68 protein-coding genes and 3 pseudogenes (2 of these 71 cut by a window edge) are annotated in these 52,687 nt (G+C 71.1%); 47 read left to right on the top strand and 24 right to left on the bottom strand.

All coding sequences use genetic code 11. The features are described from left to right. The 3 genes and pseudogenes from ACFU3E_RS17445 to ACFU3E_RS17435 all read right to left on the bottom strand — a co-directional run. Positions 1-1,274, bottom strand: partial view of a beta-L-arabinofuranosidase domain-containing protein gene (locus tag ACFU3E_RS17445; protein WP_384158221.1) — the 5' portion only. It extends 1,543 nt beyond the left edge of the window; only the first 1,274 of its 2,817 coding nucleotides appear in the window; it begins with the start codon at positions 1,272-1,274; the stop codon falls past the left edge of the window. 126 nt (positions 1,275-1,400) lie between these two features. Beyond that, positions 1,401-1,870, bottom strand: a pseudogene (locus tag ACFU3E_RS17440) (HAD family hydrolase); the annotation flags it as partial. A 35-nt stretch (positions 1,871-1,905) separates the two neighbouring features. Beyond that, positions 1,906-3,258 carry a DUF2254 domain-containing protein gene (locus tag ACFU3E_RS17435; protein ID WP_384158218.1) on the bottom strand — a complete coding sequence of 451 codons (1,353 nt, stop codon included), beginning with the start codon at positions 3,256-3,258 and terminating at the stop codon, positions 1,906-1,908. 358 nt (positions 3,259-3,616) lie between these two features. Between ACFU3E_RS17435 and ACFU3E_RS17430 the strand changes: the two genes are divergently transcribed. Then, positions 3,617-4,132, top strand: a complete 516-nt coding sequence (locus ACFU3E_RS17430; protein WP_384158215.1) for a PepSY domain-containing protein — start codon at positions 3,617-3,619, stop codon at positions 4,130-4,132. A gap of 147 nt (positions 4,133-4,279) precedes the next feature. Here the strand turns inward: ACFU3E_RS17430 and ACFU3E_RS17425 are convergent, their stop codons facing one another. After that, entirely contained in the window at positions 4,280-4,522 is a 243-nt protein-coding gene (locus ACFU3E_RS17425) for a YrhK family protein (protein ID WP_384158212.1), read from the bottom strand. A 306-nt stretch (positions 4,523-4,828) separates the two neighbouring features. Between ACFU3E_RS17425 and ACFU3E_RS17420 the strand changes: the two genes are divergently transcribed. Then, on the top strand, positions 4,829-5,071 hold the full coding sequence (locus ACFU3E_RS17420) for a hypothetical protein (protein WP_384158209.1): 243 nt from the start codon (positions 4,829-4,831) through the stop codon (positions 5,069-5,071). A 103-nt stretch (positions 5,072-5,174) separates the two neighbouring features. Here ACFU3E_RS17420 and ACFU3E_RS17415 read toward each other — a convergent pair whose 3' ends face one another. The 3 genes from ACFU3E_RS17415 to ACFU3E_RS17405 all read right to left on the bottom strand — a co-directional run bounded on the left by ACFU3E_RS17415 (position 5,175) and on the right by ACFU3E_RS17405 (position 6,574). Then, positions 5,175-5,702 (bottom strand): copper chaperone PCu(A)C, encoded by a 528-nt coding sequence (locus ACFU3E_RS17415; protein WP_384158207.1) that lies wholly within the window; start codon positions 5,700-5,702, stop codon positions 5,175-5,177. Positions 5,703-5,844: 142 nt separating this feature from the next. Next, positions 5,845-6,078, bottom strand: a complete 234-nt coding sequence (locus tag ACFU3E_RS17410; RefSeq protein WP_384158204.1) for a hypothetical protein — start codon at positions 6,076-6,078, stop codon at positions 5,845-5,847. A gap of 19 nt (positions 6,079-6,097) precedes the next feature. Continuing rightward, positions 6,098-6,574 (bottom strand): Lrp/AsnC family transcriptional regulator, encoded by a 477-nt coding sequence (locus tag ACFU3E_RS17405; protein ID WP_384158201.1) that lies wholly within the window; start codon positions 6,572-6,574, stop codon positions 6,098-6,100. Positions 6,575-6,772: 198 nt separating this feature from the next. On the opposite strand from ACFU3E_RS17405, the gene ACFU3E_RS17400 reads away from it, so the two are divergent. Both ACFU3E_RS17400 and ACFU3E_RS17395 read left to right on the top strand, forming a co-directional pair. Further along, the gene (locus ACFU3E_RS17400; protein ID WP_384158199.1) at positions 6,773-8,263 is read left to right on the top strand and encodes an FUSC family protein; all 1,491 of its coding nucleotides are present in this window, start codon (positions 6,773-6,775) and stop codon (positions 8,261-8,263) included. Positions 8,264-8,879: 616 nt separating this feature from the next. Then, positions 8,880-9,905: a lactonase family protein gene (locus tag ACFU3E_RS17395; RefSeq protein WP_384158196.1), complete on the top strand. Its 1,026-nt coding sequence runs from the start codon at positions 8,880-8,882 to the stop codon at positions 9,903-9,905. Between the two features lie 112 nt (positions 9,906-10,017). Here the strand turns inward: ACFU3E_RS17395 and ACFU3E_RS17390 are convergent, their stop codons facing one another. The 4 genes from ACFU3E_RS17390 to ACFU3E_RS17375 form a co-directional block, all read right to left on the bottom strand. Continuing rightward, on the bottom strand, positions 10,018-10,941 hold the full coding sequence (locus tag ACFU3E_RS17390) for a sirohydrochlorin chelatase (protein ID WP_384158193.1): 924 nt from the start codon (positions 10,939-10,941) through the stop codon (positions 10,018-10,020). 110 nt (positions 10,942-11,051) lie between these two features. Next, a complete protein-coding gene (locus tag ACFU3E_RS17385) occupies positions 11,052-12,038 on the bottom strand; it encodes an N-acetylglucosamine kinase (RefSeq protein ID WP_384158190.1) in 987 nt (328 codons plus the stop codon). After that, a complete protein-coding gene (locus ACFU3E_RS17380; protein WP_384158187.1) occupies positions 12,035-12,712 on the bottom strand; it encodes a uracil-DNA glycosylase in 678 nt (225 codons plus the stop codon). Before ACFU3E_RS17380 ends, ACFU3E_RS17385 begins: the two co-directional genes overlap by 4 nt. An 85-nt stretch (positions 12,713-12,797) precedes the next feature. Continuing rightward, positions 12,798-13,955 carry a WD40/YVTN/BNR-like repeat-containing protein gene (locus ACFU3E_RS17375; RefSeq protein WP_384158184.1) on the bottom strand — a complete coding sequence of 386 codons (1,158 nt, stop codon included), beginning with the start codon at positions 13,953-13,955 and terminating at the stop codon, positions 12,798-12,800. 214 nt (positions 13,956-14,169) lie between these two features. On the opposite strand from ACFU3E_RS17375, the gene ACFU3E_RS17370 reads away from it, so the two are divergent. Further along, a complete protein-coding gene (locus tag ACFU3E_RS17370) occupies positions 14,170-14,754 on the top strand; it encodes a hypothetical protein (RefSeq protein ID WP_384158181.1) in 585 nt (194 codons plus the stop codon). A 4-nt stretch (positions 14,755-14,758) separates the two neighbouring features. On the opposite strand, the gene ACFU3E_RS17365 is transcribed toward ACFU3E_RS17370, so the two are convergent. Beyond that, positions 14,759-16,771 carry a HEAT repeat domain-containing protein gene (locus ACFU3E_RS17365; protein WP_384158179.1) on the bottom strand — a complete coding sequence of 671 codons (2,013 nt, stop codon included), beginning with the start codon at positions 16,769-16,771 and terminating at the stop codon, positions 14,759-14,761. A gap of 190 nt (positions 16,772-16,961) precedes the next feature. Beyond that, on the bottom strand, positions 16,962-18,656 hold the full coding sequence (locus tag ACFU3E_RS17360) for an acyl-CoA dehydrogenase family protein (protein ID WP_384158176.1): 1,695 nt from the start codon (positions 18,654-18,656) through the stop codon (positions 16,962-16,964). Between the two features lie 75 nt (positions 18,657-18,731). Here ACFU3E_RS17360 and ACFU3E_RS17355 point away from each other — a divergent pair, with 75 nt between their 5' ends. Beyond that, positions 18,732-19,490 carry a PaaX family transcriptional regulator C-terminal domain-containing protein gene (locus tag ACFU3E_RS17355; protein WP_384158173.1) on the top strand — a complete coding sequence of 253 codons (759 nt, stop codon included), beginning with the start codon at positions 18,732-18,734 and terminating at the stop codon, positions 19,488-19,490. A gap of 76 nt (positions 19,491-19,566) precedes the next feature. On the opposite strand, the gene ACFU3E_RS17350 is transcribed toward ACFU3E_RS17355, so the two are convergent. After that, entirely contained in the window at positions 19,567-20,355 is a 789-nt protein-coding gene (locus tag ACFU3E_RS17350; protein WP_384158170.1) for a pectate lyase, read from the bottom strand. Positions 20,356-20,761: 406 nt separating this feature from the next. On the opposite strand from ACFU3E_RS17350, the gene ACFU3E_RS17345 reads away from it, so the two are divergent. Further along, positions 20,762-22,093 carry a PHB depolymerase family esterase gene (locus ACFU3E_RS17345; RefSeq protein ID WP_384158167.1) on the top strand — a complete coding sequence of 444 codons (1,332 nt, stop codon included), beginning with the start codon at positions 20,762-20,764 and terminating at the stop codon, positions 22,091-22,093. Between the two features lie 33 nt (positions 22,094-22,126). Here ACFU3E_RS17345 and ACFU3E_RS17340 read toward each other — a convergent pair whose 3' ends face one another. Beyond that, on the bottom strand, positions 22,127-23,206 hold the full coding sequence (locus ACFU3E_RS17340; RefSeq protein ID WP_384158164.1) for an NADH:flavin oxidoreductase/NADH oxidase: 1,080 nt from the start codon (positions 23,204-23,206) through the stop codon (positions 22,127-22,129). Positions 23,207-23,323: 117 nt separating this feature from the next. Between ACFU3E_RS17340 and ACFU3E_RS17335 the strand changes: the two genes are divergently transcribed. From ACFU3E_RS17335 to ACFU3E_RS17320, 4 genes and pseudogenes are all read left to right on the top strand, one after another. Then, positions 23,324-23,674: an ArsR/SmtB family transcription factor gene (locus ACFU3E_RS17335; protein ID WP_384158161.1), complete on the top strand. Its 351-nt coding sequence runs from the start codon at positions 23,324-23,326 to the stop codon at positions 23,672-23,674. Between the two features lie 430 nt (positions 23,675-24,104). Next, positions 24,105-25,283 carry a Cmx/CmrA family chloramphenicol efflux MFS transporter gene (locus tag ACFU3E_RS17330; RefSeq protein ID WP_384158158.1) on the top strand — a complete coding sequence of 393 codons (1,179 nt, stop codon included), beginning with the start codon at positions 24,105-24,107 and terminating at the stop codon, positions 25,281-25,283. Continuing rightward, a pseudogene (locus tag ACFU3E_RS17325) lies at positions 25,280-25,974 on the top strand (helix-turn-helix domain-containing protein); the annotation flags it as partial. The gene ACFU3E_RS17330 and the pseudogene ACFU3E_RS17325, both read left to right, overlap by 4 nt. Before the next feature lie 71 nt (positions 25,975-26,045). Beyond that, entirely contained in the window at positions 26,046-26,363 is a 318-nt protein-coding gene (locus ACFU3E_RS17320; RefSeq protein WP_384158155.1) for a hypothetical protein, read from the top strand. Between the two features lie 55 nt (positions 26,364-26,418). Here ACFU3E_RS17320 and ACFU3E_RS17315 read toward each other — a convergent pair. Next, positions 26,419-26,694 (bottom strand): annotated as a pseudogene (locus ACFU3E_RS17315) (transposase); the annotation flags it as partial. A gap of 134 nt (positions 26,695-26,828) precedes the next feature. Then, complete coding sequence (locus tag ACFU3E_RS17310) at positions 26,829-28,172, bottom strand: FAD-dependent oxidoreductase (RefSeq protein ID WP_384158152.1); 1,344 nt, start codon at positions 28,170-28,172, stop codon at positions 26,829-26,831. 216 nt (positions 28,173-28,388) lie between these two features. On the opposite strand from ACFU3E_RS17310, the gene ACFU3E_RS17305 reads away from it, so the two are divergent. The 3 genes from ACFU3E_RS17305 (at position 28,389) to ACFU3E_RS17295 (ending at position 29,827) form a co-directional block, all read left to right on the top strand. After that, a complete protein-coding gene (locus ACFU3E_RS17305) occupies positions 28,389-28,835 on the top strand; it encodes a DUF6214 family protein (RefSeq protein ID WP_384158149.1) in 447 nt (148 codons plus the stop codon). 111 nt (positions 28,836-28,946) lie between these two features. Next, the gene (locus ACFU3E_RS17300) at positions 28,947-29,339 is read left to right on the top strand and encodes a metalloregulator ArsR/SmtB family transcription factor (protein WP_384158145.1); all 393 of its coding nucleotides are present in this window, start codon (positions 28,947-28,949) and stop codon (positions 29,337-29,339) included. Further along, positions 29,336-29,827, top strand: coding sequence for an SRPBCC family protein (locus ACFU3E_RS17295; protein ID WP_384158142.1), 492 nt, complete (start codon positions 29,336-29,338; stop codon positions 29,825-29,827). Before ACFU3E_RS17300 ends, ACFU3E_RS17295 begins: the two co-directional genes overlap by 4 nt. Positions 29,828-30,151: 324 nt before the next feature. Here the strand turns inward: ACFU3E_RS17295 and ACFU3E_RS17290 are convergent, their stop codons facing one another. Then, entirely contained in the window at positions 30,152-30,934 is a 783-nt protein-coding gene (locus ACFU3E_RS17290; RefSeq protein WP_384158139.1) for a phosphotransferase enzyme family protein, read from the bottom strand. Between the two features lie 84 nt (positions 30,935-31,018). Then, complete coding sequence (locus ACFU3E_RS17285) at positions 31,019-31,672, bottom strand: DUF305 domain-containing protein (protein WP_384158136.1); 654 nt, start codon at positions 31,670-31,672, stop codon at positions 31,019-31,021. A gap of 190 nt (positions 31,673-31,862) precedes the next feature. On the opposite strand from ACFU3E_RS17285, the gene ACFU3E_RS17280 reads away from it, so the two are divergent. Beyond that, entirely contained in the window at positions 31,863-33,365 is a 1,503-nt protein-coding gene (locus ACFU3E_RS17280) for an LVIVD repeat-containing protein (protein WP_384158133.1), read from the top strand. Here ACFU3E_RS17280 and ACFU3E_RS17275 read toward each other — a convergent pair. From ACFU3E_RS17275 to ACFU3E_RS17260, 4 genes are all read right to left on the bottom strand, one after another. Continuing rightward, entirely contained in the window at positions 33,353-34,039 is a 687-nt protein-coding gene (locus ACFU3E_RS17275) for a TetR/AcrR family transcriptional regulator (protein WP_384158130.1), read from the bottom strand. The two genes, ACFU3E_RS17280 and ACFU3E_RS17275, sit on opposite strands and share 13 nt — an antisense overlap. Positions 34,040-34,298: 259 nt before the next feature. Next, the gene (locus ACFU3E_RS17270) at positions 34,299-35,534 is read right to left on the bottom strand and encodes a tyrosine-type recombinase/integrase (protein ID WP_384158128.1); all 1,236 of its coding nucleotides are present in this window, start codon (positions 35,532-35,534) and stop codon (positions 34,299-34,301) included. Positions 35,535-35,564: 30 nt separating this feature from the next. Beyond that, positions 35,565-35,756 (bottom strand): hypothetical protein, encoded by a 192-nt coding sequence (locus ACFU3E_RS17265; RefSeq protein ID WP_384158125.1) that lies wholly within the window; start codon positions 35,754-35,756, stop codon positions 35,565-35,567. Between the two features lie 134 nt (positions 35,757-35,890). Next, positions 35,891-36,436, bottom strand: a complete 546-nt coding sequence (locus ACFU3E_RS17260; protein WP_384158122.1) for a multiprotein-bridging factor 1 family protein — start codon at positions 36,434-36,436, stop codon at positions 35,891-35,893. 290 nt (positions 36,437-36,726) lie between these two features. Between ACFU3E_RS17260 and ACFU3E_RS17255 the strand changes: the two genes are divergently transcribed. From ACFU3E_RS17255 to ACFU3E_RS17165, 19 genes are all read left to right on the top strand, one after another. Continuing rightward, the gene (locus ACFU3E_RS17255; protein WP_384158119.1) at positions 36,727-36,924 is read left to right on the top strand and encodes a helix-turn-helix domain-containing protein; all 198 of its coding nucleotides are present in this window, start codon (positions 36,727-36,729) and stop codon (positions 36,922-36,924) included. Next, positions 36,911-37,270, top strand: a complete 360-nt coding sequence (locus ACFU3E_RS17250; RefSeq protein WP_384158116.1) for a helix-turn-helix domain-containing protein — start codon at positions 36,911-36,913, stop codon at positions 37,268-37,270. Before ACFU3E_RS17255 ends, ACFU3E_RS17250 begins: the two co-directional genes overlap by 14 nt. Positions 37,271-37,354: 84 nt before the next feature. After that, positions 37,355-37,648: a hypothetical protein gene (locus ACFU3E_RS17245; RefSeq protein ID WP_384158113.1), complete on the top strand. Its 294-nt coding sequence runs from the start codon at positions 37,355-37,357 to the stop codon at positions 37,646-37,648. Beyond that, positions 37,645-38,406: a hypothetical protein gene (locus ACFU3E_RS17240; protein WP_384158110.1), complete on the top strand. Its 762-nt coding sequence runs from the start codon at positions 37,645-37,647 to the stop codon at positions 38,404-38,406. The genes ACFU3E_RS17245 and ACFU3E_RS17240 overlap by 4 nt, the downstream gene beginning before the upstream one ends. Then, positions 38,403-39,164, top strand: a complete 762-nt coding sequence (locus ACFU3E_RS17235) for a hypothetical protein (protein ID WP_384158107.1) — start codon at positions 38,403-38,405, stop codon at positions 39,162-39,164. The genes ACFU3E_RS17240 and ACFU3E_RS17235 overlap by 4 nt, the downstream gene beginning before the upstream one ends. Further along, the gene (locus ACFU3E_RS17230; protein WP_384158104.1) at positions 39,165-39,671 is read left to right on the top strand and encodes a hypothetical protein; all 507 of its coding nucleotides are present in this window, start codon (positions 39,165-39,167) and stop codon (positions 39,669-39,671) included. It begins immediately after the preceding gene. Beyond that, the gene (locus ACFU3E_RS17225) at positions 39,668-39,880 is read left to right on the top strand and encodes a hypothetical protein (RefSeq protein ID WP_384158101.1); all 213 of its coding nucleotides are present in this window, start codon (positions 39,668-39,670) and stop codon (positions 39,878-39,880) included. Before ACFU3E_RS17230 ends, ACFU3E_RS17225 begins: the two co-directional genes overlap by 4 nt. Further along, positions 39,877-40,317 carry a hypothetical protein gene (locus ACFU3E_RS17220; RefSeq protein ID WP_384158098.1) on the top strand — a complete coding sequence of 147 codons (441 nt, stop codon included), beginning with the start codon at positions 39,877-39,879 and terminating at the stop codon, positions 40,315-40,317. Before ACFU3E_RS17225 ends, ACFU3E_RS17220 begins: the two co-directional genes overlap by 4 nt. Beyond that, the gene (locus ACFU3E_RS17215; RefSeq protein ID WP_384158095.1) at positions 40,317-40,946 is read left to right on the top strand and encodes an HNH endonuclease signature motif containing protein; all 630 of its coding nucleotides are present in this window, start codon (positions 40,317-40,319) and stop codon (positions 40,944-40,946) included. The genes ACFU3E_RS17220 and ACFU3E_RS17215 overlap by 1 nt, the downstream gene beginning before the upstream one ends. 61 nt (positions 40,947-41,007) lie before the next feature. After that, a complete protein-coding gene (locus ACFU3E_RS17210; RefSeq protein WP_384158092.1) occupies positions 41,008-41,130 on the top strand; it encodes a hypothetical protein in 123 nt (40 codons plus the stop codon). Further along, entirely contained in the window at positions 41,130-42,236 is a 1,107-nt protein-coding gene (locus tag ACFU3E_RS17205; RefSeq protein WP_384158089.1) for a hypothetical protein, read from the top strand. The genes ACFU3E_RS17210 and ACFU3E_RS17205 overlap by 1 nt, the downstream gene beginning before the upstream one ends. A 15-nt stretch (positions 42,237-42,251) precedes the next feature. Next, the gene (locus tag ACFU3E_RS17200; protein WP_384158086.1) at positions 42,252-42,893 is read left to right on the top strand and encodes a hypothetical protein; all 642 of its coding nucleotides are present in this window, start codon (positions 42,252-42,254) and stop codon (positions 42,891-42,893) included. 129 nt (positions 42,894-43,022) lie between these two features. Next, the gene (locus tag ACFU3E_RS17195; protein ID WP_384158083.1) at positions 43,023-43,961 is read left to right on the top strand and encodes a YqaJ viral recombinase family protein; all 939 of its coding nucleotides are present in this window, start codon (positions 43,023-43,025) and stop codon (positions 43,959-43,961) included. 8 nt (positions 43,962-43,969) lie between these two features. After that, positions 43,970-44,929, top strand: a complete 960-nt coding sequence (locus ACFU3E_RS17190; RefSeq protein ID WP_384158080.1) for an ATP-binding protein — start codon at positions 43,970-43,972, stop codon at positions 44,927-44,929. Between the two features lie 67 nt (positions 44,930-44,996). Then, the gene (locus tag ACFU3E_RS17185) at positions 44,997-45,245 is read left to right on the top strand and encodes a hypothetical protein (RefSeq protein ID WP_384158077.1); all 249 of its coding nucleotides are present in this window, start codon (positions 44,997-44,999) and stop codon (positions 45,243-45,245) included. Then, positions 45,242-45,583: a hypothetical protein gene (locus ACFU3E_RS17180; RefSeq protein ID WP_384158074.1), complete on the top strand. Its 342-nt coding sequence runs from the start codon at positions 45,242-45,244 to the stop codon at positions 45,581-45,583. Before ACFU3E_RS17185 ends, ACFU3E_RS17180 begins: the two co-directional genes overlap by 4 nt. Beyond that, positions 45,580-45,774 (top strand): hypothetical protein, encoded by a 195-nt coding sequence (locus ACFU3E_RS17175; RefSeq protein WP_384158071.1) that lies wholly within the window; start codon positions 45,580-45,582, stop codon positions 45,772-45,774. The genes ACFU3E_RS17180 and ACFU3E_RS17175 overlap by 4 nt, the downstream gene beginning before the upstream one ends. Further along, positions 45,771-46,613, top strand: coding sequence for a hypothetical protein (locus ACFU3E_RS17170; RefSeq protein WP_384158067.1), 843 nt, complete (start codon positions 45,771-45,773; stop codon positions 46,611-46,613). Before ACFU3E_RS17175 ends, ACFU3E_RS17170 begins: the two co-directional genes overlap by 4 nt. Beyond that, positions 46,610-46,945: a helix-turn-helix domain-containing protein gene (locus ACFU3E_RS17165; protein ID WP_384158065.1), complete on the top strand. Its 336-nt coding sequence runs from the start codon at positions 46,610-46,612 to the stop codon at positions 46,943-46,945. Before ACFU3E_RS17170 ends, ACFU3E_RS17165 begins: the two co-directional genes overlap by 4 nt. A gap of 106 nt (positions 46,946-47,051) precedes the next feature. On the opposite strand, the gene ACFU3E_RS17160 is transcribed toward ACFU3E_RS17165, so the two are convergent. Next, entirely contained in the window at positions 47,052-47,351 is a 300-nt protein-coding gene (locus tag ACFU3E_RS17160; protein WP_384158063.1) for a type II toxin-antitoxin system prevent-host-death family antitoxin, read from the bottom strand. A 155-nt stretch (positions 47,352-47,506) separates the two neighbouring features. Between ACFU3E_RS17160 and ACFU3E_RS17155 the strand changes: the two genes are divergently transcribed. The 13 genes from ACFU3E_RS17155 to ACFU3E_RS17095 form a co-directional block, all read left to right on the top strand. After that, positions 47,507-48,340, top strand: coding sequence for a hypothetical protein (locus tag ACFU3E_RS17155; RefSeq protein WP_384158060.1), 834 nt, complete (start codon positions 47,507-47,509; stop codon positions 48,338-48,340). Between the two features lie 9 nt (positions 48,341-48,349). Then, positions 48,350-49,135 (top strand): ATP-binding protein, encoded by a 786-nt coding sequence (locus ACFU3E_RS17150; RefSeq protein WP_384158058.1) that lies wholly within the window; start codon positions 48,350-48,352, stop codon positions 49,133-49,135. Next, positions 49,132-49,467, top strand: a complete 336-nt coding sequence (locus tag ACFU3E_RS17145) for a hypothetical protein (protein WP_384158055.1) — start codon at positions 49,132-49,134, stop codon at positions 49,465-49,467. The genes ACFU3E_RS17150 and ACFU3E_RS17145 overlap by 4 nt, the downstream gene beginning before the upstream one ends. Beyond that, positions 49,464-49,643 (top strand): hypothetical protein, encoded by a 180-nt coding sequence (locus tag ACFU3E_RS17140; protein WP_384158052.1) that lies wholly within the window; start codon positions 49,464-49,466, stop codon positions 49,641-49,643. Before ACFU3E_RS17145 ends, ACFU3E_RS17140 begins: the two co-directional genes overlap by 4 nt. Then, entirely contained in the window at positions 49,640-49,918 is a 279-nt protein-coding gene (locus tag ACFU3E_RS17135; protein ID WP_384158049.1) for a helix-turn-helix domain-containing protein, read from the top strand. Before ACFU3E_RS17140 ends, ACFU3E_RS17135 begins: the two co-directional genes overlap by 4 nt. Positions 49,919-49,977: 59 nt before the next feature. After that, positions 49,978-50,466: a hypothetical protein gene (locus ACFU3E_RS17130; RefSeq protein WP_384158046.1), complete on the top strand. Its 489-nt coding sequence runs from the start codon at positions 49,978-49,980 to the stop codon at positions 50,464-50,466. A gap of 98 nt (positions 50,467-50,564) precedes the next feature. After that, on the top strand, positions 50,565-50,870 hold the full coding sequence (locus ACFU3E_RS17125; protein ID WP_384158043.1) for a hypothetical protein: 306 nt from the start codon (positions 50,565-50,567) through the stop codon (positions 50,868-50,870). Positions 50,871-50,925: 55 nt separating this feature from the next. Further along, positions 50,926-51,591, top strand: coding sequence for a hypothetical protein (locus ACFU3E_RS17120; RefSeq protein WP_384158040.1), 666 nt, complete (start codon positions 50,926-50,928; stop codon positions 51,589-51,591). Beyond that, complete coding sequence (locus ACFU3E_RS17115; protein WP_384158037.1) at positions 51,588-51,767, top strand: hypothetical protein; 180 nt, start codon at positions 51,588-51,590, stop codon at positions 51,765-51,767. The genes ACFU3E_RS17120 and ACFU3E_RS17115 overlap by 4 nt, the downstream gene beginning before the upstream one ends. Continuing rightward, positions 51,764-52,006: a helix-turn-helix transcriptional regulator gene (locus tag ACFU3E_RS17110; protein WP_384158034.1), complete on the top strand. Its 243-nt coding sequence runs from the start codon at positions 51,764-51,766 to the stop codon at positions 52,004-52,006. The genes ACFU3E_RS17115 and ACFU3E_RS17110 overlap by 4 nt, the downstream gene beginning before the upstream one ends. Then, positions 52,003-52,224: a hypothetical protein gene (locus ACFU3E_RS17105; protein WP_384158031.1), complete on the top strand. Its 222-nt coding sequence runs from the start codon at positions 52,003-52,005 to the stop codon at positions 52,222-52,224. The genes ACFU3E_RS17110 and ACFU3E_RS17105 overlap by 4 nt, the downstream gene beginning before the upstream one ends. Continuing rightward, on the top strand, positions 52,221-52,643 hold the full coding sequence (locus ACFU3E_RS17100) for a hypothetical protein (RefSeq protein WP_384158028.1): 423 nt from the start codon (positions 52,221-52,223) through the stop codon (positions 52,641-52,643). The genes ACFU3E_RS17105 and ACFU3E_RS17100 overlap by 4 nt, the downstream gene beginning before the upstream one ends. A gap of 1 nt (position 52,644) precedes the next feature. Further along, positions 52,645-52,687: the 5' portion of a hypothetical protein gene (locus tag ACFU3E_RS17095; RefSeq protein WP_384158025.1), read on the top strand. 113 nt of this gene lie beyond the right edge of the window; 43 of the gene's 156 nt are visible here — the first part of the coding sequence; it begins with the start codon at positions 52,645-52,647; its stop codon lies off the right edge, out of view.

The raw sequence follows: 52,687 nt of genomic DNA, 5'->3' as shown, positions 1-52,687 counted from the left end.
AGACCCTTGAGGATCTTGTGCGCGGTGTAGTACGGCGCCCAGACCTTGGTGTAGTCGGACGCGGTCCTCGACTCCAGGTCGATGAACTGCGTCTCCGGGTACGCCGCGAGGAACCCGGGGTGGCTGGGCCCGCCCCAGGTGCGGCGCAGCGTGGCGGTCAGGCCCCGGCCGGAGGCGTCCGCGAAGGTCCCGCCGGCCGTCTCGTCGAAGGCGTACGACGCCAGGTCGCCCCGGCCCGTCGAGGCGTCGGCGGCCCGGTGGCTCTGCAACTCCGTGATCTCGGCTGCGGTCAGCGCCCGCGCGAAGACGTTGAACTCCTCGAACGCGCCCGCGAAGACCGGGTCGGCGGAGTAGTTCGAGCGGCCCAGCCAGTTGTTCTTCAGTGTGCCGAGAGCCGCCGGGGTGAGGCTCATGGCGGTGTTGCGCGCCACGGCGGTGCCGTTGACGTAGAGCGTGCCGGTGCCGCCCGCGATCGTGACCGCCAGGTGGCTCCACTGGTTCAGCGGCAGCGCGGCCGTGCCGTTCATGCCCTGCTCGCCTCCGGCGCCCGAAGCGGTGACGGCGAAGCGCGGCACGCCGGCCTGGTTGCGGGCGGCCAGATACAGGTAGCGGCTGGTGTCGTCGCCGAAGTCGAAGACCCTCGTCCAGTTCGCGTCGTGGGTGGGCCGGACCCAGACGGAGAGGGTGATCGCGGAGGCCCCGCCGAGCACAGCGGGCGGCAGGTCCACGTACTGGTGGGAGCCCCGGACCTGATCCGCGGCGGCCCCGAACCTCCCGGCGGCGCTCAGCACCGCGGGATCCCGCCGCAGTGCCGCGCGCACCTCGGTCAGCGCCCCCACCATGGTGCCGATCCGGTCGGCGAACACCTGCTCCTTGGACCCGCGGTACGCCTGCGCCAGCATGGTCAGGAAGTGACCGGTGTAGTGGCCCCGCAGGTTGCCGTTGGCCTCACCGTCCAGGCCCTCCCAGCCGCCGGGCGCGACCGCGCCGCCCGTGGAGAGACCGGCGTTGGCGCGGAACACCTGGAGCAGCCGGTTCACGTCGTAGCCGCGGGCGTGATCCAGCATCAGCTTCCGCTTGTCGGCGAAGACGCCCTGACCGAGGCTCACGTCCTCCAGCCCGAAGGGCCGTACGGTCCGGGCGGCCGGGGTGTCCGCGGCGGCTGTTGCGGGAGCCGCCGCGGCCCGCCCCGTTGGCGCCTGTGACAGTGCCGGGACGGCCACGGCGGCGGTCGCGGCGTGAAGAAGGGATCGTCTGGAGAGAGGCCGTGCCATGTGTGCTCCTCCACGGGTCCACAGTGCTCAGGGGGTGAGTAGGTCGATATCTCGAACGCCGTACGGGTGATCGACCAGACCTTAGGGAGGGGACGGGGGAGCGTCAACGGGGTGGGAGGGGCGAGTTCAGGATGGGCCGGCCCCGCTCACGAGCCAGTCGTACCCGGACCGCGCCGTGAACTGCCCCTGGCCGCCCGGCAGAAGCAGGCCCGCTGTCGCGAACTCCGGTGCGCCCACTGGGCCGGGACGTGGGGGATCGCGATGCACCGCATGCCGGCCGCGTGCGCGGCGGCGGCACCCGGAGCGGCGTCCTCCAGTACGACGCGGTCGGACGGGGCCGTGCCGAGCCTGCGCGCCGCCTCCAGGGAGACGTCCGGAGCCGGCTTGTCGTGCGCGACCTCGTCGGCGGAGACCACGGTGCGCAGATGCGCGTCCAGCCCCGTTCCGGTCAGCACCGCGCCGATGGCCTCCGGGGGCGAGCCCGAGGCCACGGCCATGGGCACACTCTCGGCCGCCAGCAGTTCGACGAAGGTGCGCATCTCCGGTAGGCGCGGGTGGCGCTGTGGGCCGGCCGGCTCCAGACAGCGGCGGTTCTGCTGGGTGCCGATGGCGACGGTGCCCTGCTGGGTGGTCAGGGGGTGGTGTCGTGTGCCCGTTGCTTGGCCAGCGTCTGTTCGACGAGATGCGTCAGTTCGGTCAGCCGGAGACGTTCGGTGGGGTGGAAGTCCTGGGCGTCGATGGTGGCGCGCAGCCGGGTGAGTGCGGAGTGGACGGGAGGCTGGTGGGCGGGGGAGCTGGTCCAGGCGACTTCGCGCAGCAGTACGGCGATGCGGGTCAGGACGGCCGGTTCGGCGGCGCCGTAGCGCATTGGCTGGGTTACTGCCAGGTCGAGCAGTTCTTCCAGGTTCGGGCGTCGTAGCACGACTCTGACCTGCTGGTCGTTGTCGAGCAGCAGGTGCGGACCAAGGTGGCGTTGTGTCAGTTCGCACAGCAGTGCGGAGGAGTGGGAGAGGGCGTGGACGGCGGTCGTGGGGTCGTTGACACCTGGGGAGAGTGCTTTGGCGGCGATGTCGGTGAGCTGCCGCAGGCCGAAGGCGATGTCCTGGTGGTCGGTGCGCTCGGGACCCGTGGTCACGGCCTTGGCTGCTGCTTCGGTCAGGCGCGCCCGTGTCTCGGGAGCGAATCGCTCTCCGGCGCGTGGCCAGGCGGCGCCCATGGGTGTGCCGGTGATCAGAGAGCTTCCGGGGTGGCGGTCGATGAGCAGGATGGCGTCGGCTTCCACGGCAGCATCGAGTAGGGCTTCCTCGTCCACGGAAGTCAGGAAGCCGGACGTGCCGGCGGTCAGGGTCAAGGCGTCCGGGGGCGGTTTGAGAGGGGCGGCGCGGTGGGCCCCGGAAGCGGGGTCCCTGCGTGGCGCGTCCTCCTGGTGGGGCAGGAGCCGCTGAATGGTGCGGTCGGCGGCGGAGTGGACGCTGCTCATCATCGTCTCGACGCGGATCTCGCGTGCCAGGTGCGACAGGAAGAGCACGAGACCGAGGACGCTGGCCAGCGTGAGCAGGAAGGCCACCGTGACCGACACCTGAGGGACAAAGCCGCTCCGCTCGTCCTCTCCGGTGCGTACGGTGCGCAGCACGGTCAGGGCGTAGGTGAATGTGGCGAGGAAGAGTGCCAGAGTCGTCTGTACGTACCGGTCCGCGGTGAAGGTCCGCAGCAGGCGTGGGGAGAACTGGCTGCTGGCCAGTTGCAATGTCAGCACGGTGAGCGAGAAGGTCAGCGCCGTGACGGTGACCAGTGAGCCGGCGATCGTCGCCAGCACCGAGCGTGCCGCGTCCGCGTTGCCGGCGAACAGGTAGTCCCGCAGCCATGCCGGGATGTCGTGCTGGAACCGTTCGTCCAGCCGCGGCAGGCCCACGCCCGCGACGACGGCGAGTACGACGCCCAGCGTCGGCAGGGGCCATAGCTGCGCCCGGAGCGTGTCATGCATCAGTGCGGGGTGTGCGTGGCGGCGGACCGGCCGGTCGGGCCGTTGGTGCAGGAAGGGTGAACGACCGCTTAAGTGTCAACACGGTCTCACGTTACATACCGTGCCAAGTGGGGCAACGCTGGAGCGCCGCCGAGTGTCGTACGCCCCCGGCGTCGGGGAGTTCCCGTGCTGGTGGGTTTGCCCCGTTCATGAGCGTCGGCGTACCGGCTGCGCTTCGTCTGGACTGCTGCTCTTGTGGGACTTGGCGTTTCGGTCAGTTCGGGTGGGTCAGTCGGCCCGTATGAGAGTGGCAAGCGTGATGCGAGACGAGGGCAGATGGGTGTGGCGACGGCTCGCCGTGGTCCTCAGCGTGCCAGTCATGGCCTTGTCGCTGCTTGCGGGCTGCGGCCGGGACGATCCGCTGAATGAGCCCGCCGAGCGGTTCGAGATGGTGGAGGTCGACTATGCGCGTGCAGTTCGACTGTCAGTGGCCGAGGTGAGTGCCGGAAAGCTGGTGGCTCTGGAACTCCGGAAACCCGAGTCGGTATCGCCGGTGTGGGAAAGCCGGGTCGCGGATCAGGATGGGCAACTGCGGACAGTCCGGCTGGGCGCCACCCGTGGCGAGGTGCAGGGCACGAGCGCCGGTCCCGACCTGACGGATTCCCAGCGGCAGGACCTGGTGCGGTTGCTGGAGGAGACTCGGGTCCTGCCGGACCAGGCGGCCCGTGAAGCGGCCGATACGCCTGACGGCGAGGTCGTCACCGCCATCGAACTGGAACGGCACGGCGACCGGCCGGTCTGGTTGGTCAGCGTCCTCGGGGTAGGCGATGATGCGGCGATCGTCCACGTGGTGGACGCCCAATCCGGCGAGATCCTTGACCGCCGCCCGGCCTGACGCGAGTGCGGGCGCATGAGGCGGACAGCACGCTGACATGTCCCGGCGGAGGTGCGATCAGATGCCTCCGCCGTCCTTACGCGCCGCATCGTCCCTCCGTCACAGCAGGCGGGGCTTTGGTGTGGGCAGCACACCGTCGCACGTCGACTACCTCTGCGAGGTGGTGGTCTGCTGCCGTGATCTGCGCTCGTGCCGGACGAATGCCTCACCGAGGGTGCCCATGAGCATGCCGAGCGAGCCGATCACGAACAGCCACAGTGCGATTCGTTCCAGGCTGGGAAAGAGGAAGAACACACTGCCGACCAGGAACGTCGTGTTGCCGAAGCCGCCGATGACCAAGTGGATGAACGGGAAGTCCTGAAGCAGGTACCGCTCGAGTCGGGTCAGCAAGCCGTCACCTTTCCAGCGCCGGGTCGTCCAGTAGCTACGTGAGGTAGCGGGGTACCGTGCGCGACAACAGCGAAACACGGCTGCCGTCTCATCTCCGCTACGCCGTCTGCCCCCGCAATCGGCTGTGGTCGCACCATTGCCGCCCGCGCCGTACACAGGCCCCATGCCAGGAAGGCGGCGTCGTACTCCTTTCCGTCGTGACGAGGCTGCGGGTACCTGCGCTTTGAGGCGGTCGAGCCGGATCCGTAGTCGCCTTCTTCGCCCTGCTCAGGGGCGCGGGACGAGCTGGGGCAGGCTGCCGCGAATATGCCGCGTTGGACGCTGGCCTTCCTGGTCGGCATGGCCGGGACCAGTGCTGCCACTCGGTGGGAGCCTGATGAGCGGGGTGCGGAGCAGGTCTCGCCGGGAACCATGCAGGTCGGCTACGGCGACCTCGTCGCCGACCGGGCCGTGGGCGTCGCGGGTTCTCTTCTGGCCGGCGCGCTGTTCGCTGCGGCTTCCCGCACCGCCCGGGCGAAGAGGACCGCAGGGCGGGGAGAAGCCTCATGAGGGCCGGGAGTGCCGCACGGCCTGCCGCGAGCGAGCCGGCCAAGACCTCGACGGCGAGGTCCGGCGGCCGCCTGGCTGCCGGCTCCGCGCACGCGTGCGCGGTCTATCCGGTAGGGGATGCGCTTCCGTCGTAGACGGGAACCTGCGACTGGATGTTGAAGGTGGCTGTCCCGGCGTCTTCGAAGCGCATGGTGAACTGCATGAAGTCGCCTCCTCTGATCTGCCGGCGCACGTCACGCAGCACCAGATGGGCCTTACCCGACTCCAGCTCCACGAGCTTGTTCGCCGGCAGATCCACCCCGCCGGGCAGCGGTTTGCCGTCTGAGCCGACGATGTCCACCGATGCCGCATTCGGCGTGCTGGCACCCACCAGCTTGTCGCCCTTCCCGCCCTTGTTGTAGAGCCACACATACGCGGGGACGTCGTCTCCCGGCTGCCACGGCTCGCCTTGCGGCTCAGCCACGTGCGCATAACGGATCATGATGTCGCCGACACGGCCATTCTGGCCCGGCGCCTCCCAGTCCGGGAGGGAAAAGTCTTCATCCCCGCCGCATCCACTCGCGGTCAACGCGACGGCAAGCGCGGTCGCCACAAGGGCGCACCGGCCACGCGCCGTGAAGAGAACCGACATGATCGCTCCTTCTCACCGACCCAGCGACTCCACCTTGAGTACCCCTGGGAATCCGGGCAAACGGTGCGGAGCTGATCGGGGACGGAGGGCAGCGTTCATGCCTCCCCTCTTATCGGTGTCGATCAGCCGCGTCCCCTCCCTGCTACCTGATCCAAACGACAGTCCAGCTGTCGGTGGCGTACTTCGCCCGTGTCTCCGCAGTCGAGGGACTGATGCCGAACAAGTCGGCGATGACGATGGGCGGCAGCGTGGTGACGGCCTCGATCACGCGGTGTTCCTGCGAGTGTCCGGCGGCTTGCCTCGTAGTAGTTCGGTCGCTGTCCACGAGCGTTCCGTGGAGATCGAAGATGACCGATGCTCCGCGGAGCTTGCTCATGGGGTCCTGCTCTCAAAGATCATCCGCGGGCCGACCGCCCGATCGATTCCACCAGCGGCAGCATCCGGTGGGACACGCGCTCGCGCAGGGCGACCTCGGTGCGGGTGCGCACCACCCCGGGCATGCTGATCAGCTTCTGGACGATGTCCTCCAGGTGCGCGTTGTCCCGCGCCACCACCCGGGCCAGCAGATCCCCGCCACCCGTGATCGAGAACGCCTCCACGATCTCCGGCACCGCCGCCAGCGCGTCACCCACCTCGTCGAGATGTCCCTGGGTGACCTCGATGTGCACGAACGCGAGCACCGGATGCCCGAGCGCGGCGGGGGAGAGGGCGGGCGCCGTGCCGGTGATCACGCCGGCGCGCTCCAGCCGGTCGAGCCGGGCCTGAAGCGTGCCCCGCGCGACTCCGAGGGTTCTGGCGTACTCGCGCACACTCGTGCGCGGCTGCTCCAGCAGCAGCCGCAGGATGCGGGTGTCGAGCTCGTCCACGGGCATGGCGCGTCCTTCTCGTCCGTTGGCTCTGCCGCGGCCGTCCTCCGGTGGCTCCGGCTGTACCAATGGCCCAGTCTAGAGGGAGCCGGTTGAGCCAGTGGCCCCCGAGGTGCTGATATGGGTGCGTCGATGGCGCTGCGGACCCCGCGGCGCCTTTTTCATGCGTAGTCATGGCCGGTGGGCCGAAAGGGGCGGTAGGCGGTGCTGAAGAGGGTGTTCATGGCTCCGGATCCGGGGCGGACGCGGTTGCGGTTCGCCACGCGGGCGGTGCTCGGCATCGCGCTCGCGGTCGCCGTGTGCGGTCTCGCCGGGCACTCCCTCGCGGGTGCCGTCACCGGCGGTCTCGCCGCCCTGCTCGCCCTGTTCACCGTCACCGACGCCACGGTCCGCGGGCAGGCCGTCACTACCGCCCTGCTGCCCGCCGTCGGCCTCCCCGTGCTCACCGCGGCGGCCCAGCTGCACGACCACCCGGTGGCCCGGGACCTCACCTTCCTGGCCGTGGTCGGCGCGGGCGTGTACGCGCGCCGCTGGGGCCCGCGCGGGCACAGCCTCGGCGTGTTCGCGTTCATGACCTTCTTCGTGGCGCAGTTCCTGCACGCCACCACGGACCAGCTGCCCCAGCTGTACGTCGCGGTCCTGCTGTCCGTCCTCGCCGCGTCCGCGGTGCGCTTCGGCCTGTGGTGCTACGAGCGCCGCCTGCCCCCGCCCGCCGTGCCCGCCCCGCCGGGCGGCACCGGCCTGGCCCGGGTGACCACCCGCCAGGCGATCCAGGCCACCGCCGGCGCCGGCTTCGCCCTCGTCGTGGGCCAGCTGCTGTCCGGACAGCGCTGGTACTGGGCCGTCGGCGCCACCTGGTGGATCTTCGTCAACACCACCTCCCGCGGCGAGACCCTGGTCCGCGGCTTCCGGCGGCTGCTCGGCACGGTCATCGGCATCGCTCTCGGCCTGCTCGTGGCCCTGCCCGTGCACGGCGACCCGGCCGTCACGGCCGCGCTCGCCGCCGTCTGCGTCTTCGGCATCTTCTACACGGCCGCCGTGTCCTACACCTGGATGATGCTCTGGGTCACCCTCCTCGCCGGACTGCTCTACGGACTCCTCGGCGTGCTCGGCCCGGACCTGCTCGCCCTGCGGCTCGCCGAGACCGGCGTCGGAGCGCTCGGCGCCGCACTGGCCGTGATCCTCGTCCTGCCCGTCACCACCCACAGCATCACCGACGCCTGGATCCGGCGGGCCCTGCGCTGCGTGCACGCCTGCGCCGTCGAGACCGCCCGGCGGCTGGCGGGGGCGGCCGACGCCGACCCGGCCCCGCGGGTGGCGGAACTGGAGCAGCTCCTCGCCCGGGTCCGGCTCTCGGTCGCCCCGCTCGTGCACCCGCTGAACCCGATGCTCGGCCGCAAGCGGCGGGCCCGGCACGTGCTCGCCCTCCTCGACGACTGCGCCCGCGAGATCCGCGGCCTGGTCGCGGTAGCGGCCGACCCGGAGGCCTCCCACGACGCCCGTCTGGCCACCGCCTGCCGACGAGTGGAGGCCGCCGTGGAGGCCCTCACCGAGGGCAGGGACATCGCGGTCCACGCGGACGGACTGCCCCACGCGGAACCCGCCCTGGCCCATCTGCACGGCCTGGAACGAGCCCTGGCCGAACTGGCCCGCCCCCTGCGCACACCGTCGGGCTCGCCACTGGTGGGCGCCTGACGGGAGGCCGGCGCCCCTGGAACGGCTACGGCCGAGCCCGCCCGACCGGTGCGTACGGTTCGCTCCGCGGGGGTGCGCGGCTCGGCGGGAGACCGACCGGGTGCTGGGGTGCTGGGGTGCTGGGGTGCGGCGCGGAGCAGGGCTGGGGCGAGCACGTCTGGGGGCGAGGTGGCCCGCCTGCGGCAGACGCCGCTGAGTTGGCCCTGGCCGGGCGCTCCAGGGCGGCTTGGAGCGTCTGGGCCGAGCTGGTCCGCCGGCTGGACGTGCCGCCGGTTGAGGGCGCAACCGGGGGCTTCGGTGCGACGTGCAGGGGTCCGGGCCGAGCTGGTCCGCCGGGTGGGCTTGCCGCCGGTCGGGGGCCTGGCCGGGGGCTCCGAAGTGACGCGGAGGGTGCCTGGTCGAGCTGACCCGCCGGCCGCGGACGACGCCGGCCGGTCGGCGCACGACAGGGCGCTTCCGCGACGGCGGGGCAGGCCCTGGCGGCGGTGTCCGGGCCGCCGCGTACTTCTGTGGGCGCCGGGGGCCGACCGGGTGAACCACCCCTTGACCGCTTGGTCTAGACCTTGCATGATCGGCTGCGCGGTCCTTCCGGGCGGCGCGGGCGAGAGGGGACAGCGTGGCGGACGGCAGGCGGCGGGCGTTCATCGGGTCCTTCACCGCGGCCGGCGGCCCCGGCATCGTGACGGCGCAGGTCGACGCCGCCAGCGGCGCGCTGACCGTGCTGAGCAGCGTGAAGGCCGTCCCGGACCCCTCCTACCTGGCTCTTGCGCCCGACGGGGAGACCCTGTACGCGGTCAGTGAGACGGCCGAGGGCGCGGTGGCCGCGTACCGGGTGGGTGGGGACGCGCCCGAGCCGGCCGGGCGACCCGTGCCGGTCGACGGCAGCGGGCCGACCCACCTCAGCGTGTTCGCCGGGCACGTCCTGACCGCCAACTACGGCTCCGGCAGCGTCACCGCGGTCCCCGTCCGCCCCGACGGCACCCTCGCGCGGTCCGCTTCCGGTGTGCTCCGGCACAGCGGCGCCGGGCCGCACACGCCCCGCCAGCAGGGGCCGCACGCCCACCAGGTGCAGCCCGACCCGAGCGGCCGCTGGGCCGTCAGCGTGGACCTCGGCACGGACTCGGTGCGGGTGTGCACACTGACGGACGGCGCTCTCACCCTGCACCGGGAGAGCCCTCTGCGCCCCGGCTCGGGGCCGCGCCACCTGGCCTTCCATCCGGCAGCCCCGTACGCGTACGTCGTCAACGAACTGAGCCCCTCCGTCACCGTGTGCCGCTGGGACGCGGCGGAAGGCATGCTGAAGCCGCTGTCGGAAACCCCGGTCCTGCCCGGTGCACCGGCGCGCGACGCCTACCCGTCGGGCATCGTCGCCTCTCCCGACGGCCGCTTCGTCTGGACCGCCACCCGCGGCGAGGACGTCCTGTCCGTGCTCGCCGTCCGGGGCGAGGAGCTGCGGCTCGTCACCACGGTGCCCTGCGGCGGTCACTGGCCGCGCGCCCTCGCCGCCTCCGACGGCTTCCTGTACGTCGCCAACGAGCGGTCCGGCGACGTGACATGGTTCGCCGTCGACCCGGCCACGGGCATCCCGCGACGAGGCGGCTCGATCAGGGTGACGTCAGCCTCGTGCGTGGCTCTCGGCTGAGGACTGCGGAGCAGCCCCGATCCGCCCGTGCCCGGCCGGGCGCCTCACCCGACGAAGAAGGCCCGCTCCGAACCGGAGCGGGCCCTCGGGGCGTGACGCGCAGCACCTCGCGTCAGCGCACCGGCGCGCTCTGCGCCTGCTGCGGCGAGATGCCCAGTGCCGTCGTGTACTTGGCCAGGGCGAGCTTGCCGATCGCCGGGTACGGGCCGAGCGATTCGGCGGCGGAGCAGCTGGCCTCCTTCGCGGCTTCCTCGACCAGACCCTGCTCGATCTCCGGACCGATCAGATACGGCGCCAGCGCCAGCTGCTGCGAGCCCGAGGAGCGCAGCTGCTCGGCGACGGACGCGATGGAGCCCTCCTGGTCCAGGGCCGCGGCCATCACCGGCACGGCGAGGCGCGCGGCGAGCAGCATGCCCGTGATACCGGCCGCCTGCACGGCCTCGTCACCGCCCACGGAAGCGAGGATGATGCCGTCCGCGGCGGTCGCCACGGTGAACAGCCGGGCGCGGTCGGCGCGAGCCAGACCGGCCTCGGACAGCCGCACGTGCAGCGCCTCGGCGAGCAGCGGGTGCGGGCCGAGGACGTCGGTCAGCTCGGCGGCGACACGGCTCTCCATCAGGGCCTGACGGACCTGGCGCAGCAGCGCGCTGTCCGGGCCCGCGAGCAGCGGTACGACGACGGCGACGGGGCCGTCGGGCATCTTGACGTCCATACCTGCGGCGCGGGCCTGCTCGAAACGGGCCGTGCGCTCCTCGGCGGCGTGCACGAGCACGGCCTGCAGCGAGGGGAACTCCGCGTTGTCCCCGTCGAGGTAGCCGATGCGGGCGTCGAGGCCGGGCAGCTCGGAGCGGGCGATGCTCACGACCTCCTCGGCGAGGCTGCGCGTGGCGCTGCTGGGCGTCCCCGGCACGGCGAGGACGAGCGCGGGCGCGCCCTCGGGAGCAACCAGCGGCTCGGGACGGCGGTGCCGTCCGGGCTGGCGGGGGCGCGGCATTCGTACAGGCAGGCCATCCGCGGGCCCAGTGGGGGAACTCATGGCGCCGCATGTTACTGGCTTCCTGGGTTCCCCTGTTCGGGGAGGGTGCAGGTGAGCGGTATCCGTCCTGTTTTGTCTGATGAGTTACGTACGGAGGGGACGTGATCGGATCAATCACCCGAACGGGTGGTCACGTACAGCATCGTCTCGTCACCCGGCAGCGCGAGGGAACCGGTGCTCAGTTCGGCCGCGATGCGCACCGAACCGTGCAGCGGATCGCCCTCGGCCGGCACCCGGCGTGCCTGCGGGAGCCGCCGCGTCAGTTCTTCCTCCAGGGGCCCGAGCAGCGGGTCCCCCAGATGGAACAGGCCGCCGGTGACGGCGACGCGCGGCTCACCGCCGGAAGGGCACACGGCGGCGGCGGAGCCGGCCATGTGCCGGGCGGCCGCACGCAGGATGCCCGCGGCGACGGGATCCCCGTCCGCACAGGCGGCCACGTGGGGTGCGAAGGAGGCGAGCACGGCCGGCCGGTCGGGGCGGGGATACAGCGAGCCGGGCAGCCCGGCGACGGGCCCGAACACCTCCTCGGCACAGGCCAGCAGCCGGGTCGAGCCGTCCTCTCGTCCGTCGTGGGCGCGCAGTGCGGCCTCGAGACCGGCCCGCCCGATCCAGGCGCCGCCCCCGCAGTCGCCGAGCAGATGCCCCCAGCCGTCCGCACGCCGCCAGCCCGCCAAGTCGGTGCCGATCGCGATCAGTCCCGTACCGCCGGCGATCACGGCACCGGGGCGGGGCCCGAGCGCACCCACGTACGCGGTCACGGCATCGGCGGCCAGCGCGACCCTGCGCACACCCCACTCCCGGGCCAGGGCGCCGGGCAGTTCGGCGCGCAGCCCGTCACCCAAGGAGGCCAGCCCTGTTGCGCCGACGACGACGGTGGTCAACGGCACCGGTCCCGCCTCGGCGGTCAAGGCACGCACCAACGGCACGAGTTGCGCCATGAAGTGCTCGGGGTCGATGCCCCGGTCACCCGTGCGGACCGGGGCATCGGACGCCCGCCGGGCCAGCGGTCCGCGCTCGGAGGTCCCCACCACGGCCCGCAGCCCGGAGCCGCCGGAGTCCACGGCGAGAAACCCGGAGCCCTCCGGCACCCCGGTCACGGCAGGCGCCAGTCCACCGGTTGGCCGCCCTGGCGGATCAGCAGGTCGTTGGCCCGGCTGAAGGGGCGGGACCCGAAGAAGCCCCGGTCGGCCGACATGGGGGAGGGGTGGGCGGATTCGACGGAGGGCAGGTCGCCGAGGAGCGGACGCAGATTGCGGGCGTCACGGCCCCACAGGATGGACACCAGCGGCTTGCCGCGCCCCACCAGCGCCCGGATGGCCTGCTCCGTGACCTCCTCCCAGCCCTTGCCCCGGTGCGCGGCGGGCTTGCGCGGGGCGGTGGTCAGGGCCCTGTTGAGCAGCAGCACGCCCTGCTGCGTCCACGGCGTGAGATCACCGTTGGACGGCTGGGGGAGCCCCAGGTCGGTGTTCAGCTCGCGGTAGATGTTGAGGAGGCTGCCGGGCAGCGGCCGCACCTCGGGCGCGACCGAGAACGACAGCCCCACCGCGTGCCCCGGAGTGGGGTACGGGTCCTGACCGACGATCAGGACGCGTACGTCGTCGAAGGGCTGCTGGAAGGCCCGCAGAACGTTCGGCCCGGCCGGGAGGTAGGTGCGTCCCGCGGCGATCTCCGCGCGGAGGAAGTCCCCCATCGCGGCGACGCGTTCGGCCACCGGTTCCAGGGCCTGCGCCCAGCCCGCTTCGACGATTTCATGCAAGGGTCGTGGTGCCACGGGCGTCACCCTACTGCCGTACGGGCAGCGTCGATCAACCGGTGGCCAACGCCTGTGCGCAACCTGCCCCCGCCTCGTCCGCGCCTCAGCCGACGAGCGCGGCCCGCACGCACAGCACGTCCGGCAGGTGGGAGGCGAGCTGCCGCCAGCTGTCACCGTCGTCCGCCGAGGCGAACACCTCGCCGTTGCGGTTGCCGAAGTAGACGCCCGCCGGGTCGGCATCGTCGGTGCACATCGCGTCGCGCAGGACCGTGCCGTAGTGGTCCTCCTGAGGCAGGCCCGCCGAGAGCGGCTCCCAGCTCTTGCCCGCGTCCGCCGTCCGGTAGACCCGGCACCGGTGGTCGGCCGGGACCCGGTCGGCGTCGGCGTTGATCGGGAACACGTATGCCGTGTCGCCCCGGTGCGGATGCGCCGCCGCCGCGAAGCCGAAGGTGGACGGCAGGCCCTCGCCGATGTCCGTCCAGTGCGCACCCGCGTCGTCGCTGCGGTACACCCCCCAGTGGTTCTGCAGATACAGCCGGTCCGGGGTGGCCGCGTCCCGCGTGACCTTGTGCACGCACTGGCCGAACTCCGGGTTCGGGTCGGGCAGGAACACCGCGGAGACACCCGAGTTGGAAGGTGTCCAGCTCGCGCCGCCGTCCAGGGTGCGGAAGACCCCGGCGGTCGAGACGGCGACCGTCACCGCCTTCGGGTCGCGCGCGTCGGTGAGCACGGTGTGCAGGCCTTCACCGCCGCCTCCCGGCACCCACTTCGACCGTGTGGGGTGCTCCCACAGTGGCCGGACCAGCTCGAACGTCTCCCCGCGGTCCTCCGAGCGGTACAGCGCGGCCGGTTCGGTGCCCGCGTACACCACGTCCGGCTCGGCGGCGGCCGGGTGCAGCTGCCACACCCGCTCCAGGGACGCCCCGGTGTCCTTGGGGAACTTGACGGCCGGACGGGCCGGTTCGGTCCAGGTCCGGCCGAGATCGTCGGAGTGGAACACGGACGGGCCCCAGTGCGCGCTGTCGCCACCGGCCAGCAGCCGCGGGGTTCCGGCCCGTGTGTCGATGGCGACCGAGTACACGGCCTGCGCGTTGAAGTAGGGGCTCTCGTCGAACTCCCATACGCCACCACCTCGCCGGCGCCCGATGAACAGGCCTTTGCGCGTGCCCACGGCGAGCAGTACCTCGGTCATGCCGATCACCTCCGCGGCGTCGTCCTTGACGCCTTCGTCCCGAACACCGGCCAGTCTGCACCTGACCACTGACAGTCACCTCCGGAACGGGCTCCGGCGCAGGTCAGCGGGGTGTCGGCGGCGCGGGGCAGAGTCCCGCGGGCCGGCCCCGGAGGGCACTCGCAGGGAGCCCGGGGGCCGGTGGGGACCGTCACGTCGGGTAGGTGCTGTGAGCATCCGGGCGCCGCCGTCCGTATGGGAAGAGCGGCGGGATGGTCGTGGGCTCGTGAGGAGGAGGCCTTCGATGGCGTTACGTGGCCCGGGGGTGTGGTGGTGGCGCTGGCGGCGCAATCCGCTCAAGCGCCGTGCCGACAGGGTGGAGGCCTGGGTCGTCCTGGGCGTGTGGACGCTCACCGTGTGCGTCGGGGTGCTGGCCGGGACGACGGTCAGCCGTTCCGTGGAGGACGGGATGGCCCGGGAACGCGTCGAGTGGCGCCCCCTCGTGGCCCGGCTCGCCGAACGCGCTCCCGGGACGGCCTCCGGCGACGCCCGTGTGTCCCGCGCCGAGCGGGTGTGGGCGACGGCGCGTTGGACCGCCGCGGACGGTTCCGAGTACTCCGGCCAGCTGCGGGTCCCGGCGGGCAGTGCCGCCGGGGCTCCGGTCACCGTGTGGACGGACCCCGAGGGCCGCCAGGTCACCCGGCCCGTCACCGAGGCCCAGGCCCGCGTGCGGGCCTCCCTGATCGGCGGTGTGGCGGGCCTTGGCGCCGCGGCCGTACCCCTGGTCGCCGGCCGCGCCCTCCGCAGCCGTCTGGAGCGCCGCCGCATCGACCAGTGGGACGTGGAGTGGTCCCGCTTCGGCCCGATGTGGGGGCGTACGACGGGGTGAGGCCCTACCGGGGCCCCTGCCCGGCCAGCGCCTCCCGGCACACCCGCAGCAGCCCCAGGTCCTCGTGTATGCCGTAGCCGCCGGGGTCGGTGCGGTGCCGCCGGGGGGAGGCGAGCTCCGCTCGGAGGGCGTCGTGCAGGGGCGCGCCCGCCGGTCCCAGTGCCGAGACGCACTCCACGATCGTTCGGCGCGTGCGCGGGTGCTCCGCCCACGTGGAGCGGAGGGAGGGAAGGAATCGTTCCGGCTCCCCGGTTGTCCGCCACACCGCGCAGGCGGCCGTGGCCCGCCCCCACGCGTCACCGGAGCCGGCCAGCTCGCGCAGTCCGGGCAGGGCCGGTCGGGCCGCCGGGCCCAGCCGCCCCAGGACGGCCGCCGCACGGCGCCGGCGACCGCTCCCGCTGCCCGTCAGCTCCCGCAGCAGCACGGGCAGCACGGCCTCCGCGTCGCCCGTGACCGACCACAGCGCGTCCGCCGCCGCGACGGCGCAGTCGGTCTCCAGCAGACCGCGCAGATCCGGTGCCGCCTCGCGCGCGGCGTCGCCGAACGCGCCGAGGGCCGCGACCGCGGCTTCCGTGACGGTGTCGCGCCGCCGCAGCCCGTCCGGCATGCCGCGCAGCAGACGCAGGACCGCGGGTACGGACGCGACGTCGCCCAGTGCGGCGAGTGCCGACAGCAGGGGAACGGCTCGCTCGTGGATGCCGGACGCGTCGAGCGGCACACGGGCGAGCCGTCGCCGCAACGCCGGGGCCAGAGGCACGGCCGCGCGGCCCAGATGGGGTATCACCAGCCCCAGGTCGTCCGGTACGACCGGGCCGGCCAGCACTTCGGCCAGCACCGGTGCGGCCCGCGTGTCCCCGGTCCCGGCCAGTGCCCTGAGCGGACCGCCCAGGGCCGCACCCCGCTCCCCGTGCCGTACACGAAGCTCGGGACGGTACGTCACCAGCGCGTGGAGGTGGTCCGCTGCGGGCGCGGCCAGTTCGAAGAGCTCCACCAGGACGGCGACCGCCGCGTCGTGCAACCGGCCCTCCTCCGCACCCAGTTGGTTGCCGATGAGGGTGACCGGCTGGGCGCCGCCGGTACGCCACTCGCGCAGCAGCCCGGCCGTCATCCACACACCGTTGCACCGGTCGAGGGGGTCCGGGCTGGTCAACTGCCCGCAGAGCAGGGCGACCCGGTCGGGCACCCGGCTGCCGAGCGCGGAGTGCAGGGTCCGCAGCAGCCGGGAGCCCTCCTCGTCCGAGGGGCGCAGCCGCAGCAGCCGGCCGGCGAGCGTGTCCGGACCGGGGCCGTCGTACGGGTGTCCCGCCCGGGTCCGCTGCCCGGATCTGTCCCTGAGCAGCCCGACGACGGCCGGTACGAGATCGGCGGGGAGCCGATCCGGGGCGCAACCAGCGAGCTGGCCGAGTGCGGCGATCCGGAGCCCGGGGCCGTACGGGGGCCCGCTCAGCTCGGTCAGCAGGCGCACCGCCTCGGCGGCGTGGGCATCGTCGGTCAGCCGGTGCCGCCGCGCGAACAGGCCGAGGCTCTCGGCCAGGGCCAGCAGGACACGGTCGTCCCGCTCCACGGTGATCCGCTCCCGCACCAGGGCGAGCACCCGCGCCGGCCGGTCGAGGAACCGCACCAGCGCCCCGGGAACCATCCGGCGCACTCCGGCGTCGGCGTCTCCGGCGAGCCGGACGAAGACGTCGGAGTGCGCGCGCAGCGCGGCACGGACGCTCGCCGCGAGATCATCGCGGGCATCACCGATGTCGCCGATGCTGACGAGGAGCTCCAGCACCTCCGCCCGGTCCCGCACCTCCTCGCGGGCGGCGAGCGCGAGGAGAAACGGAACACAGGCGAGCGTCGAGTCGTACACATCGCCCTGGTGGTGCACGGCGCCGTACATCCCGTCGAGCGCGGTCTGCCGCTCGGACGGGTCGGCGGAGGCCAGTCCCCGCAGTAATCCGGGCACGTCCTCCGCGCTGCCGTTGGCATGGCGCAGCGAGGCCCAGTCGACCTCGTCGATCCCCCTGAACACGTCGTCCTCCCCCAGCCGAAGTGCCAACTGACGGGGAGTCTGCACCACGGCACTGACAGCGAAGCGGAATCGGGAGGTGACAGTGCGCGAACTGTGCGCACGATGGCTTGAGTAGAGACGGTCCACCAGGAGAGCCGGCCCGACCCCGCCCATGTCGCCCGGGCGGAGCCCGGCGGCCCGGTCCGCCCCGTCAGCCCGCCCCGGCGTCGCGGCCCCCTCCGGGCAGTGCCCGCTCCACGATCGCGTCCAGGCCCGCCGCCTCCGGCAGCGTCCCGAAGGCGTGCCCCCAGTCACCCCCGAGCCGCGTCGCGCAGAACGCGTCGGCGACCGCCGGTGGGGCGTGCCGGACGAGGAGGGAGGCCTGGAGTGTCAGCGCCATCTGCTCCACGAGACGGCGAGCCGTCGTCCGGGATGCCTCGGACAGCCCCGTCTTGAGCCGTGTCACGGCCGCGTCCAGCCGGGCGTCCGCCCCCCGGGCGAGGGCGAGCTCGCCGAACAGGGCCTCGGCGGTGCCCGGTTCGCGGCTCAGCGCCCGCAACACGTCGAGGGCGTTGACGTTGCCGGAGCCCTCCCAGATCGACAGCAGGGGAGCCTCGCGGTAGTGGCGGGGCATGCCCGAGTCCTCGACGTATCCGTTGCCGCCGAGGCATTCCAGGGCCTCCGCGGTGAAGGCCGGGCCCCGTTTGGTCACCCAGTACTTGCCGACGGCGGTGGCGATCCGGCGGAACGCCGTCTCGGCCCCGCCCGCATCGTCTCCGCGGATCGCCCGGTCGGCCGCCCCGGCCAGCCGAAGGGTGAGCGTCGTGGCGGCCTCCGACTCCAGCGCCAGGTCGGCGAGAACATTGCGCATCAGCGGCTGGTCCACGAGCCGTGCGCCGAACGCGCTGCGGTGGCGCGCGTGGTGCCCGGCCTCCACGAGGGACCTGCGCATCAGCGCCGCCGACATCGTCACGCAGTCCAGCCGCGTGCAGTTGACCATCTCGATGATGGTCTTCACGCCCTGCCCCTCCGGGCCGACCAGCCAGGCCACGGTGCCGTCGAACTCGGGCTCGGAGGAGGCGTTGGACCGGTTGCCCAGCTTGTCCTTCAGCCGCTGGATGCGGAACGTGTTGCGGGTCCCGTCGGGCAGCACCCGCGGCACAAGGAAGCACGACAACCCGGCCGGGGCCTGTGCCAGCACCAGGAACAGGTCGCACATCGGCGCCGAGGTGAACCACTTGTGCCCGCGCAGCGCGTACACCCCGGGCTCCGCCGTGGGCGTGGCCGTCGTGGTGTTCGTCCGGACGTCGGAGCCGCCCTGTTTCTCGGTCATCCCCATGCCCGCCAGCAGGCCGCGCTTCTCCGTGGGCTCCCGGAGGGCGGGGTCGTACTCGCGGCTCGTCAGCAGCGGCTCGTAGAGCTTCGCCAGCTCCGGCTGCCTGCGCAGCGCCGGGACGGCCGCGTAGGTCATCGACGTGGGGCAGCCGTGCCCCGCCTCGGTGTGCCCCCACACCAGTCCGCCCGCGCTCCGGACGACATGGGCGCCGGGCCGGTCGTCCGCCCAGGGCGCAGCGGCCAGTCCCTCCCCGATCGCCGTGCGCATCAGATGGTGCCAGCTGGGGTGGAACTCGACCTCGTCGACGCGGTTGCCGTACCGGTCGTGGGTGCGCAGTTCCGGCTCGTGCCGGTTGGCCAGGTCGGCCCACTCCTGCGCCTGGGCGCTTCCCGCCAGCCGGCCGAGCCGCCGCAGGTCCTCCTCGGCCCACCCGGCGCCCTCCCGCCGCAGCCCTTCCAGCAGGGCCGTGTCGTCGGAGGCGTCGTACGGGGTGAGGGGCGGGGCCTGGTTGGTGACGTCGTGCGTGGCGGGTCCGCCGTACGCATGCTGTTCGTCCAGTGTGGAGACCATGCCGCGAGTGTTGCACCATGTCTGCGGTTGCAGCAATCCTGCAACATCGGAATCCGCCGCGTACAGTACGTGACCATGCCCATGAACGTCCCGGCGCGGTCCAGCGCGCTCGATCTGCGTCCGCTGTCCGCGCGGTCGGTCGTGCTGAGCCTGCTCCTCGGGGCGCATCCCCCCGAACTGCCGGTCAGCGAACTGGTGCGGCTCGTGGAGGGCTTCGACGTCGGCGGCTCCACCCTGCGGGCGGCGCTCAGCCGGATGGTGGCCGCCGGAGACCTGCGGCGCACGGACGGCGGCTACCGCCTCAGCGACCGGCTGCTGGAACGCCAGCGCCGCCAGGAGGACGCCGTGCACCCGCACACGCGCGCGTGGGAGGGCGACTGGGAGATGGCCGTGGTCACCGCGACGGGACGCGGCCCCGCCGAACGGGCCGACCTGCGCACCCGGCTGGCCGCCCTGCGGCTCGCCGAACTCCGCGAGGGCGTCTGGCTCCGGCCCGCCAACCTGACCCGCACGCTCCCCGGTGACCTGGACCAGGTGGTCCAGCGCTACACGGCCCGCCCCGGCGGGGCCCCGGGCGAGCTGGCCGAAACCCTGTGGCCGCTGGACGCCTGGTCCGCCACGGCCCGGGCCCTGCTCGCCCACATCGCCGGCGCGCCCCGCCCGGCCGACCGCCTGACCGCCTTCGCCGCCGTCGTACGGCACCTGCTCGCCGACCCCGTCCTGCCGCCCGGACTCCTGCCCGCCGACTGGCCCGGCACCGAACTGCGCGCCGCCTACACCGGCTACCGGCGGGAGCTGATCGGAGAGGTGCGCGCGCGCGTGCGCGGCACCTGACGCGGACGGCCGTGCGCAGCGCCCGCCGGGACGCTCCGCACGGCCGCCTTCACCGTGGGGGGAGACTGCGTGGGACCTACCTGTAGGAGATGTCCGAGGTGGAGTAGAGGCAGTTCTTGCTGTCGGGTCCCGAGCCGACGGCGGTGTTGTTGTTGTACTTCTGGCAGGGGACGACCTTGCGGCCGGAGTCGTTGCGGATCGTGATGTTCCGCAGGGTCGCCACGTCGTTGCGGTTGACGTTGATGCCGACGAGCCGCGCGGTGGAGCCGGTGCCGGTCACCTCGACGGTGTTGAGGTTGACCTTGCGCGTGTACTGCGTGGAGCAGTCACCGCAGGAGCGGTAGAGCGTCTTGAACTCCTGCACCGCGAAGTTGGAGATGGTCAGCGTGCCGCCGCCGTTGTGCTGGAAGACCTTGTCGGCCGCCTTCTTCGCGCCGCCGCCGATCACCTTGTAGGTGGCGCCGTTGCCGCCGCGGAAGGTGGCGGCGTCCTCGCCCACGTCCTCCCACCAGACGTTCTGCAGCGTGCAGCTGCCCTCGCAGTGGATGCCGTCGGCCGCGGGGGCGCCGAGGATGACGTTCTTCAGCACCGCGCCGTTCGCGAGCTTGAAGATCGGGTCCTGGCCCTCCTCCTGGCCGTCACCGGCCAGGCCCCCGGTGCCGTAGTACCGCTTCATCCCGTAGTCCTTGGTGCCGGACACCGAGATGGTGGAGGAGGTCCCCTGGCTTCCGTTGGGGGTCGGCCAGGTCGCGGCGCTCGCCGTGGGCGCGTTGGTGGTCATGACCATGCCAACCGTGAGGCCCAGTGTGGCCAGTGTGCCGGTCAGCGTGCGCCTGCGGGCGCGCGGTCGTGTCGCAGAAGTCATGTCCCGATTCCTTCTGTCGTGGGGGTGGAGGGGGTCAGGGCCTTCCGGTGGTCGTCCGTCCCGTGGGGGCCTCTAAGGGGTGGGGCTGGCGGCAATCACTTACGTGAATGACGTTCGTCATGTTGCTCATCCTGCGCACTGAACGCGGCCCGTTCGCGCCAACGGGTCACGCTGCTGAACGGAACGTAGGGGGCAAGCGCTTTCTAGTCAACGCCTCGCGCAGAACGTATTCGGCCGGTCCTGGTCACGGCGACGCTGTGTGGGAGCGCTTCCATGAGAGCCATGCCCATGCCACCATGCCGCACGGACGCTTCCCTTCACGAGAGGTGGCGTCGATGCGGGCCGACGCATGGCCGAACCGCCCGAACGACGTCCTCGAAACCGCATTCAACGGAAGGAACCGGACGTGTCTGCCACCCCCCACCCCACGACGAGGAGACGACCCCTGAGGTCGCTCCTCCTCGCGCTCGTCGCCGCGCTGCTGCCGTTACTCGCGGCCACCGTGCTCACCACACCCGCGGCAGCCGCAGGCGAGCCCGCCCGCGCGAGGGCCGTATCCGCGGCGGCCCTCACCGAGGTCACGAACTTCGGTACGAACCCGAGCAACCTGCGGATGTACCTGTACGTACCGGAGAGCGTCACTCCGAAGCCGGCCGTCGTGGTGGCCGTGCACTGGTGCACCGGCTCGGGCCCGGACATGTACAACGGCACCGAGTACGACACGCTCGCCGACCGGTACGGGTTCATCGTGCTCTACCCGTCCGTCACCCGCAGCAGCAAGTGCTTCGACGTCTCCTCGCCCCAGGCCCTGCGCCGCGGCGGCGGCAGCGATCCCGTGGGCATCAAGTCGATGATCGACTGGGTCACCCGCACCTACGACGCCGACACCCGGCGGGTGTTCGCCACCGGCATCTCCTCCGGCGCGATGATGACGAACGTCCTGCTCGGGGACTACCCGGACGTGTTCGCGGCGGGTGCGGCCTTCTCGGGCGTCCCGTTCGGCTGCTTCGCCACCACCGACGGCTCCGAGTGGAACAGCGCCTGCTCGGGCGGCACGATCACCCGCACCGCGAAGGAGTGGGGCGACCTGGCCCGGGGCGCGTACCCCGGCTACAGCGGCCCCCGCCCCCGGATGCAGATCTGGCACGGCACCCAGGACGACGTCCTGCGTTACCCCAACTTCGGGGAGCAGATCAAGCAGTGGACGAACGTGCAGGGCGTCGGTCAGACGCCCACCACGACCGACACGCCCCAGTCCGGCTGGATCCGCACCCGCTACGGCGGCACGGGTGACCGGGCCCCCGTGGAGGCCGTCAGCCTCCAGGGCGTCGGCCACAACCTGTACGCCCAGGGCATGGCGCCCCACGTGCTCGCCTTCTTCGGCCTGGACGACTCAGGCCCGGCCCCCCAGCCCCAGCCCGGCGCCTGCAAGGTGACCGCCTCGGTGAACGCCTGGAACACGGGCCTGACCGCCTCCGTGACCCTCACCAACACCGGCACCACGACCGTCAACGGCTGGACGCTCGGCTTCACACTGCCCGCGGGGCAGGCGGTCACGGGCGGCTGGGGTGCCACCTACACGCCGTCGTCCGGTTCGGTCACCGCCACCAACGTCTCGTACAACGGCACCATCGCTCCGGGGGCGAGCGTGAGCATCGGCTACCAGGCCGGTCACGGCGGCAACAGCGCCGCTCCGGCCGCGTTCACGCTCAACGGAACGGCGTGTGCGACCGGTTGACGCACCTCCCCGCGTGCTGGAGCGGGTGCCGGATCAGACCGACCGGTGGTACTGGTCCGGCACCCGCACCTCGCCGCCGAGTTCCCGCGCCGCGTGCCGCGCCCACGAGGGGTTGCGCAGCAGTTCACGGCCCAGCAGGACCGCGTCCGCCTCGCCGTTGGCCAGGATCTTCTCGGCCTGTTCGACGTCGGTGATGAGCCCGACCGCGGCGACCGGCAGGGCGGTCTCGTTCTTCACCCGGGCGGCGAAGGGCACCTGGTAGCCGGGCCCGGTGGGGATGCGGACGCCGGAGACGTTGCCGCCGGTGGAGACGTCCAGCAGGTCGATGCCGTGGGCCCGCAGGTCGGCGGCGAAGCGGACCGTGTCGTCCGCGGTCCAGCCGCCGTCCTCGAGCCATTCGGTCGCCGAGACGCGGAAGAACAGTGGCTTGTCGTCCGGCCAGACCTCCCGTACGGCGTCGACGACTTCGAGGGCGAAGCGGGTGCGGTTCTCGTACGAGCCGCCGTAGGCGTCGGTGCGGTGGTTGGAGTGCGGGGAGAGGAACTCGTTGATCAGGTAGCCGTGGGCGCCGTGGATCTCGGCGACCTCGAAGCCGGCGGCGAGCGCGCGGCGGGCCGCGGCCGCGAACTGCCCGACGACGTCCTTGATCTGGTCGGCGGTCAGCTCGGCCGGGGCCGGGTGCTTGTCGTCGAAGGCGAGCGGGCTCGGGGCGACCGGGTCCCAGCCGTGGGCGTCCGGTCCGACCGGGGTGCCGCCCCTCCAGGGCCGGTCCGTCGACGCCTTGCGGCCGGCGTGGGCCAGCTGGATCGCCGGCACCGTGCCGTGGGCGGCGAGGAAGCGGGTGATGCGGCGGAACGCCTCGACCTGCGTGTCGTTCCAGATGCCGAGGTCGTAGGGGGAGATGCGGCCCTGCGGGGACACCGCGGTGGCCTCGACGATGATCAGGCCTGTGCCGCCGGTGGCGCGAGCGGCGTAGTGCGCGAAGTGCCAGTCGTCGGGGACCCCGGTCTCCGGTCCCTCCGGCGCCGCCGAGTACTGGCACATCGGAGGCATCCACACGCGGTTCGGGATGGTCACATCGCGCAGGGTGCAGGGCTCGAAGAGCGCGGTCACGGCGGACTCCATTCGTCACGGGGTCGATGTCGACTCATACGATAGGCATCGTAGTACGGCGGATGTCAAACTACGAGGGTTCTCGTACCATGGAGTCCCCGAGAGAGTGGAGCCGCCGTGACGCCCCCCGCCGTCAGCAGTCGTGACCTGCCGCATCCCGCGCGTGACGAGATCCGGCTGGAAGGGGTGCTGCACGCGCTCTCGGACCCGATGCGGTTGCGGATCGTGCGGGAGCTCGCCGGTGCGAGTGGCGAGCTGTCCTGCTCGCACTTCGAGCTGCCCGTCACCAAGTCGACGACCACGCACCATTTCCGGGTGCTGCGGGAGAGCGGCGTGATCCGGCAGGTGTACCGGGGGACGGCCAAGATGAACGCGCTGCGGCGGGACGACCTGGGGGAGTTGTTCCCGGGGTTGCTGGATGCCCTTCTCGACGCCGCTGTTCGGCAGGCCGTCCGTCTCGGTGGCTGAACCGACTGACGCTGCGGGTGGGCGGGACCACGTGGGTGCCGAGGGTGCCCGCGCCGCCGGTGACCAAGGTCGTCGCCTGTCGCGCCGCTAAGGGGTCCTCACTGTGCCCGCCCGGGTCGCGCGGCCTGGCACCGCGCCTCGCCGCGTTGCCGAAGAGCCCTGGTCGTTGCGGGACATGACGTGGGTGCCACAGGCCGATGTCAGTGAAACCAAGATGCTTCGACGGGCATCGGTCGGGTAGCGTGCGGGCCATGTCGAGTCCTGAGTCAGACAAGGCGGGGGCTTTCCGTCACGCCGTCAGCCCCCCTGAACCACTGAGCTCGTAGCCCTGTCGTCGCGCCGCATTCTGCGGCCGGGCGAGTGTGCCCTTGGGGCTGGCCGTGGTGACGAGATGACCTTCTCGTGCTTCTCCTCACCTCGGAGCCACTCGATGCCTCTCCCGCTGTATCTGCTTGCCATGGCGGTTTTCGCCATGGGCACCTCGGAGTTCATGCTCGCCGGCCTCTTGCCGGACATCGCCTCAGATCTCGATGTCACAGTCGGGACAGCCGGAACGCTTACCTCGGCCTTCGCGGTCGGCATGATCGTCGGTGCCCCATGTGTGGCCGCGCTTGCCCGCAACTGGCCCAGGCGCACCAGCCTTCTCGGGTTCGTCCTCGTTTTCGCGGCAGCTCATGCCGTGGGCGCCATGACCACGAGCTTCCCGGTCCTGTTCGCCACCCGGGTCGTCGCCGCTCTCGCGAATGCAGGGTTCCTTGCCGTCGCTCTGACGGCTGCGGCCACGCTGGTTCCACCTGACAGGAAGGGACGTGCGCTGGCCGTGCTGCTGTCGGGCACGACGGTGGCCACGATCGCCGGTGTCCCTGGTGGGTCGGTGCTCGGCGCGTTGCTCGGCTGGCGGGCCACGTTCTGGGTTGTCGGCGCTCTCTGCCTGCCTGCAGCTCTCGGCATTCTGAAGGGAATCCCAGCAGGACGTGATGAGGATGAGGCGACTGGCAGGCCGGCGTTGCGAGCGGAGCTCGCCCAGCTCACACGGCCGCGGTTGATTCTGGTGATGCTGCTCGGCGCGCTGGTGAACGCGGCAACCTTCGGAAGCCTCACCTTTCTCGCCCCCGTGGTGACCGACAGCGCCGGGCTGGGCGAGTTGTGGATCTCTGTCGCTCTGGCGCTCTTCGGCGCCGGTTCCTTCGTGGGCGTCACTGTCGCCGGCCGGCTGTCCGACCGGCGTCCCGGTCCGGTCATCGCAGTCGGCGGCCCGCTGCTGCTCATCGGCTGGCCGGCCCTGGCGATGCTGGCCAACGAGCCGGTCGCCCTGTTCATCCTCGTGTTCGTGCAGGGCGCACTGTCGTTCGCGCTGGGCAGCACGCTGATTACGCGGGTCCTCTACGAGGCCGCGGGAGCCCCCATCATGGCCGGCTCGTATGCGACCGCGGCGCTCAACGTGGGCGCCGCCGTCGGCCCCGTCATCGCTGCGGCCACCCTCAGCACCGAAGCCGGGGACCTCGGGCCGCTCTGGGCAAGCGGACTCCTCGTCGCGGTCGCGCTGCTCATCGCGTTCCCCCTCCTGACCGCCATCACGGCCGGCCGGAGCACCGAGGTGCTCCGGTGACACACGCGAACGCCCCTTGACCGTCGAAGGACGCCGAAGGCTCGTGGAGCGCCGCGGCACCCGTCCGATCGCGCACGTCGCCGCCGAGGCCGGTGTCTCCCGCGCCTGCCTGTCCAAGTGGAAGAACCGGTACGACACGCACGGCGAACTCGGACTGCAGGACCGCCCAAGCGTCCCGCGATCCTCACCGACCCAGACCCCACCCGATGTCGTCGAACGGATCGAGCATCTGCGCCGGGACAACAAGTGGTCCGCCCGCCGGATCACCCTCGAACCCGCAGGCGGGGGAGTGCAGATCATCGAGCGCACAGTAGGCCGGTGGCTGGCGCGCCTGGGCATCAACCACCGCCGGTTCCTCGACCCCGACGGCTCGGCCAACAGGCGCCCGTCGAAACGGATCGTGGCCCACTACCCGGGCCACATGGTCCACCTGGACGTCAAGAAGGTCGGACGGATCCCCGACGGCGGCGGGTGGCGGGCCCACGGACGCGGCTCCAAGCAGGCCAGGGCCGCACAGCGCGCGAAGACCGGTGGCGCCAAGGCCGGGTACGTCTACCTGCACTCTGCCGTCGACGGATTCTCCCGATTGTCCTACACCGAGCCCCTTCCCGATGAGAAGGCCACCACCGTGGCGTTCCTCGGCCGCGCCCGCGCGTTCTTCGCCGCCCACGGCACGAGACGTCATCTCATTCGGCGCGTAAACGTAGTGCTCGAGCTTGCTGTGGTGCACGTCTGACCTGCGGGTTGCGCCATACTCCACGAGTGACTACACCGATCGGTCCCGTGGTCCTCTTCGATGACGACCACTCCATGTACGTCCTCCAGGACCGAGCGTCCGCCGAGGCATGGTGGGAGATGCCCGACGAGTACGCCTGTGGGTTCGACGCCCTCGCCAGACCGTTGCGCATGACGGGTGAGCCGCATCAGGTCACCCTTGAGCTCAGTGGTGATGAACCGGCCGAGGCCGACCTGCGTCGTCTCGTCGCCGAGCACTACCAGCCATTCCTGCAAGGGCAGATGCCGCCACAAGCGTCCGCTCTTTCAGAATTCATTGCGGGACTGCCTGTCGAGGGTGCGTAACGCGGATCTGTTCGTCGGATAGCCCGCCGACGGATCGGGAAATGAGTCTGCGGTAGCAGATGAGGGTGCAGGCGATGCTGGTGAAGGCGAGGAAGTGGTCGGCTTTGCGTTCGTAGCGGCGGTGAAGGCGTCGGCAGCCGGCAAGCCAGGCCATGGTGCGTTCGATGGTCCAGCGGTGGCGGCCCAGCCGTTGCGAGGACTCGACACCTTTACGGGCGATGCGCTGGGTGATGCCGCGCTGGCGTAGCCATCGCCGCAGGTGGGAGTAGTCGTAGCCTTTGTCGGCGTGGAGCTTGCTCGGCTTGCGCCGCCGGGGCCCACGGCGGGAGCGGATCGACGGTATGCCCTTCTGGAACGTCCACTACAACTACCACCGGCCTCACACCGCCGCCGGTCTCTCCGGCACCTTGCGATGCACGGCACCAGACCACGCGGCCTGATCGGACGCTCATGGTGAGAGAACCCCTAAGGCGCCTTGCCTGCTGCGGCCTTCAGAAGGGACTGCCAGTCCGGGAGTTTGACCACTCCGCGGCCCAGGGAGGCTCCCAGTTCCGCCTCCGCCCGCTCGATCGACTGCCAGCCCGGCCATGCGATGGGGTCGGCTCCCTCCGCGCGCAGAGCCGGGAGGGGATCGTCGGGCGCGGGCCGCAGGATGAGTGCCGGCGCGTCCTCGAGGAGCGATGTCGCCGTCTCCTTCGCGCAGGGGCGGTTCGTGCCGATGACGCCCGTGGGGCCGCGCTTGATCCAGCCCGCCACGTACTCGCCCGGGGTGACGACGCCCTCGCGCAGTACGCGGCCGGACAGGTTCGGGACCGTGCTGGTGGCCGGGTCGAACGGAAGGCCCTCCAGGGGGACTCCGCGGTATCCCACCGAGCGCAGGACCAGCTGTCCCTCGATGACCTCGTGGCGGCCCGTGCCCGTCACGCCGCCGTGGCCGTCCGGGGCCGTCCGCTCGAACCGCGCCGCGCCCACGTGGCCCTGCTCGGCGAGCAGGGCGGCCGGGCGGAGGAAGAACCGGAGGTGGATGCGGCGCGGGGCGCCCTTCGGGGGTGTCTCCGCCCAGCCGCGCAGCACCTCCACGTTGCGGCGCTGTGGGGCGGGCAGTGCGGACGGGTCCGTGTACCCCGGGTCCAGGGCCAGCTCCGCCGGGTCCACGACGACGTCGGTCCCCGGCAGGGTGCCCAGTTCGCGCAGCTCCTTGGTGGTGAACCGGGCCTGGGACGGGCCGCGCCGGCCCACCATGTGGATCTCGGTCACCCCGCTGTCCGCCAGAGTGGTCAGGGCGGCCTGCGGCATGTCGGTCGGGGTGAGCTCCGCCAGGCCACGGGCCAGCATCCGCGTCACGTCCACGGCGACGTTCCCCACGCCGATGACCACGGCCGACCGGGCGTCCCGCAGGAAGCCGGCGTCCACGGCGTCCGGGTGGGCGCTGTACCAGGACACGAACTGCGTCGCCGACCAGCTCCCCGGCAGGTCCTCCCCGGGGATGCCCAGGTGGCGGTCGGTGGCGGCGCCCACGCAGTACACCACCGCGTGGTAGAGCTCCCGCAGCCGCGCGACGGGCACGCCCCCGGGGCCGACCTGCACGCCGCCGAGGAACCGGACCCGGTCGTGCTCCAGGACCGCGCGCAGGTTGTTCTGCAGCGACTTGATCTTCTCGTGGTCGGGTGCCACGCCGTAGCGGACCAGGCCGTACGGGCACGGCAGCCGGTCCAGGACGTCCACGTGCACCTCGGAGTCCAGCTGGACGAGGCTCTGGGCGGTGTAGCACCCGCTCGGCCCGGAGCCTACGACGGCGACTCGCAGCACGGCGGAACTCCTCACCCGGGGGGATCGGACGGATCCCAGGAGAACGCTGACGCCTCCAGCATCGCACCCGCCGGGCTCCGCTGACAGGGTGCTGTGCTCCACCCGCGGCGCGTGTCCGATCTGTAGGGAATGTGATCATGCAGTTACGTTCGGTGTGTGCTGGAAGCATCCTTTCTGAATCTTTCTGATCGCTCTCCGGCGGACGGTGCGGTCTCCGTGCGCCCCGCGTGGGAAGTGCGGGAGAACGAGGGCACCACGCGGTGGTTCGAGTTCCGGCTGGCTTTCGCGGACGGCGCCCGGGTCGACGCGCTGGCCGTCGTGGGCGGCGGGTGCGTCTGCGTCGAGGAGGTGCGCGCCCAGCCCGCACTGTCACTCGACGACCTGGCCGTGCTCGCCGACTGGATCGAGGAGTCGGTGGCCGAGGCGCTGACCACCGCGCCCGGCGGCAGCCGGGGGCAGGGGCGCCGTGCGCGGCCGGCCTGGCCGCGCGGGGCGGAGGGGCGCGGGCTGGTGGCGCAGGAGTACCGCGCGGCCCAGCGGCACGGTGCCGACCCGGTCCTCGCCGTGATGGGTGCGACCGGGCACAGTCGCCGGACGTCGCTCAGGCTGATCGGCCAGGCCCGGGACGCGGGCCTGCTGCCGCCGCGCCGCGCCCGGAGGTGAACGCGCGAAGGCCCGGCTCCGGACGTCCTCGGCTTGTCAACCCACCACTGTGCCGGGTGCAACCTTGGGATCGGCTGGCCTGACGCGTAACCTATGGGTTACGCTTTTGGTGTGGATGACCTGAGCGGGGTGGCCGACGCCATCGCCGATCCGGTGCGCCGGGAGATCCTGTTGATGTTGCGCCGCGCCCCGCTGACTGCAGGCGACATCGCCGCCCGGTTCGCCATCAGCCGACCCGCGGTCAGCCGCCACCTGCGCGTACTGCGGGAGAGCGGCCTGGTCCGGGACCAGCAGATCGGACGCCATCGGCGTTACTCCCTCGTCCGCTCCCGGCTGGGTGACCTCGCCGCCTGGCTCACCCGGTTCGACACCCAGCGCGTCGACTGGCCGCAGCGTCTGGCGGCGTTGGAGACCGAGGTCCGCCGCACCCGGCGGGACCGCAACCGGGCCGAGCCCGCCGGCGATCAGCACACCGCACGCCACCCCAAGGAGGACACGGCATGACCCATGAGCCCACCGGACGGCTCGTCCCCACGCCGACGGGTCACGACCTGATCCTCACCCGCGTCTACCGAGCCTCCGCCGACGACGTGTGGGCGAGTGTCACCGAGCCGGAGCGCACCGCCCGTTGGTTCGGCCCGTGGCGCGGCCAGGCGGCGCCCGGCCGCACCGTCGAGGTGCAGATGGCGTTCGAGGAGTCGGCGCCCTGGTGCCCACTCCGGATCGAGGCCTGCGAACCGCCGCGCCGGCTCGCCGTCTCGATGGAGGACGACGCCGGATTCTGGTCGATGGAACTGCTGCTGGCCGAGACCGACGGCACCACCGAACTCCGGCTGGTCCATCACCTCGCCTCCGCAGAGCACCTCGGCCAGACCGGCCCGGGCTGGGAGTACTACCTGGACATGCTCACCGCCGCACGCACGGGCGGGCCACGGCCCGACTTCGAGGACTACTACCCCGCACAGAAGGCGTACTTCGAGTCCCTGGCCTGAGCTCCGGTGGGCAGGTCACATCACGCCTCCGGGAGGACTTCCACGCGTTCCCGACCCGGCGCGATGACGCGCTGTCCGCTGTGGGATGCGTCGCTCCGCGAGAACGGGCCGGTGAGATCGCCGGCCGGCCTGCCGGACGCCGCCGGCCGAGCACCGCCGCGGACACGGGCATGATGCGGGCGCTGAACCATGGCCGCGCCGACGCGGGCGGGCTGCGCCGGGCGTCGGCCGCGCTGCACCAGCTCGAGGCCGCCGGCACCCGCCTCGTCCTCGCGGTCGACGTGACGGCCCGGCAGCCCCCCGTGCCGGCTGCTGGCCGCGAGCTCAGCCGGCGAGCAGGGCGTGCACCCACTGGTCTTCGCGTTGCTCGATGTATTCGGCGTCGTTTCGCCAGGCGTCACCGTGGCCTTCAGCCCACAGCCTTGCCCAGGGCTGGACACCTTGGGCGGCCTGAGTTCGCAGGAAGTCGTGCATGGAACGCGTACGGCGCCCCAACAGAGGGGCCAACCGACGACGTTCGGACTCATCGAGACCGTACGCGTCGGCGAAGACTCTCAGTCGTTCCGCCGCGTCCGGGCGCTGCCAGTCTGGATGTGCGGACAGCGGGATGAACCCGTGAATGGCGTATGCGACATCCCACAGGAGGGAGCCGGGACCTGCTGCGTCCCAGTCGATGAGGGCCCACCGCGTCTCGTCTGCGACCACGAGGTTCCAGGGGGCCAGGTCGTCATGGGCGATGATGTCGCTGCCCTCGGGAGGGATCAGTGTCTGCCAGTGCGCGTCGGACGGGGGCGTGAAGTCCTGCACGGCATCGTGGAAGTCGCGGATGAGGCGTGCAACGCGAGCCAGTTGTCGAGCGGGGTCCATCAGCGAGAACCGGTCGGGCCAGACCACATGTCCCGGCATGAAGGTCAGGACCTCACGTCCTTGATCGTCAATGCCGAGTGGGCGAGGCGCCGCGCTGAATCCCACCTCGTTCAGGTGGGCGAGCAGGGCATGCACGGAGGGAATCCATGGTCCGGCCGGACGGCGAACGGTGTCTCCGACGCGAACGACACCATCACTTACGTTGCCGCCAGGCAACGGCTGTTCATCATCGTGCTGCATCGAACCAGTGTGTCGGACCAGCTCGCCGTGATCACCCCATTAACGGGGGAACGTCAGAGTGCGGACAGAGGCTGAAGAACAAGCTCAGAGCATGTTCCGCATCCGCGTGATCTCGCTCGTCTGCTGGGCGATCACCTCGTCGGCCATCTCCTCCACGCGGATGTTGTTGCCCTGCCCCTTCACGTCCGTGGCCATGGTGATCGCGCCTTGGTGATGGGTCGTCATCAAGGTCAGGAAGAGATGGTCGAACGCCTTCCCCTCGGCCGCGCGGAGCTTCTTCAGCTGGGTCTCGGTCGCCATGCCGGGCATCGCGGCGTGCTCGTGCCGCTCGGCCTTCAGCGGCTTCTTGTACGACTTCAGCCAGCCCTTCATGGCCTCGATCTCGGGCTTCTGGCCGGCCGCGATGCGCTCGGCGATCCGCTTCACATCCTTCGACCCGGCGCGCTGCGGAGTGAGTTCCGTCATCACCAGGGCCTGTTCGTGGTGCTCGATCATCATGCGGACGTAGGCGACGTCGGCCGAGTTGGGGGAGTCGTTCTCCGCGCGCCGGCCGGCGGCCTCCTCGGCGGACAGGGTGCGGTTCGCCTCGCCGGGCTCACCCGGCGCGATCACGGCGGGCCCGTCCGCGGCGGCCGGCTTGCGGTCCGGACCGGAGTCACAGCCCCCGGCCGCGAGCACGGCCAGGGCGACCAGCCCCGTCGCGACGGCGGACGCCCGGGACCAATGGCGGAACAGCACAACGACCTCCTGTGACAGGCGAGTTGGGAAACACCTTGTGTTGCGGACGACGTACTGGCACGTTTCCGCGGGTCATTGATCGGAAAACGTCTTGGTGATTCTGTTGCCCCCTGTTGGTATGTGCATGGCGAAGACGATACTGCGTGGTGCGTGAACCGTTCCGCAGTGAACGGAACCAGGGAGGAAAACAGTGATCCTGTTGAACGACCGCAGAACACGCCGCAGACGCGCGGGAGTTGTGGCTGCCGCCGGTGGGCTGCTGGCCGCGCTCCTCACAGCGGCACCGGCAGCGGCCACCCCCGACCCGGGGGACGCGCCGTCCGCGCCGAAGAAGGTCTCCAAGAGCGCCCAGGCCGAGGTTCGTGAGGCCATCCGGAGCGGCGAGATACCCGGCCAGGACGAGATCGTCCACTCCGGCAACATCCAGCATCTGGCCCACGTCCCCAAGGACGTGCTCCAGGGCACGAACTCGGACCTCGCCTTCCAGGGCAGGTACGCGTTCGCCGGCAACTACGACGGCTTCCGTATCTTCGACATCAGCAACCCCAAGGTGCCGAAGACCGTCGCCCAGGTGCTGTGCCCCGGCTCGCAGAACGACATCTCCGTCTCCGGAAACCTGCTGTTCCTGTCCACCGACTCCTCGCGCAGCGACAGCAGTTGCTCCAGCACCACCCAGCCGGCGACCGAGAAGTCCTCGTGGGAGGGCATGAAGGTCTTCGACATCAGCGACAAGCGCAACCCGAGGTACGTCGCCGCGGTCGAGACCGCCTGCGGCTCGCACACCCACACGCTGGTGCCCGAGCGCCGCAGCGTCTACGTGTACGTCTCCTCGTACTCGCCGAACGCCGCCTACCCCGACTGCCAGCCGCCGCACGACGGCATCTCCGTCATCAAGGTGCCGCGCAACGCCCCCGAGAAGGCGAAGGTCGTCGGCTTCCCCGTGCTGTTCCCCGGGGAAGGGCCGGACGGCGGTGGCAACCCGGGAGGACCCGCCAACCCGGGCGTCTCCAAGACCACCGGCTGCCACGACATCACCGTGCTGCCGTCGAAGGACCTGGCCGCGGGCGCCTGTATGGGGGACGGCATCCTGTTCTCCATCAAGGATCCGGAACGCCCGAAGGTCATCGACCGGGTGCAGGACAACGTCAACTTCGCGTTCTGGCACTCGGCGACCTTCAACCAGAAGGCGAACAAGGTCGTCTTCACCGACGAGCTGGGCGGCGGCGGCGCGGCCACCTGCAACGCGGAGGTCGGCCCGGACCGTGGTGCCGACGGCATCTACGACGTCGTCGGCAAGGGCGACAAGCGCAAGCTCGTCTTCCGCAGCTACTTCAAGATCCCCCGCCACCAGGCGGACACCGAGAACTGCGTCGCCCACAACGGCTCGCTGATCCCGGTCAAGGGCAAGGACATCATGGTCCAGGCCTGGTACCAGGGCGGCGTCTCCGTCTGGGACTTCACCGACTCGGCCAAACCGAAGGAGATCGCCTACTTCGACCGCGGCCCGCTGACCACCGACACGATCAAGTCGGGCGGCTCGTGGTCGGCGTACTACTACAACGGCTACATCTACTCGAACGAGTACGCGCGGGGCTTCGACGTCCTGAAGATCAAGGACCGGCGCACGGACCCGGCCCGCTGGGTCCACATGCGTGAGCTCAACGTGCAGACGCAGCCGGACTACTTCGACTGAGCCGGCGGACCGCACTCCGGTGCGGCCCCGGTCGTGAAGAACCGCGACAGATCCTTGTCGTCCCTCCCGCCGCAGGCTCCGGTCTCCGGCGGGAGGCCCAGCTTCCAGTCGAGCCGGTAGCGCTTGAACAGCTCGGCCCGCAGCACCGGCACCGGCATCGGCACCCCCGGCACCAGAGCCGCGTACACGGCGCCCATCAGCAGGGCGCGCATCATCGGGTAGTCACTGTCGACGTCAGGCGAACCGTGCCGGGCCATGGTGTCCCGCAGCAGCTCGGCCAGCCGCCGCTGCTCCGGGCACTGCATGAAGCCCTCGGCCTGCAGGATCCCCGCCATGTGCTGGCGCATCAGCACGGGCCGGTCCATGGCCAGGCCCAGGATCGCGTCGATGGCCCGGGCCATCCGCTCCCGGCCGTCCTCGGTGCGCGGCTCGCGCTCCAGCGCCTCCTCCAGCGTGCGGTGCATCAGCCGGTGCACGGCGGACTGCACCAGCTGGCGCTTGCCGGGGAAGTAGTACGACACCAGACCGCGGGCCGAGCCCGCTCTGTCCGCGATGTCGCCGAGCGTCGTCGCGTCGTAACCGCGCTCGCCCACGAGCTCGACCGCGGCCTGCAGGAGCCGCTCCCGGGAACGCCGCCGCAACTCTTCATTGACCGAGGCGCTACGCGGAGACATGCTGTAACTCCTGTGTTGACTGGCTGCCAGCCAACTATACTCAGAGCGTCCGGCCAAGGCCTCTCGGTTCTGGGCCGGTGATGCCGTCTGCCTCGGGCGACGCGGGGGATCGTCCGAGGCGGGGGGTAATACGGCTAACGGCAACCGACGGGCATACCGTTAACGCCCAGCTCAGCTGCCATTACCATCATGTCGCAGGCCCACTCTTCCTTGCATCCTCGTTGGGTGTGGGAGATTCTTGGGAGATCATCTCCCCGCCCTACTTCTTGCGTCGCGGGCGGGCCGGCTCCCACTCCGCAGGGTCGTCTACCAGGGCCGTCGACTTCTCCCACAGCTTCTGCAGGTCGGTCGCGATGTCCTTCTCCATCGCCAGCGTCGTGTGCGAGTAGGTGCCCTCGACGCCCGGGATGGTGTGCCGCATCCGCTCCTCTACCGCCACCCGCGGATGCTTCAGCTCGTCCAGCCACACCTTCATGGAGTGCCGCAGCCCGTGCGGCACCAGGTTCTCGATCCCGGCGACCGCCTTCATGTCCGGCATGCGCGACGGCCGGCCCAGACGGTCCGGCACGGCCTGGTGGCCGTCGACGAACCGCCGCCAGATGTCCGCGTAGAAGTACGCCCCGGTGTCCATCTTCCGGCCCGTGGCGCTGGGGAACACCCACTCCGAGGTGTGAGAGGCGAGCGCTTCGCGCAGCAGCCCGGCGAGGAACGGCGGCAGAATGATGCTGCCCGTCGACTCGTACTTCGGCGCGACCTGAGCCTTCTTGCCGTCGACGTACTGGCTCTGCTCCTGCACCAGCAGCCGGCATCCCTGCCCCTGGTCGTCGAGGACCAGGTGCTCCCGGCGCAGCCCGGCCGCCTCGGAGATGCGGAGCCCGCAGTAGGCGATCGTCAGGACCAGCGTGTAGCCGACGAGGCCGCGCATCTCGCGGGCGTTGCGGGCCAGCAGGTAGGCCTGGCGCGGGGTGGCGATGACGACCTCGTCGTGCTGCTGCTTGCCCTTGTACCGGCCGCGGCGCCGCGACTTGAGGGTGGGCACCGGGTTGTCGGCGCGCACCTTCGAGGTGACGGCATCGTCGAACATGACCCGCAGCACTGACATGACGCTCTTCACGTAGCGGGGCTTGTACTGCCTGCGCAGCTGCTGCTCCCACGTCTTGACGGCGACCTCGGTGATGTCGCCCATGGCGGCGTCCCCCCAGCGGGGGAGGATCACCGACCGCAGCCTTTGCCGGTAGGTCTTGTCGCTGCGGTTCGCAAGCTCCACCGACTCGATCCACAGGTCCGCCCACTCGCGGACGGTGATGCGGCTGTCCCGCGGATCGAGGAACGTCTTGCGCCGCACGTCCGTTTCGAGGCCGGCCGCGTAGTTCTTGGCCGAGGTCTTCGTGGTGAACGGCTGCCCGTTGTCGTCGCGGGTGACTGAACCCCAGGTGCCGTCGGGCAGTTTGTATCTGCCGCGCCACGCTTTCCCGCGCTTCTCCGCATACGCCATGGATCACCTCGCCGAGCCGTGCACTGCGCATCAACCTCTGGCGGCGCGCAAGGCCGAGATGACCGTCGAGTGGTCCAGCTCCTGCTGGCCGCCGGCTATGTGACTGTCCAGCAGCTCCTGCATGCGCTGCGCACCGCACTCGGTGATCAGCTTACGGTCGACGGGGATGACGAAGCCGTCGTCGCCGTGATCCTCGATCAGGATCTGGCCCTCAAACGGCATACCCGAGACGCGCACTACCCGCACACACATTGGTCCCCCAAGACCGCCGCGGGTGCCCCTCCCTCGTGGTGCTGCCATGAGATCACAGTTTGTTGAGGGACGGGAGGGGTCGGACGCAAACAGTGTGCGTGCGGTTACGAACCGTCGGCGGCTTGCGGTTCGTCGTCACCGTCGGGCAGCCCGTGCAGCTGGCTTTCGGCGCGGCGCCAGGCGAGGAGCGCTTCCTGGATCTGTTCGGGGGTGGCGTCGGGCTGGCCGTGGACGACGACGGTCATGCGGACACCGTTGGCGCCGGGCAGCCGGATGACGGTGGAGTCGAGCAGCGGATCGTCGCTTTCCAGCTCGTCGACGATCCGCAGGGGCAGCTTGCCGCGCAGCTTGTCCGCGCCGCCGCGAAGGTTGGCTGAAATGTCGTGGACGACGGGCGCTGGGGTGGGTTCGCCGCCGTGGAGGATGGCGAGCCCGGATCCTTCGGCCCACCCAATGTGGGGCTCGACTTTCGTGAGCGATGGGGGGATGCGGCCGGGGCGGCGGCTGGCATCTTCGAGGTTCTGGACGCTGCCTTCGCTGATGCCGGCGCGTTCGGCAAGGGCGACCTGCGAGAGGCCGCGTGCTTCGCGTGCCGCCCGGATGGCGGTTGCGAGCTTGGGCCACTGCAGTTTGGTCCGGTCCTCTGTCATGGCCCTCATGATGCCGCACGGTTTGGCAACACGCACTGATCAAATCCCCCAATTGACCAGGATTGATCGGTCTTAAGGGGTCTCTTTTGTTGCTTCGTTAGCCCCTCGTTGCGCCTGCGCCCTGTAAGTGCGCCTGTGCGCGCCGTGCACCTCTGGCCATGGGTAGGCCCTCCGTGCCCCACTGAGCGCTCACTGGAACCCAATGAACACCCAACGAAACCCAGCGAAGTTCTTGCGCTTCTCTCCTTGATGGGTCTACGTTGTGTCTCGTGAGACCCAACGGAGCCGCAATGAAGGCCATCCGCGAGGCACGGGGGATCAGCCTTCAGCAGCTCGCAAAAGACATCGGCCGAGATGTCGGCTTCCTCTCCCGGGTCGAACGCGACCAGCAGGGAGCGGGAGACGAAACCCTCCACCGCTACGCCGAGCGCCTGAACGTGCCCATCACCGCCATAACTCACAAGGAGACATCCCGTGACCAGGAATGACCTGGCTCCCCCCACCGCGGTCAGCGAGGGGGAGTTCACGACCGCAGTCGACACCATGCTCATCCTCCGACTCGCCTCGGTGGTCGAGCAGCTGGCCTCGCAGCAGGCCGTCGAGAGCCTTGAGCTTCGCTGCTTCACCCCCGAAGAGGCCGCCGAGATCCTCGGCAAGACCGAGAACTGGGTCGCCGACCAGATCCGCGCCCGCCGGATCCCCTTCACCTACGTCGGCCGCACGCCGCGCCTGACGGCCGCCCACATCCGGCAGATCCAGGCGCAGGGCGAAGTGCTCCCGCACAAGTACGCCAAGCCCGTCGCTGCCAAGACGCCGGCCCGCGCCGCCGCCTAGAGCGGCAAAGAGGCCGACGCGTAACCGCCAAGCCCGCGCCGACCTCGCAGTCCCCATCCAGAGCACGCAACGAAAGGGACCGCCGTGTCCATGATTCCAGACCCCGAGCACAACCCGCTGGACGACTTCGACCGCATCACGACGCAGGTCCGCATGGTGTCTCCGCTGGAGACGATGTTCCGCGCGGCGGAGGAGACCCTGCTGGCGACCCGACCGGAGGGCTTCGAGGTCGAGGAGATCGGCCGGCTGGCCCTGGAGTGGCTGCCGGAGGCCGAGAAGGAGCAGGCGTTCAACGAGCTGCTCTACACGTACTGGGAGGCGCAGGCCGCCGACCGGGAGATGTGGGCCCGCTACGAGGCCACCGGCGGTGCCGCATGAGCGACTACTCCGAGAGCGCTGGCCGGTTCGCCCGGGACACCGCCAAGCATCAGATGACCGTCAAGCACGAGGACGGCTTGTACAGGCACCTCAAGTTCATGAACCCCGAGCACGGCAGCTTCGGCGCCTTCGAGCTGATCACCTGGCCGTACAACCTCGTCGTCAAGACCGGTTGGACGTTCCACTTCGACATCGACGCCACCCCGGACATGTTCGACCTGTTCCGCCGCACCGCCTTCACCGGGCAGATCAACCCCGGCTACTGGTCCGAGAAGGTCCGCGCGGGCCGCGACGAGATCAAGGGCTTTGACCCGGATCTCCTGAAGGCAGAGATCGCGTCGACGATCGCGCAGTGGATGCGCGACGACCTCGACACCCGCGTTGCTGAGCAGGCGGAGGAGCTGGGCTTCACGCCCGAGGACGTGAGGAGCGTTTCCGGCGTCCGGCAGGAGCTGGCCCGGCAGGTCAGGCCGCAGTGGCGGGCCGCCAACCGGGAACTGCGCGAGGCCGTGCACGAGCACTTCTTCAGCGACGACGCCGACTACAACGTCGAGTACGAGTCGGAGGCTCACCGGGCTCTGCACGACTTCTCGTTCCGCCCCGAGGGCGACACCAGCGAGTACCCGTACTACTTCGCCGACTGGCACGAGTGGCAGATGAGCGACTTCACGCCGGGCTTCCTGCACTGCTGCTACGCGATCCGCCACGGCATCGACCTGTACGACGCCGCCCGCAAGACGGCGGAGGTGGCCGCATGAACGCCGAGCAGTGGAACGAGCTGTACCCGGTCGGCGCCCTGGTGTTCGCCTACCCGGGCTGCCGGCCGGAGGACGGCGCGGACACCCGCCTCGTCACCCGGACCCGTAGCAAGGCGTCCGTCCTCGGAGGCCACACCGACGTTGTCTGGGTCGACGGGCACAGCGCCTGCATCGCCCTCAGCCACGTCGACCCGGTGACCGAGGAGCAGTTCGCGAAGGCCCGTGCCGAGGAGACGGCCGCCGCTGTGGCCGCTGAGGGTGCGCTGCCGGTGCCGGTCGGCGACCAGCCCCAGCCGCTCGACGACGCGCGGCTCGCGGAGATCGCGGCCCGGGTCGAGAAGGCCAGCAGGGGGCCCTGGACGCTCGCTTACGAGTACTGCGACTGCTCCGAGGACTGCGGGCACGGCCTCTATGTGTCGCGCATCAACACCGGCGCCGGGCCCGCCACCGAACTCGTCGACCTGCCGAACGGCGAGTGGGAGCTGATGGTTCACGCCCGCGAGGACATCCCCGCCCTGCTGGCGGAGGTCGAGCGCCTCAAGGCGACGCTGGCGAAGTACGTCGGCGCGGAGCCGACGATCGCCGAGGAGATGGCCTACCTCAGCCGCAGCGTCGAGGCCGTGACCAAGGTCTGCGACGAGGCCGAACGGCAAGCCCGCCGCTGGGAAGACCCGCTGCCCGTTCCCGAGTGGGTCGGAGTGATCAGGCACGCGCTCGAACTCGCCCCCAAAAGCACCGTCCGCGCCGAGGAGGCGTGAATGACCACCGTTCTGGAAGCCCTCCCCGCGCGCCCCCGGAAAGCGTCCGCGGCCCGCCGCCGCCGGCACCAGCACCAACTGCCCTGGCGGCTCCACCAGATCGCCCCCGACGCGGCCACCATCCTCGTCACCCCGATCTGGATGGACGGCACCGGCCGCAGCGTCCGCCACTACCTCGCCCGCGCCCTCGACGGCAACGGCCAGATCATCCGCTTCCAGGCGGGCGGATCCCAGCGCATCGCCGCCCTCCTCCAGGGCGCCTACCCGGGCGCCGACTGGAACCGACCGCAGACCTGGACGGCCGCGACCAACAGCCTCACCGTGCGGCGGCCCATGACCAACGCCGAGATGCGGGCCGCGATCCAGCGGCTGGGGGAGCGGGAGGCCTTCCTCTCCGCCGAGCTGGCCTTCGAACGCGAGCGCAACTTCGAGCTCACCACCGCCCGCGACTACGCCGCCACGGCAGCCGCCGGCTACATCGACCGCACCGGACTGGAGGCGCCGTGAGCATCGCCCGCCTGGACACACCGATCAACTTCAAGGTCGGCGACACCATCGTCGACTCCCGATGCGGCACCACCGTGACGGGGACCGTAACCCAGGTTCGCGGCAACTCCGTGTACTACCGCGACAGCTGCACCGCCTGCACCCGCGACGGACTCCACCACCGCACACAGGCCGACTTCTCCACCACCAGCAAAGGGGAAGCGGCGTGAGCATCACCGATCTGATACCGGCCCTGAAGGGCCACGGCCGGCGCCGCGCGGTCGACGAGGTGGAGCGGCTGCGGGAACGCGAGCAGCAGCTGGAGACCGCGCTCGGCGCCGCGGGTGACGAGGTGGCCCTGCTGCGGTGGGACCTCACCGTCGCCCACCACCACCTCGGCGAGGCGGAGGAACTGGTCGTCAAGCAGCAGGCCGACATCGACGACCTCACCGCCGAACGCGACCAGTGGCGCGACGAGGCCCTCGCCTTGAAGGCCCGGTTCTCCGCCCAGTTGGCCGCCGAAGCCAACGCCCACCGCATCGACGTGCCCCGCATGGTGCGCCCGGTCGACGGGCCCGAGGACGAAGCGACCGCGCCGATCGACGTCCGCCCCCTCTGGGACGCCCTCGGCATCCGGCCCGTCACCGACCCGGGCCAGGTGAAGTGATGACGATCAATCCGGCCTGCGACGAGTGCGGCGCGGAGATCACCGGAAAGCGCGTCCGCGGACGATGCCGGCCTTGCTACAAGCGCCTCTACAAGAAGCTCAAGCGCGAAGGGACCTTCGTATCCCTGGTGGGCACGTCACGCTCAGGTGCCCCTCTGTGTGAACGCCTGCTGGCCCACATCGAGAAGACGGACACCTGCTGGTGGTGGACCGGTCACGTGGCCCCTAAGGGGTACGGCGTGATCTATCTCAGGGGCAAGCCCTTGTACGTGCACCGGGTCTCTTACGAGGTCCACGTCGGCCCCATACCTGACGGGCTCGTGATCGACCACGCCTGCCACAACCGCGACGCGCAGTGCACAGGCGGATTCGGTTGCATCCACCGCCGCTGCGTCAATCCCGAGCACCTTGAGGCCGTCACCGACGCGGTCAACCGCCTGAGGGGCCGCGGCGGAGGAGCGAACAACAGAACCAAGACGCACTGCATCCGAGGCCACGCATTCACCCCGGAGAACACCGAGCGGCAGGGGCCGAGCAAGCCAGGTGGTCGAGAGCGGCGCCGGTGCCGCACATGCACTCAAGCGAACCGAGCCCGGCGTCGGCAAGCGAAGGCCTCATCCGCCCAGTAAGCGAACGCCCCGCCGGGCGAATCGGCGGGGCATCCGACACCAGAATCCCATGGAGAACCCCATGCAGTTCGAGCAGCCCGCCCTCTTCCCCATCACCGACATCCAGACCCGCGGCTACGCCCAGCCCGAGCCCCGCGTTGAGGTCGAGGAGACCGAGCACGTCGAGATCGAGGACGCCGCCTGATGCGTCTCACGATCCCCCAACCCGAGCTCGCCGCAGCCGCCAAGTGGGCGGCCCGGCAGGCGCCGAACAAGGCCGCCAACCCGGTCCTGCTCGGCGCCCGCCTGGAGGCCAGCGACAGTCACCTGCGGGTGAGCGTGTGGGACGGCGCGACCGCCGCACACGCCACCCTCGACGCCGACGTCGACGAACCCGGCGTGATCGTCGCCTCGGCGCAGATGCTCGCCGACATCACCGGCAGCCTCCGCAAGGCCGATGTCACCCTCACCGGTGGCGACGGTCTGGCGGTCACCACACCGGCCGCCGAGTTCAACATCCCCGCCATCGACCCGCGCACTTACCCGACCCTGCCCGGCCTGCCGGAAGCGCAGGGCACGGTGGACGGGGCGGAGTTCGCGACCGCCTACCAGCGGGTGCACCGGGCCATCGACTCGAAGGCGTCCGGTTCGTTCGCCGGCATGACCGGCATCCGGCTGCGGGTCGTCGGCGACAAGCTGATGCTGTCGGCCACCGACCGGTTCCGCATCGCCACCGCCTGGCTCCCGTGGGACGGCGACGACAAGGGGCTCGGGGTGGTGCCGGGCAAGGTGATGGCTGACAACGCCCGCACCTTCAGCGACCAGCTGCGCATCGCACTGCCGGCGGCCGGTGACGGCACCGCAGCGCTGATCGCCAACAGCCGGGCCGTGTCCACGCTGCTGATCGAACCGTCCCTGTTCCCGCACAAGGTCGACACCCAGATCCCCACCAGCTTCACCGGGGAGATTACCGGGGATGTCGACGAGCTGACCGCGGCGATCCAGGCGGCGATGACCGTGTCCAGCGGCACCCTCCTGTGGATCAACACGGCGGGCAGCGACGTCACCTTCCGGGCCGGCCGCGACGCCTCCAGTCGGGTCACGGCCGACGCCACCTATGAGGGCGACCGCGAGAGCTTCGAGATGGCCATCAACGCCGGCTACCTCCTCGACGGCCTCGCCCCCATCAGCGGCCCGGTCCGCCTTTCCCTCACCAAGCCGATCGCCCCGGCCGTCATCGAACCCGTCGACGAGGACGGCTACCGGTACACGGTCGTCCCGATCCGCGACCCCGCCAAAGCCGCCGCCTGACCAGGAGACCCTGACGTGATCACCATCGCTGACCGCACCCTCAGCCGCCTCGTCGCCCAGACCCGACCGCACGTCGGCAACTTGATCGACTCCGAGGCCGTCCAGTGCATCACCTTCGACCACGACGGCCGCCACCTGTACGCCATGGCCACCAACCGGTTCACCATGGCCATCTCCCGCACTCAGCTCACCGGCGTGGGCGACAAGCCGTGGACCGCAGTCGTGCACCGCATGCAGGTGCCCGAGGTCGAAGCCGCCGTCAAGCTCCTCGACGCCAAGCCGATCGAGCTCGAGCGCACCGACACCCACCTCGTCCTCTCCGGCGAGTCCGGCAGCCGCATCGCCATCAACCTGTCCCAGCCCGACAAAGAGCCGATGTCGTGGCGGAAGTACCTGCTTCCTCTCCTGGAGCAGAAGACGGCCGCCGCCGAGATGTCGATGACCCCGAAGTTCTTCGGCGCCTGGAAGAACCTGCCCGGTCCGGTGTCGATGTGGTGCGTCGGCGAGATGAAGCCGACGCTGATTCTCGCCTCGGACTTCATCGGCATGCAGATGCCGGTCCGCACTTCTGAGACCCACGACCTCACAGTGCGCCGCGAGCTGGACGCCTGGAAGGCCGCCAAGCGCGACGAGCACGCCGAGCCGGTCGCCGCCTGAACCACAGCCACATAGCCGGCGGTCGCGTCGAGCCCCCCACTCCGCGACCGCCACCCGAGGCGGCTCACCCCGCTCACCCCCCTGGACGGGGTGAGCCGCCGCCAATCAGCACACCCTCTGGAGGGTCACATGAGCACCGAAAGCACCACAAAACCCACCGGCACCGTGCCGGACGGCGTCCTGATCGGGCACCTCACCCCGGGCACGGCGGCGTGGGAGGAGGCCCGCACCGGGCTCACCATCACCGCCACCGAGATCGCCGCCGTCGTCGGCCTCTCCCCGTGGATGAGCCGCTTCACCCTCTGGCACAAGAAGGCCGGCCTGCCCACCCCGCCCTTCGAGATGAACCCGGCCGTCGAGTGGGGCAACCGGCTCGAGGACGCCGTCGCCATCAAGTGGCAGGACGAACACCCCGGCCAGCTCGCCGCCCCCGCCGGCACCTGGATGCACCGGGAGAGGGAGTGGCAGCGCGCCACCCCCGACCGGCTCATCTACCCGCAGCCCGCCAGCGAGTTCGACGTACCGGAGCAGGCGGTCGGCCTGCTGGAGGTGAAGACGGCTCCGTTCGGCGACGAGTGGGGCCCGTCCGGCGCCGAGGACGGGGTGCCGATCCACTACCGCTGCCAGGTCATCTGGCAGATGGACGTCCTCGGCCTGCGCCGCACCGACTTCGCCGTCCTCATCTCCGGCCACGACTACCGCGAGTACGTCGTCGAGTACGACGAGGACGACGCGCGCATCCTCCGCGACGCCGCCGAACGCTTTCTCGACGACGTCCGCCGCGGCGTCCCTCCGGAGATCGACGGCAGCGACCACACGTACAACACCCTCCGCGTGCAGCCGCACCGCTACGACCCGGTCGACGTCGAGATCCCCGGCCCCATCGCCAGCGACTACGAGGTCATCGGCGCCCAGTACAAGGCCGTCGGCGAGCAGTACACGCAGGCCAAGTCCCGCCTCCTCGCCGCCCTCGGCACCGGCAAGAACGCCATGCACCTCGGCCGCCGCATCGCCTACCGCGTCGCCAACGACGACGGCACCACCAAGCAGCTCCAGCCCGCCCGATAGGAGACCCCGTGTCCCGCATCTCCGACCGCCTCAACAACCGCCAGCAGGCCGCGGCCGGCGCCGACCTCGGCGATGGCGACTTCACCTTCGCCCCCGCCACCCGCGAGAAGATCAAGGCCCGGCTCGCCCTCATGGGCGTCTCCGGCGCCGGCAAGACCTACACCGGCCTGCAGATCGCCCGCGGCCTCGGTGAGCGCTTCGCCGTCATCGACACCGAGCGCGGCTCCGCATCCAAGTACGCGGGCGTCCACGGCCTGCAGTTCGACACCCTGCAGCTGCGCCGCTTCGATCCGCGCGACCTCATCAAGGCCCTGGCCGCCGCCGCGAACGCCGGCTACGGCACCGTCCTCATCGACTCCCTCACCCACTTCTGGTCCGGCACGGAAGGCACTCTCGAGCAGGTCGACCGCGCCGCGAAGGCCCGCTACGGCAACAACTCCTTCGGCGGCTGGAAGGAAGGCACCCCCCTCCAGAACTCCATGGTGGATGCCCTGCTGTCTTTCCCCGGCCACGTCATCGCCACGATGCGCTCCCACACCGAGTGGTCCCTGGAGCGCAACGACCGGGGCCAGTTGGAGCCGCAGCGCAAGGGCACCAGGCCGGAGCAGCGCAAGGGCATCGAGTACGAGTTCGACGTCGTCGGGCTGATGGACACCGACAACACGCTCACCGTCATCAAGTCCCGATGCCCCGAGCTGCACTCCGCCCGGATCGCCCGGCCGGACGGGGGAGCGGTCGCCAAGACGATGCTCGCCTGGCTGAACGACGGCGCGGCCGGCGTCGACCCTGCCGAGTACATCGACCGGGCCACCGCCGCTGAGGCGACCCCCGAGGAACTGCGGCAGCTGGCCGATGAGGTCGAGTCCCGCGGCCTGCAGGCCACCCCGATGCTCGCGCCCGACGGTGGCGCCACCGTCCTCGGCGACTACATCCGCGCCCGCATCACCGAGTTCAAGCCCCAGCAGTAGCCCGCACACGCGAACGGCCGCCCGCGGGCAGTGCGGGCGGCCTCTCACCCCAAGGAGACCACACCTCATGGCCAAGAAGCCCACCGTCCCCCTCGCCGACCTGATCGGTTCCGTCCGCCGCTCCCCGGAAGGCACGCGCCTCGCCGTCCTCTGGCCCTCCCCGCCGCACCCCGCCCGCTGGATGGTCACTGACCGGTGGGGCTCCACCGGCTACGAGCCCGACGAGACCGTCGCCGTCTGGCCCGTCGTCGGAGCCGTCCCCTTCAGCCCTGCCGCAGGAATGGAGCTCGCCGAGTTCAAGGGGAAGGCGTCATGAGCCGCCGCCTCACACTCGCCGAGCAGGTCGCCGCTGACGCCCGCGACAAGACCCTCGCCCAGCTCGTCCGCCAGGCCTCCGACTGGGACCGCAAGGTCGTCGCCCAAGCCGTCCTCATCTGGATGCGGGACCACGACACCGTCTCCGCCAACGACCTGCGCGGCCAGCTGCCCGAGGTGGCTGGTGGCGTCCTCCCCGGGGTGCTCCGCGGCATGAGCCACAACTACCTGATCCACACCGGCGACTTCGTTCCGTCCACCGCGCCCGCCACCAAAGGCCACCGCATAGCGGTCTACCGGCGCCGCACCGCCGCAGACCGGACGGAGGCCGCCGCATGAGGGTCCTCGCCGGGCTGGCCGCCGCCTGGCTCGCCGCCGGAGGCGTCATGGCCGCCCGCACCGTCTGGCGCCAACGCCGCCACCTCCCCGCCGCACCCGACAACCAGCCCGGCACCGACACCGACGCCTTTATCACCTGCCGTCGCATCGCCGCACTGCCCACCGCACGCCGAGAGGAGACCAAGCCGTGACCACCCACCGCCAGCCGCCCCACCACAACACCCTGACCTGCTACACCGACTACCGGTGCCGGCTTCCCGAGTGCGTCGACCGGTACAACGCCTGGAGCCGCGACCGCGAACGGGCCATCGCCGACGGAACCTGGCAGCCCCTGCTGGACGCCGAACCCATCCGCCAGCACCTCCTCAAGCTCCACGCGGCCGGAATCACCATCCACCGCGTCGCCGCGGTCACCGGCCTCACCTACAAGTCGGTCCGCAGCTTCACCCAGCACGACTACGGCAACGCCGCCCCGCGGCGCCGCCGCTGCACGCAGGAAGTCGCAGAGAAGCTCCTCGCCGTCACCCTCGACCAGCACACCCCCGGCTACGTCGACCCCATCGGCAGCCTGCGCCGCTTCCAGGCCCTCGTCGCCATCGGCTGGCCCACGATCCACACCGCCCGCCGCGCGGGACTGCACCCGTCGAACCGCACGACGATCTTCCAGGCGCCCAAGATGCGTGCCGCCACGGCCCAGCGCATCGCCGACGCCTACGACGAGATGCGCCAGGAGAAGCCGGCCCGGCACGGAGTTTCTGCGACGAGCATCAAGCGGGCGAAGAAGCAGGCCGCAGACCGCCGTTGGCCGCCGCCGAAGTACTGGGACGAAGTCGGCGCCATCGACGACCTCCACTTCGAGCCGCTGTACGGCGTGACGAAGCGGGAGCTGGTTGCCCAGGACGCCAACTGGATCATGCGGACGACCGGCCTCGACCGGCACGCCACCGCGGAGCGCCTCGGCATCCACAAGTCCTACCTCGACCACGCCTTCCGCGAGCACCCCGAATACGACCTGGGGGTGGCGGCGTGACCGCCGGGAAGCCTCGGCAGCGAGTCGCGGAGGATAGCCCGGCCTGCAGGCACGGCCACCCGTTCCCCGAGAACGCGGCCCGCGACTCCAGGGGCTGGCTCTACTGCCGCGAATGCAACCGCATCCGCGCCCGGCGGCCCGCCGCACAACCCGACGAGATCGCCATCGAGCGAGCCGCAGCCGGGGATCCGCCCGAACGGCTCACCCCGCGGGAACGGCGCGCAGCCATCGTCCGCCTCGACCGGCAGCAGCTGTCCTCAGCGGTCATCGCCGAACGCGTCGGCTGCTCCCGCCGCACCGTCCACCGGGCCCGCAGCAAGGCAGCCGCGTGACCGGCCGCTGCCGGCCGCGCGCCGGACCCTGACCCGCCACACCCCGACGGCACGCGACAAAGGGCCCCGCAACCGCGGGGCCCGGAGGAGAGGAGGAGGAATGCGATCAGAGCGCGTTGTTCTCGAGAACCTCGTACAGCGTGGGGTCCTTGCGCTCGAGCACCTCGGCGAACTCCTTGTCCTCGATCAGGGACTTGAGCCGGCGCACGACGTCGTCGTGGAAGGGCCGGACCTCTGCGTCGAGGGCGGCCTGCTTCCAGCGGTCCATCGAGATGAGCATCGCCTGCGGCTTGTCCCGGCGGGTGAGCGCAACGGGCTGGCCGAGGAGGCGTACCTCGGCGATGACCTCGGTCATGTTCGCGCGGGCTTCGGAGACGCCCAGCTGTCGGATCCCGGACTCACTCATGCGACCAGGATACACATAAGCGTGGTTGTAATGTCCGTCGGGTTGTACAATTCAGCAGGAGGCGAAGCCCCTGCCCCAGAGGCCACATCGCCCCCATGAGGGCTGTCCCTAACCAGGCAGTGACCAGCACAGACACCCTCCGAGAGAAGAGACCGATGGGCTACCAGCTCCGACGCCAACTGCGCGAAGTACTCGGGTCGAACATCACCGGCTTGCAGCGCGCCGTGGCCCTGGAGATCGCCGACGACGCCAACGAGGACACCCGCCGAAGCTGGGTCGCCCTTGAGGACCTCGCGCGATGGACCGGAGCCAAGGACGCCGTGGTAGTCCGCAACGCCTTGAAGCGACTCGCTGCCGCCGGCTGGGAGTTCCGCGTGCCGATCGGTAAGGGCAAGGACGGTCGGATCCTCTATGCCGTACCCGGCGTCCGTATGACGTTCATCGTCCCCCCCTTCGAAGGGGTAGCCGTGGCTACTCCTAAGGGGGAGCCACGGCTACCCCAAGGGGTAGCCACGGCTCACTCAGAAGGAGCCACGGCTCACTCTGAAGAAGCCACCGCTACCCCCTTCTCCTCAGTCCCCTCAGCTCCTCACGAGGAAGAGAGGTCTACGCAAGGGGGAGCCACCGCTACCCCTTCTCCCTCGGCCCGCCAGATCACCGCCGACGAGAAGAAGGAGTTCGGCAACTTCTGGGCGCTCTACCCGAAGAGCAAGGACTACGACAAGACCCTCGAGCTCTGGACCGCTGCCGTCCTCGACGGGGTCGACCCGCAGAAGATCACCTCCGCTGCTGTCGCCTATGCCCGGGAAAAGGCAGGCGAGGACTGGCGCTACATCAAGTTCTCCGCCAACTGGCTGAAGGCCCGCGGCTACGAGGACGACCACGCGCCCGAGTCCAACGGCCGCCCACAACTCCGCGCCGTCGCCGGCGGATGGCAGCCCTTCCAGAACCCCGAGAACCACGACGTCTACGACGAACCCCTCATCTAAGGAGCCCGCATGTCCGACAAGTGGATCCCGCCCAGCCAGAAGCGCCGCGGCCTCGACCTCGCCGAACTCGGCGTCCCGCCCGGCCGCTACGTCCACCCCGACGTCACCGACTTCCTGATCGTCCCCGGCGGCAGCCGCGAAGGCGCCACCCGCATCGACGCCTACCTCCGCCACGAAGCCGACCTCAACAGCCTCCAGCCCGCAGAAGTCGACTTCGTCCGCCGCCACTTCCTCAAGTGCGCCGAAGAACAGCGGCAGAAGTGCGTCACCCACTTCGAGAGCAAAGTCCCGCGCCGCTACTCCACGGCCCGACCCACCGCCATCGCCACCGCCTGGGCGCAGTCCGTCGTCACCAACCCCGACGACACCCGCTCCCTGCTGATCGTCGGCCCCACCGGCACCGGCAAGACCCACTACGCCTACGCGGTGCTGCGGGCCATCGCCGAAACCGGCCGAACCACCGGCTGGGCCGCCTACACCGCCGCCGACCTCTACGCGCAGCTCCGCCCCCGTGCCGGCCGCGACAGCGAAGCGACCTTCGAGGCGATCGCCGACACCGACGTCCTGTTCGTCGACGACCTCGGCGCCGCCAAGCTCACCGAGTGGACCGAAGAGGTCACCTACCGGCTCATCAACCACCGCTACGAGCAGTGCAAGCCCGGCATCTTCACCAGCAACGTCCCCCCGTCCCAGCTGCGTGAAGCGCTCGGCGAGCGCATCGCATCCCGCCTCACCGAGATGTGCGAGCGCGTCGCACTCAAGGGCGACGACCGCCGGAAGGGGATGGCGGCATGAGCGACCCACTCGCCTTCGCCGACGCCCGCACCCTCGTTCAGCAGGGCGACATCGGCCGGTTCATCAAGCACCACATGGCCGAAGCCCAGCGCGCCGCCGCACACCGCCGCGGCCTCGTCCTCCGCTACCCCGACCTTGCAGCCAAGCTCACCCAGCCGCCCATCAACCGCAGCGCACCCGAGATGTGGAACGGCTTCATCCCGCCCGCCACCGACTGCACCGGCGCCATGAACACCGCCCCCTGCCGGCCCGCGCTGCTCGCCCTCGTCGCAGAAGCCGAGCGCCGACTGCACCAGCCCCAGGAGACCGCGGCTCTCGAGGAGGCGGCGTGACCCGCGTCTGGCTGCTCAAGCGCCGCACCGCCCGACGCGCATGGGCCCGCACCGTCGCCTGCTGCCCCACCTGCCAAGTCACACCCGGAGTGCCGTGCCACCACGACGGCATAGCCCTCCCCGACGGAGCCGTCCACCCCCGCCGCTACCAGGAAGCCGAGGAGACCGCCGCATGAAGGTCCGCGCCGACATCGCCGCCCTCATCCGCGAAGGGCACACGAACGCCTCCATCGCCCACCGCCTGCACTGCGACAAGTCCACCGTCGCCCGCGCCCGACAGGCCCTCCGCATGCCGCCCGCCGACAAGCTCGGCCGGCTCTACCTAGAAGCCGTCCCCACCGGGCGGGTGAAGGACTACCGGCCACCCGCCGGCTGGATGCCGCTCTCGCCCGCCCAGCAACTCGCCAACCGTGAACGCCTCCTTGCCGCGCTCCGCGACCCCGCCGCTTGACGCCCCGCCGCCTGCCCCCACCACGACAGCGCCCACCACACCGACACGAAAGGCACCCGATGAGCGACCGCCCGTACACCGACGCTGACCTCCGCGCCGAAGCCGCCCGCCAGCACGCCACCGCCAGCGAGGACCCCGACTTCATGGGCGTCGGCGAGCAGATGGAATACACGTTCATCGACTCGACCATCGTCGACCCCGACCCGGCCACCGGCACCGAGCCGATCACCGGCAACACGTGGGACGCCCTCGCCCCGCACGACTTCGAGGCCGCGCAGCGCGACATCCACCGCCTGATCAACGGCGCGGCCGACGTGTCCGAGTGGGCCGTCAACCTCGGCGCCGACGGGCTGGAGCCCGACGAGCACCAGCTGACGTGGAGCGCGGGAGAGCAGCCGATCGTGCGAGTGCACTTCGCCTTCCACCCTCGGATGCACGCCGAGGCGCGCGACTACCTGGTGACCGCCGTAGGTGAGGCCATGCACGACGAGATGCAGCGCGCCGTCACCCCGGCGACGACCACCAACGGCGAGCCCGCCACCCCGTGACCACGCAGACGGCCCGCGCTGTCCGAAGCAGCGCGGGCCTCCGCCCAGCGTCCCACACCACCCACCCCCGCCCGCACAGCCACCACCAGGAGCAGCACATGACCACTGACCGACCGTTCCGAGACGAGCCGACGGAGGTGCTGCGCACCGCGCTGACCCTCGTCGGTGCGCACGCCCAGCACTACGCCCGGTCCGGCCCGAAGAAGCAGGAGGACGCCGTGCACGCCGTGGCCGACCACTTCCTCGACGAACTCCAGCACCGTGGCGAGCTGACCACCCTGCCGCCGCAGGAGGGACCGGAGTACACGCCATGCGCGTGCAGCCACATCGAGCCGGAGCACAAGCCGGACGCGGGCGTCTGCCTGCTGTGCGGCTGCACGGCGTACCGCCCCGCCCAGTCCTGACCGTCCGCCCGTTGGCCGCCCCTGCACCGGGGCGGCCCCACCCCTGGAGCCACACATGACCACCGACCACACCCCGCCCGCCGAGCTCGCCGCTGAGGTCGAGCAGCTGCGCACCGAGAACGGGCGCATGCGTCACGAGCTTGAGGTGATGTACGGCGGAGCCTTCGACAGCCCGAAGTCCGCGCCCGCCGACCGGGCCGCGCTGCGCGACCGCATCGCCGAGGCGCTGCGCCCGTGGGTGCTGGACAGCGGGCACGGCGCGGAGGAGCGCGCGGCGGCCGACGCCGTGCTGGCCGTGCTGCCGCCGCCCGTGTCCCGGGCCGACGGCTTGCGTGAGGCCGCCGACGTGGCCGAGCGAGTCGCCATCAAGCGGCACGAACAGCACGAGATCGAGCGCGAGCAGGGAGCCCTCGACGTGATGACCCAGCTGCGCCGCATGGCCGACGAGGCGCAGCCCGGCAAGCGCCGCTGCACCTGCTCCCACCCTGCCGACGAACACAGCGTCTACGGCTGCGCCGACGACTGCGCGTGCGAGTGGATGCCGAAGAGGAAGCCACCGATGGACCCGGTGCACATTCTCGGTATCAAGGCCGACGAGGCGCAGGCCGAGGGGGAGCCCGGCTGCGCACACTGCGGCGGCGACCACTCGTGGGACGACTGCGAGGCGTACACCGCGCTCGTAGCCGACGAGGCGCAGCCCGGCACCGAGGCCACGTCGTGACCCGCCCGCCGATCCGCTGGCTGCCCGACGACGGCAGCGCCGCGATCCTCGCCGCCTACGCCCGCCGCGGCGAGAACCCCGCCAAAGTCCTCCGCCGCGCCCTGCTGCTGCTCGCCCGCGCCGACGGGGTGCTCGACATCCGCGGCAGGGTGCCCCGGCCCGGGAGGCGGCCGTGAGGCGCCTGACCGAGCGCCGCCGCCAAGTCCTCGCCCTCGTCGCCAACGGCCACACCAACGCCCAGATCGGCCGCGCGCTCGGCATCCACGAGCGCACCGTCAACCGGCACCTCGCCGAAATCTTCCAGGCCCTGGGCGCCCGTGACCGCGCCAACGCCGTCGCCATCGCGGTGGTCACCGGCGAACTCGGCCCGCATCAGATCCACATCCCCGACGAGCAGCGAGAGGCAGCCGCATGACCGACAACGACTTCGCGCCCGGCCGCCGCTGCCGCAAGGGCCGCCCGTCGATGACGCCGGAGCAGCAGGCGCTCACCGACGAACTGTCCCGCCGGGCCGCCCAACTGTGGGCCGAAGCCGACGGCGAGCTGTCCATCGCCGAAGCCGTCGAGCTCGCCGCCTTCCAGATCAGTGCCAAAACCGCCCAGAACGCCACAGAACCCCGGAGTGAGTCGTGAACGCCGATCGCCACACCGCCGAACAGGCCCCAGGAAAGGGCACAGACGCCTCTCTCGCGGCCTCAACCCCCGAAGTTGGTGTCTCGGGAGGCTCCGACCCCCTCAACGGCCCGCAGAACGGCGCACAGCCCCGCGGTCCCGTCGACTGGGCCCGCCAACAAGCCGCCGAACGCGCCGAGCAGGCCGCCACCGACCCGCGGGAGGCCGCCTACGAAGCCGTGTGGGCCTACATCGGCGAACTCGGCGACTACATGCCGCCCACCGCCACCCACCGCAACGCCGCCATCTGGCGCGGAGTCCACGCCGCACTCGACGCCGCCAACCTGCAGCCCCTCCAGCCCGCCCACAACGCCGGCCCCAGCGTCCGCGAAGCAGCAGCCGACGACCGGCGCTGGCCGCTGGAGAAGGAGGGCGAGTGACATGCCGACCTTCATCCTCGGTGTCCTGCTCGGCGCCATCTCCG

Origin of the sequence: Streptomyces sp. NPDC057424, from assembly GCF_042803315.1 — a bacterium.
Lineage (GTDB): Bacteria > Actinomycetota > Actinomycetes > Streptomycetales > Streptomycetaceae > Streptomyces.
This window is presented reverse-complemented; position numbering and strand designations above follow the sequence as displayed.

Excerpts from the sequence above, each read along its gene's own strand:
- ACFU3E_RS17370 (WP_384158181.1), top strand. The coding sequence starts at position 14,170 with ATGGCGTTACGTGGCCCGGGGGTGTGGTGGTGGCGCTGGCGGCGCAAT.
- ACFU3E_RS17150 (WP_384158058.1), top strand. The coding sequence starts at position 48,350 with ATGTCCGACAAGTGGATCCCGCCCAGCCAGAAGCGCCGCGGCCTCGAC.
- ACFU3E_RS17230 (WP_384158104.1), top strand. The coding sequence starts at position 39,165 with ATGACCACCGTTCTGGAAGCCCTCCCCGCGCGCCCCCGGAAAGCGTCC.
- ACFU3E_RS17265 (WP_384158125.1), bottom strand. The coding sequence starts at position 35,756 with ATGCCGTTTGAGGGCCAGATCCTGATCGAGGATCACGGCGACGACGGC.
- ACFU3E_RS17135 (WP_384158049.1), top strand. The coding sequence starts at position 49,640 with ATGAAGGTCCGCGCCGACATCGCCGCCCTCATCCGCGAAGGGCACACG.
- ACFU3E_RS17390 (WP_384158193.1), bottom strand. The coding sequence starts at position 10,941 with ATGAGTTCCCCCACTGGGCCCGCGGATGGCCTGCCTGTACGAATGCCG.
- ACFU3E_RS17260 (WP_384158122.1), bottom strand. The coding sequence starts at position 36,436 with ATGACAGAGGACCGGACCAAACTGCAGTGGCCCAAGCTCGCAACCGCC.
- ACFU3E_RS17360 (WP_384158176.1), bottom strand. The coding sequence starts at position 18,656 with ATGGTCTCCACACTGGACGAACAGCATGCGTACGGCGGACCCGCCACG.
- ACFU3E_RS17185 (WP_384158077.1), top strand. The coding sequence starts at position 44,997 with ATGGCCAAGAAGCCCACCGTCCCCCTCGCCGACCTGATCGGTTCCGTC.
- ACFU3E_RS17145 (WP_384158055.1), top strand. The coding sequence starts at position 49,132 with ATGAGCGACCCACTCGCCTTCGCCGACGCCCGCACCCTCGTTCAGCAG.
- ACFU3E_RS17410 (WP_384158204.1), bottom strand. The coding sequence starts at position 6,078 with ATGAGCAAGCTCCGCGGAGCATCGGTCATCTTCGATCTCCACGGAACG.
- ACFU3E_RS17415 (WP_384158207.1), bottom strand. The coding sequence starts at position 5,702 with ATGTCGGTTCTCTTCACGGCGCGTGGCCGGTGCGCCCTTGTGGCGACC.
- ACFU3E_RS17120 (WP_384158040.1), top strand. The coding sequence starts at position 50,926 with ATGACCACCGACCACACCCCGCCCGCCGAGCTCGCCGCTGAGGTCGAG.
- ACFU3E_RS17435 (WP_384158218.1), bottom strand. The coding sequence starts at position 3,258 with ATGCATGACACGCTCCGGGCGCAGCTATGGCCCCTGCCGACGCTGGGC.
- ACFU3E_RS17330 (WP_384158158.1), top strand. The coding sequence starts at position 24,105 with ATGCCTCTCCCGCTGTATCTGCTTGCCATGGCGGTTTTCGCCATGGGC.
- ACFU3E_RS17290 (WP_384158139.1), bottom strand. The coding sequence starts at position 30,934 with ATGCAGCACGATGATGAACAGCCGTTGCCTGGCGGCAACGTAAGTGAT.
- ACFU3E_RS17295 (WP_384158142.1), top strand. The coding sequence starts at position 29,336 with ATGACCCATGAGCCCACCGGACGGCTCGTCCCCACGCCGACGGGTCAC.
- ACFU3E_RS17210 (WP_384158092.1), top strand. The coding sequence starts at position 41,008 with ATGCAGTTCGAGCAGCCCGCCCTCTTCCCCATCACCGACATCCAGACC.
- ACFU3E_RS17235 (WP_384158107.1), top strand. The coding sequence starts at position 38,403 with ATGAACGCCGAGCAGTGGAACGAGCTGTACCCGGTCGGCGCCCTGGTG.
- ACFU3E_RS17195 (WP_384158083.1), top strand. The coding sequence starts at position 43,023 with ATGAGCACCGAAAGCACCACAAAACCCACCGGCACCGTGCCGGACGGC.
- ACFU3E_RS17105 (WP_384158031.1), top strand. The coding sequence starts at position 52,003 with ATGACCGACAACGACTTCGCGCCCGGCCGCCGCTGCCGCAAGGGCCGC.
- ACFU3E_RS17130 (WP_384158046.1), top strand. The coding sequence starts at position 49,978 with ATGAGCGACCGCCCGTACACCGACGCTGACCTCCGCGCCGAAGCCGCC.
- ACFU3E_RS17405 (WP_384158201.1), bottom strand. The coding sequence starts at position 6,574 with ATGCCCGTGGACGAGCTCGACACCCGCATCCTGCGGCTGCTGCTGGAG.
- ACFU3E_RS17350 (WP_384158170.1), bottom strand. The coding sequence starts at position 20,355 with ATGACTTCTGCGACACGACCGCGCGCCCGCAGGCGCACGCTGACCGGC.
- ACFU3E_RS17215 (WP_384158095.1), top strand. The coding sequence starts at position 40,317 with ATGACGATCAATCCGGCCTGCGACGAGTGCGGCGCGGAGATCACCGGA.
- ACFU3E_RS17180 (WP_384158074.1), top strand. The coding sequence starts at position 45,242 with ATGAGCCGCCGCCTCACACTCGCCGAGCAGGTCGCCGCTGACGCCCGC.
- ACFU3E_RS17355 (WP_384158173.1), top strand. The coding sequence starts at position 18,732 with ATGCCCATGAACGTCCCGGCGCGGTCCAGCGCGCTCGATCTGCGTCCG.
- ACFU3E_RS17175 (WP_384158071.1), top strand. The coding sequence starts at position 45,580 with ATGAGGGTCCTCGCCGGGCTGGCCGCCGCCTGGCTCGCCGCCGGAGGC.
- ACFU3E_RS17160 (WP_384158063.1), bottom strand. The coding sequence starts at position 47,351 with ATGAGTGAGTCCGGGATCCGACAGCTGGGCGTCTCCGAAGCCCGCGCG.
- ACFU3E_RS17430 (WP_384158215.1), top strand. The coding sequence starts at position 3,617 with ATGGCCTTGTCGCTGCTTGCGGGCTGCGGCCGGGACGATCCGCTGAAT.
- ACFU3E_RS17275 (WP_384158130.1), bottom strand. The coding sequence starts at position 34,039 with ATGTCTCCGCGTAGCGCCTCGGTCAATGAAGAGTTGCGGCGGCGTTCC.
- ACFU3E_RS17240 (WP_384158110.1), top strand. The coding sequence starts at position 37,645 with ATGAGCGACTACTCCGAGAGCGCTGGCCGGTTCGCCCGGGACACCGCC.
- ACFU3E_RS17155 (WP_384158060.1), top strand. The coding sequence starts at position 47,507 with ATGGGCTACCAGCTCCGACGCCAACTGCGCGAAGTACTCGGGTCGAAC.
- ACFU3E_RS17420 (WP_384158209.1), top strand. The coding sequence starts at position 4,829 with ATGCCGCGTTGGACGCTGGCCTTCCTGGTCGGCATGGCCGGGACCAGT.
- ACFU3E_RS17205 (WP_384158089.1), top strand. The coding sequence starts at position 41,130 with ATGCGTCTCACGATCCCCCAACCCGAGCTCGCCGCAGCCGCCAAGTGG.
- ACFU3E_RS17255 (WP_384158119.1), top strand. The coding sequence starts at position 36,727 with ATGAAGGCCATCCGCGAGGCACGGGGGATCAGCCTTCAGCAGCTCGCA.
- ACFU3E_RS17125 (WP_384158043.1), top strand. The coding sequence starts at position 50,565 with ATGACCACTGACCGACCGTTCCGAGACGAGCCGACGGAGGTGCTGCGC.
- ACFU3E_RS17270 (WP_384158128.1), bottom strand. The coding sequence starts at position 35,534 with ATGGCGTATGCGGAGAAGCGCGGGAAAGCGTGGCGCGGCAGATACAAA.